Source organism: Paraburkholderia sp. SARCC-3016, from assembly GCF_031119615.1.
Classification (GTDB): domain Bacteria; phylum Pseudomonadota; class Gammaproteobacteria; order Burkholderiales; family Burkholderiaceae; genus Paraburkholderia.
In genome coordinates this window covers 115,344-173,014 of sequence record NZ_JAVHZD010000011.1, presented here as the reverse complement: position 1 = coordinate 173,014, position 57,671 = coordinate 115,344, and the positions used below count along the sequence as shown (strand labels likewise).

General features: G+C 63.2%; 43 protein-coding genes and 2 pseudogenes (2 of these 45 cut by a window edge). 22 read left to right on the top strand and 23 right to left on the bottom strand.

The genetic code is table 11. From position 1 onward, the window contains the following. A protein-coding gene (locus QYH69_RS13435) for a hypothetical protein (protein ID WP_308832344.1) crosses the window boundary here: on the bottom strand, positions 1–4,085 show its 5' portion. The gene continues 1,531 nt to the left of window position 1, outside the view; 4,085 of the gene's 5,616 nt are visible here — the first part of the coding sequence; the start codon lies at positions 4,083–4,085; its stop codon lies beyond the left edge, outside the window. 96 nt (positions 4,086–4,181) lie between these two features. After that, a pseudogene (locus tag QYH69_RS36090) lies at positions 4,182–4,292 on the bottom strand (ESPR-type extended signal peptide-containing protein); the annotation flags it as partial. Between the two features lie 1,143 nt (positions 4,293–5,435). Here QYH69_RS36090 and QYH69_RS13430 point away from each other — a divergent pair. The 5 genes from QYH69_RS13430 (at position 5,436) to QYH69_RS13410 (ending at position 15,646) form a co-directional block, all read left to right on the top strand. Beyond that, positions 5,436–5,729 (top strand): type VI secretion system tube protein Hcp, encoded by a 294-nt coding sequence (locus QYH69_RS13430; protein ID WP_308832343.1) that lies wholly within the window; start codon positions 5,436–5,438, stop codon positions 5,727–5,729. A 661-nt stretch (positions 5,730–6,390) separates the two neighbouring features. Continuing rightward, on the top strand, positions 6,391–7,605 hold the full coding sequence (locus tag QYH69_RS13425; RefSeq protein ID WP_308832387.1) for an efflux RND transporter periplasmic adaptor subunit: 1,215 nt from the start codon (positions 6,391–6,393) through the stop codon (positions 7,603–7,605). An 84-nt stretch (positions 7,606–7,689) separates the two neighbouring features. Further along, a complete protein-coding gene (locus QYH69_RS13420) occupies positions 7,690–10,803 on the top strand; it encodes an efflux RND transporter permease subunit (RefSeq protein ID WP_308832342.1) in 3,114 nt (1,037 codons plus the stop codon). Then, positions 10,800–14,153 (top strand): efflux RND transporter permease subunit, encoded by a 3,354-nt coding sequence (locus QYH69_RS13415; protein WP_308832341.1) that lies wholly within the window; start codon positions 10,800–10,802, stop codon positions 14,151–14,153. Before QYH69_RS13420 ends, QYH69_RS13415 begins: the two co-directional genes overlap by 4 nt. 5 nt (positions 14,154–14,158) lie before the next feature. Further along, positions 14,159–15,646, top strand: coding sequence for an efflux transporter outer membrane subunit (locus QYH69_RS13410; RefSeq protein ID WP_374992403.1), 1,488 nt, complete (start codon positions 14,159–14,161; stop codon positions 15,644–15,646). Between the two features lie 77 nt (positions 15,647–15,723). On the opposite strand, the gene QYH69_RS13405 is transcribed toward QYH69_RS13410, so the two are convergent. Then, the gene (locus QYH69_RS13405) at positions 15,724–16,404 is read right to left on the bottom strand and encodes a DJ-1/PfpI family protein (protein ID WP_308832340.1); all 681 of its coding nucleotides are present in this window, start codon (positions 16,402–16,404) and stop codon (positions 15,724–15,726) included. 124 nt (positions 16,405–16,528) lie between these two features. On the opposite strand from QYH69_RS13405, the gene QYH69_RS13400 reads away from it, so the two are divergent. Beyond that, a complete protein-coding gene (locus QYH69_RS13400) occupies positions 16,529–17,509 on the top strand; it encodes a GlxA family transcriptional regulator (protein WP_308832339.1) in 981 nt (326 codons plus the stop codon). A gap of 68 nt (positions 17,510–17,577) precedes the next feature. On the opposite strand, the gene QYH69_RS13395 is transcribed toward QYH69_RS13400, so the two are convergent. Continuing rightward, the gene (locus QYH69_RS13395; protein ID WP_308832338.1) at positions 17,578–19,179 is read right to left on the bottom strand and encodes a methyl-accepting chemotaxis protein; all 1,602 of its coding nucleotides are present in this window, start codon (positions 19,177–19,179) and stop codon (positions 17,578–17,580) included. 172 nt (positions 19,180–19,351) lie between these two features. Between QYH69_RS13395 and QYH69_RS13390 the strand changes: the two genes are divergently transcribed. Together QYH69_RS13390 and QYH69_RS13385 are read left to right on the top strand one after the other, a co-directional pair. Then, positions 19,352–20,218 carry a DMT family transporter gene (locus QYH69_RS13390; RefSeq protein ID WP_308832337.1) on the top strand — a complete coding sequence of 289 codons (867 nt, stop codon included), beginning with the start codon at positions 19,352–19,354 and terminating at the stop codon, positions 20,216–20,218. A gap of 199 nt (positions 20,219–20,417) precedes the next feature. Continuing rightward, entirely contained in the window at positions 20,418–21,488 is a 1,071-nt protein-coding gene (locus QYH69_RS13385) for an SDR family oxidoreductase (protein WP_308832336.1), read from the top strand. A 62-nt stretch (positions 21,489–21,550) separates the two neighbouring features. Here the strand turns inward: QYH69_RS13385 and QYH69_RS13380 are convergent, their stop codons facing one another. Further along, positions 21,551–21,787: a hypothetical protein gene (locus tag QYH69_RS13380; protein WP_308832335.1), complete on the bottom strand. Its 237-nt coding sequence runs from the start codon at positions 21,785–21,787 to the stop codon at positions 21,551–21,553. On the opposite strand from QYH69_RS13380, the pseudogene QYH69_RS36085 reads away from it, so the two are divergent. After that, positions 21,722–21,917, top strand: a pseudogene (locus QYH69_RS36085) (aldo/keto reductase); the annotation flags it as partial. The gene QYH69_RS13380 and the pseudogene QYH69_RS36085 overlap by 66 nt on opposite strands. Before the next feature lie 23 nt (positions 21,918–21,940). Here QYH69_RS36085 and QYH69_RS13375 read toward each other — a convergent pair. Continuing rightward, on the bottom strand, positions 21,941–23,278 hold the full coding sequence (locus QYH69_RS13375; RefSeq protein WP_308832385.1) for an MATE family efflux transporter: 1,338 nt from the start codon (positions 23,276–23,278) through the stop codon (positions 21,941–21,943). 238 nt (positions 23,279–23,516) lie between these two features. Here QYH69_RS13375 and QYH69_RS13370 point away from each other — a divergent pair, with 238 nt between their 5' ends. Next, positions 23,517–23,996, top strand: coding sequence for a MarR family winged helix-turn-helix transcriptional regulator (locus tag QYH69_RS13370; protein WP_308832334.1), 480 nt, complete (start codon positions 23,517–23,519; stop codon positions 23,994–23,996). Between the two features lie 261 nt (positions 23,997–24,257). Next, entirely contained in the window at positions 24,258–25,997 is a 1,740-nt protein-coding gene (locus QYH69_RS13365) for an FAD-dependent oxidoreductase (protein WP_308832333.1), read from the top strand. Positions 25,998–26,030: 33 nt separating this feature from the next. Here QYH69_RS13365 and QYH69_RS13360 read toward each other — a convergent pair whose 3' ends face one another. The 8 genes from QYH69_RS13360 to QYH69_RS13325 form a co-directional block, all read right to left on the bottom strand. Further along, a complete protein-coding gene (locus QYH69_RS13360; RefSeq protein WP_308832332.1) occupies positions 26,031–27,470 on the bottom strand; it encodes a TIGR00366 family protein in 1,440 nt (479 codons plus the stop codon). A 105-nt stretch (positions 27,471–27,575) separates the two neighbouring features. Next, positions 27,576–28,688, bottom strand: coding sequence for an aromatic ring-hydroxylating dioxygenase subunit alpha (locus QYH69_RS13355; protein ID WP_308832331.1), 1,113 nt, complete (start codon positions 28,686–28,688; stop codon positions 27,576–27,578). A 91-nt stretch (positions 28,689–28,779) separates the two neighbouring features. Then, entirely contained in the window at positions 28,780–29,814 is a 1,035-nt protein-coding gene (locus QYH69_RS13350) for a PDR/VanB family oxidoreductase (RefSeq protein WP_308832330.1), read from the bottom strand. Between the two features lie 195 nt (positions 29,815–30,009). Next, the gene (locus tag QYH69_RS13345) at positions 30,010–30,915 is read right to left on the bottom strand and encodes a LysR family transcriptional regulator (protein ID WP_308832329.1); all 906 of its coding nucleotides are present in this window, start codon (positions 30,913–30,915) and stop codon (positions 30,010–30,012) included. 229 nt (positions 30,916–31,144) lie between these two features. After that, positions 31,145–33,223 (bottom strand): glycogen debranching protein GlgX, encoded by a 2,079-nt coding sequence (gene glgX, locus QYH69_RS13340; protein WP_308832384.1) that lies wholly within the window; start codon positions 33,221–33,223, stop codon positions 31,145–31,147. Between the two features lie 25 nt (positions 33,224–33,248). Then, positions 33,249–35,750: a glycogen/starch/alpha-glucan phosphorylase gene (locus QYH69_RS13335; RefSeq protein ID WP_308832328.1), complete on the bottom strand. Its 2,502-nt coding sequence runs from the start codon at positions 35,748–35,750 to the stop codon at positions 33,249–33,251. A 45-nt stretch (positions 35,751–35,795) separates the two neighbouring features. Continuing rightward, positions 35,796–38,195, bottom strand: a complete 2,400-nt coding sequence (locus QYH69_RS13330) for a phosphoketolase family protein (protein WP_308832327.1) — start codon at positions 38,193–38,195, stop codon at positions 35,796–35,798. 173 nt (positions 38,196–38,368) lie between these two features. Then, a complete protein-coding gene (locus tag QYH69_RS13325; protein ID WP_308832326.1) occupies positions 38,369–38,587 on the bottom strand; it encodes a DUF2964 family protein in 219 nt (72 codons plus the stop codon). Positions 38,588–38,887: 300 nt separating this feature from the next. Here QYH69_RS13325 and QYH69_RS13320 point away from each other — a divergent pair, with 300 nt between their 5' ends. The 4 genes from QYH69_RS13320 (at position 38,888) to QYH69_RS13305 (ending at position 42,807) form a co-directional block, all read left to right on the top strand. Further along, positions 38,888–39,286: a hypothetical protein gene (locus QYH69_RS13320; protein ID WP_308832325.1), complete on the top strand. Its 399-nt coding sequence runs from the start codon at positions 38,888–38,890 to the stop codon at positions 39,284–39,286. 125 nt (positions 39,287–39,411) lie between these two features. Next, positions 39,412–40,911 (top strand): DUF3300 domain-containing protein, encoded by a 1,500-nt coding sequence (locus tag QYH69_RS13315; protein WP_308832324.1) that lies wholly within the window; start codon positions 39,412–39,414, stop codon positions 40,909–40,911. 12 nt (positions 40,912–40,923) lie between these two features. Beyond that, the gene (locus QYH69_RS13310) at positions 40,924–41,847 is read left to right on the top strand and encodes a DUF2950 domain-containing protein (protein ID WP_308832323.1); all 924 of its coding nucleotides are present in this window, start codon (positions 40,924–40,926) and stop codon (positions 41,845–41,847) included. A gap of 75 nt (positions 41,848–41,922) precedes the next feature. Then, positions 41,923–42,807 carry a hypothetical protein gene (locus QYH69_RS13305; RefSeq protein WP_308832322.1) on the top strand — a complete coding sequence of 295 codons (885 nt, stop codon included), beginning with the start codon at positions 41,923–41,925 and terminating at the stop codon, positions 42,805–42,807. A 235-nt stretch (positions 42,808–43,042) separates the two neighbouring features. Here the strand turns inward: QYH69_RS13305 and QYH69_RS13300 are convergent, their stop codons facing one another. From QYH69_RS13300 to QYH69_RS13290, 3 genes are all read right to left on the bottom strand, one after another. After that, positions 43,043–44,443 (bottom strand): amidase family protein, encoded by a 1,401-nt coding sequence (locus QYH69_RS13300; RefSeq protein WP_308832321.1) that lies wholly within the window; start codon positions 44,441–44,443, stop codon positions 43,043–43,045. Positions 44,444–44,592: 149 nt separating this feature from the next. Beyond that, the gene (locus QYH69_RS13295; protein ID WP_308832320.1) at positions 44,593–45,867 is read right to left on the bottom strand and encodes a multidrug effflux MFS transporter; all 1,275 of its coding nucleotides are present in this window, start codon (positions 45,865–45,867) and stop codon (positions 44,593–44,595) included. A gap of 221 nt (positions 45,868–46,088) precedes the next feature. After that, positions 46,089–46,364, bottom strand: coding sequence for a hypothetical protein (locus tag QYH69_RS13290; RefSeq protein WP_308832319.1), 276 nt, complete (start codon positions 46,362–46,364; stop codon positions 46,089–46,091). Between the two features lie 58 nt (positions 46,365–46,422). Between QYH69_RS13290 and QYH69_RS13285 the strand changes: the two genes are divergently transcribed. Further along, the gene (locus tag QYH69_RS13285) at positions 46,423–46,602 is read left to right on the top strand and encodes a hypothetical protein (protein ID WP_308832318.1); all 180 of its coding nucleotides are present in this window, start codon (positions 46,423–46,425) and stop codon (positions 46,600–46,602) included. Here QYH69_RS13285 and QYH69_RS13280 read toward each other — a convergent pair whose 3' ends face one another. Next, positions 46,603–47,538 (bottom strand): AraC family transcriptional regulator, encoded by a 936-nt coding sequence (locus QYH69_RS13280; protein ID WP_308832317.1) that lies wholly within the window; start codon positions 47,536–47,538, stop codon positions 46,603–46,605. Here QYH69_RS13280 and QYH69_RS13275 point away from each other — a divergent pair. Next, a complete protein-coding gene (locus QYH69_RS13275) occupies positions 47,537–47,770 on the top strand; it encodes a hypothetical protein (protein WP_308832316.1) in 234 nt (77 codons plus the stop codon). The genes QYH69_RS13280 and QYH69_RS13275 overlap by 2 nt on opposite strands. 420 nt (positions 47,771–48,190) lie before the next feature. Here QYH69_RS13275 and QYH69_RS13270 read toward each other — a convergent pair whose 3' ends face one another. Further along, positions 48,191–49,510: a sorbosone dehydrogenase family protein gene (locus QYH69_RS13270; RefSeq protein WP_308832315.1), complete on the bottom strand. Its 1,320-nt coding sequence runs from the start codon at positions 49,508–49,510 to the stop codon at positions 48,191–48,193. After that, positions 49,503–49,949, bottom strand: a complete 447-nt coding sequence (locus QYH69_RS13265) for a DUF2231 domain-containing protein (protein ID WP_308832314.1) — start codon at positions 49,947–49,949, stop codon at positions 49,503–49,505. The genes QYH69_RS13270 and QYH69_RS13265 overlap by 8 nt, the downstream gene beginning before the upstream one ends. A 221-nt stretch (positions 49,950–50,170) precedes the next feature. Here QYH69_RS13265 and QYH69_RS13260 point away from each other — a divergent pair, with 221 nt between their 5' ends. Then, complete coding sequence (locus QYH69_RS13260; protein WP_308832313.1) at positions 50,171–50,311, top strand: hypothetical protein; 141 nt, start codon at positions 50,171–50,173, stop codon at positions 50,309–50,311. Between the two features lie 225 nt (positions 50,312–50,536). Next, complete coding sequence (locus QYH69_RS13255) at positions 50,537–50,965, top strand: hypothetical protein (RefSeq protein WP_308832312.1); 429 nt, start codon at positions 50,537–50,539, stop codon at positions 50,963–50,965. A 36-nt stretch (positions 50,966–51,001) separates the two neighbouring features. On the opposite strand, the gene QYH69_RS13250 is transcribed toward QYH69_RS13255, so the two are convergent. The 3 genes from QYH69_RS13250 to QYH69_RS13240 form a co-directional block, all read right to left on the bottom strand. After that, on the bottom strand, positions 51,002–51,724 hold the full coding sequence (locus tag QYH69_RS13250) for a haloacid dehalogenase type II (protein WP_308832311.1): 723 nt from the start codon (positions 51,722–51,724) through the stop codon (positions 51,002–51,004). Between the two features lie 59 nt (positions 51,725–51,783). Continuing rightward, positions 51,784–53,652 carry an FAD-binding oxidoreductase gene (locus QYH69_RS13245; protein ID WP_308832310.1) on the bottom strand — a complete coding sequence of 623 codons (1,869 nt, stop codon included), beginning with the start codon at positions 53,650–53,652 and terminating at the stop codon, positions 51,784–51,786. Positions 53,653–53,851: 199 nt separating this feature from the next. Continuing rightward, the gene (locus QYH69_RS13240; protein ID WP_308832309.1) at positions 53,852–54,460 is read right to left on the bottom strand and encodes a DJ-1/PfpI family protein; all 609 of its coding nucleotides are present in this window, start codon (positions 54,458–54,460) and stop codon (positions 53,852–53,854) included. A gap of 108 nt (positions 54,461–54,568) precedes the next feature. Here QYH69_RS13240 and QYH69_RS13235 point away from each other — a divergent pair, with 108 nt between their 5' ends. The 3 genes from QYH69_RS13235 to QYH69_RS13225 form a co-directional block, all read left to right on the top strand. Then, positions 54,569–55,903: a PLP-dependent aminotransferase family protein gene (locus tag QYH69_RS13235; protein ID WP_308832308.1), complete on the top strand. Its 1,335-nt coding sequence runs from the start codon at positions 54,569–54,571 to the stop codon at positions 55,901–55,903. 164 nt (positions 55,904–56,067) lie between these two features. After that, complete coding sequence (locus QYH69_RS13230; RefSeq protein WP_308832307.1) at positions 56,068–57,084, top strand: AraC family transcriptional regulator; 1,017 nt, start codon at positions 56,068–56,070, stop codon at positions 57,082–57,084. Then, positions 57,077–57,671, top strand: partial view of an SDR family oxidoreductase gene (locus tag QYH69_RS13225; RefSeq protein ID WP_308832306.1) — the 5' portion only. The gene runs 137 nt beyond the window's last position; the window shows 595 of its 732 coding nt (coding positions 1–595); its start codon is at positions 57,077–57,079; its stop codon lies beyond the right edge, outside the window. Before QYH69_RS13230 ends, QYH69_RS13225 begins: the two co-directional genes overlap by 8 nt.

Here is a 57,671-nt window from a genome sequence, read left to right as displayed (position 1 = left end):
GCCTGCGACTGCGCGCCATTGCCCGCAGCGAGGCTGCTCGCCCCGGCCGATACGGCGGCCGGGCCGATTGCGACGCTGTTCGCGCCTTGCGCCTGGCTATCCGCGAGCGCGGAATTCGCGTGGAAGTACTTGATGCCCACGCCGTTATTTACGATGTCGTTGACTTCGTTCGAAACGTTCGCGACGTTCTGGTTTGTCGCGAAGAGCTGCGAACCGTTGACGGCATCGGTACTCGTCGCGTTGACTGCACCATCGGCCACGTTGGTGATGTTATTCGGGCCGGTGCCTGCGTGACTTGCGCTGAACGCGCCTGCGCCGCCGTTTGCCGTCGCATCCCACAACAGTGCATCCTGCGTCACCTGGTTGACCTGCGAACTGACAGCCTGCAACTGGCTCACGTTGACGGCATCCGTCGCCGCCGCGCCCGCGGCCACGTTCGTGACGCGGCGTTCCGCGCCCGCGGAGCCGACCGACACTTCGCCAACCGGCGTTGCTCCGGCTATCGTGCCGGTTCCGGGATTGAATGCGGCAAGCGCCAGATTCGCAGTGGTAGTCGAGTTGGCGCCGAGCGCCACCGAGTTGGCCGCGCTGACCGTTGCGCCGGTGCCGATCGCCACGCCGTCCGTGGCGCCGGCCTGGACCGACGAGGTTCTGCCGAGCGCCGTTCCGCCATCGGCGCCGGCAGTCGCCTGAAAACCTTCGGCGAGCGATTCCACACCGGCGGACGTGGCGTTCGTGCCGACCGCAATCGAGCGCACACCGGAAGCCGTCGCGGCGGCGCCGACCGCCACCGCATTGCCGACGCTGGCATTAGCCGAGTTGCCAAGCGCCGTCGCATTGATCGCGGCATTGGCCGCGACGCCGATCGCCGTGCCGTTGGTACCGCTCGCCGTAGCGGTGCGGCCGATTGCGATGGCGCTGCCCGCGCTGGCGTTGGCGGTGTCGCCCAGCGCAATTGCACCATCGAGCGTGGCGGTCGCACCGACACCTTGCGCAATGGAATTGTTTCCGCTTGCCTCGGCGCTTACTCCCACGGCAATCGCGCCCTGTGCCGTCGCGCCATCGTTGTTGAAGTTCGCGCCCTGCGTACCGCCATCGTTGATGCTTATGTAGTGGTGCGCGTCAGCCGCGATCGTGTTGCTGAGGTTGGTCACGGCCGTGTTCGTCGCGAACAGTTGCGAACCGTTCACGGCATCGGTCGAAGCGGCCGAGAGCACGCCCGCGCCGACATTCTGGATCTGCCGCTCGGCGCCTGCGCCGCCCACCGACACCACGCTGGTCCCGGCGGTCCCGGCCGCCGGCGTCGCGCTGCCGGCAATCACGAACGCGCCCGTGTGCGAAGCCGCCGTCTGCGAGCCCGAGCCCAGCGCCACGTCGCCGGCCGCGGCCGTGGCGTTCGCGCCGTCGCCGATCGCGACGTTGCCGGCCTGGCCCGTCGCGCCTGCGATGGACGTGTTGCCGAGCGCGACGGAGCCCTGCCCGACCGCGATGTTGCTATTACCGATGGCAACCGCGCCATTGGCTTCATTGGCCGCAGTCGCCGTGGCTGACCCGTCCGCATTCGCAATGTTGTTCGCACCGCCAGTGAACGCGCCATTGCCGCTGGCGAAGCTCGGATCGCCGAGTGCGACCGCTCCGTTCCCGAAAGCGCTGTTCAACGTGCCGATCGCCAGCGCGCCGTCGCCGGTGGCGGTGCTGGTCCGCCCGATCGCGACCGCGCCGCCGGCGGCCGTCGCGGCATTGGCCAGATTCCCGAAGCCCAGCGAAACGTTCGTGCCGTTCGCACCGGTCTGTGCCGCATCGCCGATCGCGACGGAGGTGGCGCCGCCGGTGACGGCGTTGAAGCCGATCGCGATCGCGTTCGACTGGGCTGCAACGGCGTTGGAGCCGATGGCGATCGTCCGGGCGGCAGTCGCTTGCGCCGGATTGCCAAGCGGGCCGCCGCCGCCGCTGCCGATGGCGATCGCATCGCCGCTCGACGCCACCGCACCCGGCGAGCCCGCCGGCCCTGAACCGATCGCCACCGTGTAACCGTTGTTCGCGGACGCCGCCTGGCCGATCGCGATGCTGTTCTGGAACAGGGCGGAAGCATTGCTCCCCACTGCAATCGAACCGAATGAGCTGGTAGCCGCCGACGCGCCGAGCGCGACCTGGCTCGAGCCGTTGTCCCGATTCGCCGCGCCATTGCCGATCGCCACGCTATTGACGCCGAGTGACGCCGCCGCCGGCCCGATCGCAATCGCGTTCACGCCGGTCGCGCCGTCATTGGCGAAGTTCGCGCTCTGCGTACCGCCGTCGTTGACGCTCAGGTAGTGGAGCGCGTCAGCCGCGACGGTGTTGCCGAGGTTGGTCACCGCCGCGTTGGTCGCGAACAGTTGCGAGCCGTTCACGGCATCGGTCGACGCAGCGGATAGCACGCCTGCGCCGACATTCTGAATCTGCCGCTCGGCACCCGCGCTGCCTACCGACACCACGCTGGTCCCAGCGGTGCCCGCCGCCGGCGTCGCGCTGCCGGCGATCACGAACGCGCCCGTGTGCGAAGCCGCCGTCTGCGAGCCCGTGCCTAGCGCCACGTCGCCGGCCGCGGCGGTCGCGTTCGCGCCGTCGCCGATCGCGACGTTGCCGGCCTGGCCCGCCACGCCGGCGATCGACGTATTGCCGAGCGCGACCGAACCTTGCCCTACCGCGACGTTGCTGTTGCCGATAGCGACCGCGCCGTTGGCTGCATTCGCGGCAGTCGCGGTTGCCGTGCCGTCGCTATTGGCGATGTTATTCGCGCCGCCGGCGAACGCGCCCGTGCCGCTGACGAAGTTCGGATCGCCGATTGCGACCGCGCCGTTGCCTACCGCGGTATTCGCCACGCCGATCGAGACCGCCGAGCCACCGGATGCCGATGCGCTCTGCCCGATCGCGACTGCGGTAGCCGACCCTGCAACGGCCCTGTCGCCAACCGCGACGCTCGAAGTGCCCGTGGCGCGGGCGTCGATGCCGACCGCCGTCGAATTGTCCGCTGACGCGGTCGCGCCCGGCCCGAGCGCGGAGGCCGAAACGCCTGTCGAACTCGCGAGATTCCCGAGCGCCACGCCGAACTGCTGGGTCGCCACCGACGACACGCCGAACGCGATCGACGACACGCCGCTCGCGGCGCTGCTCAGGCCGAGCGCGACTGCCTGATCGGCAGCGGCAAGCGAAGCTTCGCCGAACGCGATCGATGCATTGCCCGTGGCCTGGGTGCCCGAACCGGGAACGCCGGCCGTGCCGCCGACACCGATGGCAATGGCGCCCGTGTTGCTCGCGCCGCTGTTGACGCCGATCGCGACCGCCGACGGGCCATTCGACACCGCGCCGCTGCCGAGCGCGACGCCGGCGTCGGCGCCGGCGCGCACCTGCGACTGATTGCCGATCGCGACCGACCCGAGCCCCGCGGCCGACGCCTGAAAGCCCAAGGCCGCCGCCTGGGCCTGCGAAGCGCTCGCGGACTGGCCAATCGCAACGGCAGCCGTGCCGGAACTCTGCGCGGTCGTGCCGATCGCGATCGCATTGGCCGTGTTGGCCGCCGACGCGCCGTCGCCCTCGGCAATCGACGAAGTTCCGGCAGCGCTCGAGCCTGCCCCGATGGCGATCGCGCGAATCGCCGACGCATTGGGCGCGGCGGCCGCAACGGGCGCCGCCGCGCCGCCCTCGGCGGTCGAATCGGCACTACCGAGTGCAACGGACCCTGCGCCCGACGCCTGCGCCGCCGCACCCAATGCCGTCGCGCCTGCGCCGGCCGCCTTTGCGGCTTGACCTAGTGCCGAACTCTGCGCACCGGTCGCGACGGTCTGCCGGCCTATTGCAACGGAGTTGGTGCCCGTGGAAGTCGCGGCGTCTCCGACAGCCACGCCGAAGTTGTTGGCCGTCGCACCGCTGCCCGCCCCGATCGCGATCGAAAACGAACCGCATGTCGCGGCGCCGGAGGCGCCGCTTCCCGTCGCCGTACTTGTGCCGATCGCGTCCAGCTGAACGCATGTCCCCGCGAACACGGCCGGCGAAACTGCGACACAGCCGCACACGACCAGCCAGCGGACCAGCGGCAGCCGCCGCATCCGGTCGACGCCTGCGGATGTCGGGCGCCTACCGCGTTTCGCAGCAAGAGATATATCGACGGAAGGGTTTCCTGTCCTCGCATCAGATAGACCGGACGCGCTCGACGCAACCCCGCCTTTGTCCTTGCCCAACGCGCAGTCATGTTCGGACACCGCAATAAAAGCGCCAAGCGCTTTGTTGTAGATAGTGCGACACACCTTGTTCATGTTGTTCCCTCTTCACCGGACAGAAAGTCGACTTCAGCGCCAGCGATACGTCGAGACGCTGCGCGCCTGCGAACGGCAACAGATGTCCACAATCGATACGACCACCAGCGCGCCGCACGACGCTCGATCGGCTTCGCTTGCAGATCGCGCGGACGTGACGAATCGCCACGTAAAGCGCTACGCGGTCTGCTCTCCGGTTTCCCGTTGTTGCCGATGGTCGTCCGATACTGGATTAGCCAGTGGACATTGACCCGTCTCGTTTTCAGATAATCGTTATTTGCATTCCTGCTTGCAGGTCGATACGGCATCTCATTCAGTTGCCGGACCACCACCTGATTTCAATCAGCGAATTGACTTCTTTAAATCGTCAGGCCGAGCGCAGCCTTTCCATTTGGCGCGAAATGGCCAAATGAAGTATTCAGGCGACAACGCTACTGACAGGGATGCAATAGCCGGGCGATTTATCCGGCCGGAGAAAACTTATGAAGGACCATCGTGGCGCGAGATGCGTGCGAACACGATTTGTGGAGGCAATAGCCGATCGGGGGAACCGTCTGGCTGTTCTGCTGGATGCTCTTCGATCCCCGGCGCACTTCGAGTGCTCATGGTTACCGTTTCCTCTTCAGGCCGTCTTTGCGCAGCCATTAGACGTCGACATGCACGTTGCACGACGGCGCGCGTGACACGCCCGTGCAACAGCGCTCTCTTTCGGAAACAACCCCGAGCACGTCTGCTAAATGCCTGCACAACCATCCTGTAGGCGGTCGCGACTGCCGGCATAGCGCTTGTAACGAAGGCAGGATTCAGTGCTCGCTGGAACTGTCGCATAAGCAAAGTTGTTTGTCTACAGACAGTTTTTTATAAATCAAGGCGAAAACAGGATAAATGATACAGAGTAATACCGGTCATTTTTTCCCATGATCTTTATGAACCGTTTCGCTAAAGGTCAGGTGAAATGTCACATTAATTTGACACACATAACAAACTGAAAGGATAGCAATAAGGTGCATCCTTTCTTCAATACCTCGCCATACCTCGCGTTCATATATCGAATAAATCTTAAGAATCGTCGCGCAATGCATTTGGGAGTGTCCCTTTCCATAGAAGGAACGATTCGACCCGGATCTGGCGACGATGTGCCACGTGTTAAAAGTCTGGACCACTGAATTCAACGACATCCGACGGAGAACAACGACGATGGGCATACCGCTACACCTCTGGCTTACCGATGACGGCGACGCGCCGGTCCGCGGCAACAGCGAAGTATCGGAACGCGAAGGAAGCATCGAAGTCCTGAGCGTGACGCATGACGCAGATGCACCGGTCGATCAGCAGACCGGCAGGCTCATGGGTCTTCACTCGCACCGGCCGCTGTCGATCGAGAAGGAAATAGATCGCTCCTCGCCGCTGCACTCTCAAGCCATCGTGCGTGGGTAGACGCTCGCTGGCGCCGTTCTCAGGTGGTACGGGACCACTGAAGCAGGCCACGAGGAGAACCACTTCACGATGTCGATTCAGGCGCACGTATGGGATGCTCTATGACCTGATCGCATCAGCCAATACCGGCACGACCGATCGATCGAAATGGTTCATGCTCCGGAATGAGCGGACGGGCGACACGACCTATATCGACGGCGTCAGGCGCGGCGCTTTCCGTCTGCACGCAGCGGGCTCCCGAGGAGTCGGCGAAGGCTTTCCGTCGCACCGATCCGACGTCATGTTGCGATTACCGCGCGTTACATCAAATCTGCGTCTTTCTCATCGGACCAGTTAAAGTGTTGGGTCACGCCAATCCAGAACGGACCGATAGCAAATCGTAAGGTGTACGAGTCGTACATCACGTGATCCTATGCATGTGCGTTCAGGCCGGCACCCTATTCGAAAGCTCGTTTTAATTCTCGATCCTGACCGGACGGGGCGCTCGTTTGGAACGGGGAAACCAATCGATGAGAAGGTGTATGCAGCATAGCTATTCGCCCGGCGGCGGCCAATGCAATAGGGCACCCGCGCCGCGGCTCGGCCAGCGGTCCCAGCCGTGGTCACGGTTACGGTTACCGTGCAGCAGGTCACGCTCGAAAACAATACGCGCGAGGTAGCGATGAATGCTGTAACGACCCCGCAACAGAAACCGCGGCGCCGCGGCCTGCTCGTTATTGCCGTCATCGTGATCGTGCTGATCGCCCTCGCGGTGCTGCACGTGCTGCGCGGCAAGAAACCGGCGCGCGCGGCGACGCCGCAAGTCGTAACGGTCGCAACGGCCACCGTGGGCTCGATGCCGGAAACGCTGAGCGCGCTCGGCACGATTACGCCGATCGCAACTGTCACCGTACTGCCGCAATTGAGCGGCTATCTGACCGCCGTCGGCTATCGCGAAGGCCAGGACGTCGAAAAAGGCCAGTTCCTTGCGCAGATCGACCCGCGCCAGTTCGAGATCAGCAAGCAGCAGGCTCAGGCGCAGCTCGCGAAAGACAAGGCGTCGCTGGCCCAGGCCCGTGCCGATCTCGCGCGCTTCACGCAACTGAACGAGCACAAGTCGATCGCCGAGCAGACTTACGTCGACCAGCAGTTCCTCGTGCAGCAGGACGAAGCCGCCGTCAAGGCGGACCTCGCGAACATCGCGCAATTCGATCTCGACCTCATCTACTGCCATATCACCGCGCCGATCTCGGGCCGCATCGGCCTGCGGCTCATCGATCCGGGCAACTACGTCACCGCGTCGAGCCAGCCCGGCATCGCCGTGATTACGCAGATGAAACCGACCACCGTCGAATTCACCGTGCCGCAAAACTCGCTGGAACACGTGCTGCGCCGCTTCAATACCGGCGCGAAGCTGCCCGTCACCGTCTACAGCAGCGACAACTCGAAGAAGCTCGCGACGGGCGAGCTCTACACGATCAACAACCAGATGGCGACCGCGACCGGCACCGTCACGCTGCGCGCGAGCCTGCCGAACGACGACGAGGCGCTCTTCCCCAACGAATTCGTCAACGTGACGCTGCTCGTCGATACGCTGCAGAACGCGGTGCTCGTGCCTACGCCTGCGGTGCAAACCGGCGCGCCCGGCGACTATGTCTATGTCGTGAACGCCAACAACACCGTGTCGGTGCGCAAGGTCACGATCGGGCCGACCAACGGTGCGTACACCGCCATCGCTTCGGGACTGGCGACGGGCCAGCGCGTCGTAACCGACGGGCTCGACCGATTGTCCGACGGCGCGCATATCACGCCGGCAGCCGCGCGTGCAGCACCGGCAAGCGGCGCGAGCGCGGCACCGGCTGCATCGGATGCGAACGCGCAAGCGCAGGATTCGTGAGGTGCCGATGCGTGACCGACCCGCGCCCGGCGAACGACCGGCAAGCACCGTAGACGCCGACCATAAGCCGCTCATCCCGCGCCGATGAATTTCTCCCGCCTGTTTATCCTGAGACCGGTAGCGACATCGCTGCTCATGATCGCGCTCGTGCTCGTCGGTCTCGTCGCGATGAAGTTCCTGCCGGTCTCGTCGCTGCCGTCCGTGGACTATCCGACGATCCAGGTGCAGACCTTCTATCCCGGCGCGAGTCCGCACGTGATGGCGACCACGGTGACCGCGCCGCTCGAAGTGCAGCTCGGCCAGATACCGGGCCTGCAGCAGATGATCTCGTACAGCTCCGAGGGCGCCTCGATCATCACGCTGCAGTTCGACCTTTCGCTGAACCTCGACGTCGCGCAGCAGAACGTGCAGCAGGCGATCAACGCGGCCAACAGCTTCCTGCCCGCTGGCCTGCCCGCGCCGCCCACGTACGCAAAGGTCAATCCCGCCGACCAGCCGATCCTCACGCTCGCGGTCACGTCGAAGTCGATGTCGCTCACGCAGTTGCAGGACGTTGCGAACAACCGGCTCGCGACGAAGATTTCCGAAGTGCCGGGCGTCGGCCTCGTCGCCACCGCGGGCGGCAATGTGCCGGCCGTGCGCGTCGAAGCCGATCCGCAGAAACTCGCGGGGTACGGCCTCAATATCGACGACCTGCGCACGCTGCTCGCGAACATCAACGTGAGCCAGCCGAAAGGCAACTTCGACGGCCCCGAGCTCGACTACACGATCAACGGCAACGATCAGATCGTCGACCCCGAAGACTATTTGAACTCGGTGATCGCGTATCAGAACGGCGCGCCCGTGTATCTGCGCGATGTCGCGCGCGCGAGCCAGGCGCCGCAGGACGTCGAGCGCGGCGCGTGGTTCAACGGAACGCCGGCGATCGTGATCAACGTGCAGCGCCAGCCCGGCGCGAACGTGATCCGCACCGTGAACCAGATCATGCAGCAGTTGCCGAAACTCGAATCGACGCTGCCGGCCGGCATGAAAGTGACGGTGGTGGCGGACAGCACCGGCGTGATCCGCTCGTCGGTGCGCGACGCGGCGTTCGAGCTGATTCTCGCGATCGTGCTCGTCGTCGCCGTGATTTTCGTGTTCCTGCGCAACGTGCCCGCGACCATCATCCCGAGCATCTCGGTGCCGGTCTCGTTGATCGGCACGCTCGCGGTGATGTACCAGCTCAACTACTCGATCGACAATCTGTCGCTGATGGCGCTGATCATCGCCACCGGCTTCGTCGTCGACGACTCGATCGTGATGATCGAGAATATCGTCCGGTATCTCGAAGAAGGGATGGGACCGCTCGAAGCGGCATTGAAGGGCGCCGGACAAATCGGCTTTACGATTCTGTCGCTGACGGTATCGCTGATCGCGGTGCTGATTCCGCTGCTGTTTATGGGCGGCGTGATCGGCCGGCTCTTCAGCGAATTCGCCATTACGCTCGCCGTGACCATCGTACTGTCGGCTGTCGTCTCGCTGACGGTCGTGCCGATGATGTGCGCGCGCATTCTGCGCGCCCAGGCCGAACGTCACCCGAGCCGCTTCGAGCGCATCAGCGAAGGGCTTTTCGACAAAACGCTTGCCGCATACGAACGCGGCCTGCGCTGGGTGCTCGATCATCAGACGCTGACGCTGTTCGTCGCGCTCGGCACCGTAGCGCTGACGCTGATCCTCTACATCGCGATTCCCAAGGGTCTGTTCCCGGTGCAGGACGTCGGCGTATTGCAAGGCATCAGCGTGTCCGACAACTCGGTGTCGTATCCGGCGATGGTCAAAAGGCAAAACGACCTTGCGCAAGCGATCCTCAAGGATCCGGACGTCGTGTCGCTGACCTCGTACGTGGGCATCGACGGCACCAACACGACGCTGAACAACGGGCGCTTTCTGATCAACCTGCGCCCACGCGACGACCGGTCGCTGACGGCCGAGGAAATCGGCCGCCGCATCCAGCAGGAAGCGGAAAAGGTGCCGGGCATCCGGCTCTATCTGCAGCCCGAGCAGGACCTCACGCTCGACACGACGGTGACGAAGAACCAGTACAACTTCGTGCTGCGCGGCCCGAACCAGCAGGCGTTCCAGCAATACGTGCCGGCGCTGATCGATCGCATGAAGAAAATTCCGTCGATCACCGACGTCGCAAGCGACCTCAACGTGGACGGCCTCGGTATTTACGTCGACGTGAACCGCCAGCTTGCGGCGCGCTACGGCATCACCGCCGCGACGATCGACAACGCGCTTTACGATGCACTGGGTCAGCGCATCGTCTCGACCATCTTCCAGCAGTCGGACCAGTACCGCGTCATTCTCGTGGCAAAGCCCGAAGCGATGGCGGACGTGCAGGCGCTCGGCAACCTCTATCTGCCGAGTCAGACCGGCAGCAGCGGCCAGGTGCAGCTCTCCGGCATCGCGAAGCTGCGCATCGTGCGTACGCCGCTCGTGGTGAGCCACCTCGCGCAGTTCCCGTCGGTGACGGTCTCGTTCAATCTCGCGAGAGACGCGTCGCTGAGCGCCGCCGTGCGCGCGATTCGCGACGCGGAGCGTGCGGTCCATCTGCCGCCGTCGATCACATCGACGTTCCAGGGCGCGGCGCAAGCGTTCGAAGATTCGCTGTCGAGCGAGGTGTATCTGCTGATTGCCGCGCTCGCGGCCGTGTATATCGTGCTCGGCGTGCTGTACGAAAGCTATATCCACCCGGTCACGATTCTGTCGACGCTGCCGTCGGCCGGTATCGGCGCGCTGCTCGCGCTGATGATCGCGGGCAGCGACCTCGACGTGATCGGCATTATCGGCATCGTGCTGCTGATCGGCATCGTGAAGAAGAACGCGATCATGATGGTCGACTTCGCGCTCGAAGCGGAGCGCGTGCATGGCAAATCGCCGCGTGAAGCGATTTCCGAAGCGTCGCTGCTGCGCTTCCGCCCGATCCTGATGACCACGCTCGCCGCCATGCTGGGCGCCCTGCCGATGCTGCTCGGCACCGGCTCCGAACTGCGCCGCCCGCTCGGCCTCGCGATCATCGGCGGCCTGATGTTGAGCCAGGTGCTGACGCTCTTCACGACACCCGTCATCTATCTGTTCTTCGACCGGCTCGCGCAGCGTTTCTCGCGCAAGCGCCGTGAGCGCGATGAAAACGGCGCGCAGCGGAGCACGCCGTGAACATCCCGGCGCTGTTTATCCGGCGGCCCGTCGCGACCAGCCTGCTGGCAGTTGCGATTCTGCTGGCGGGTTTTCTCGCGTATTTCCGGCTGCCGGTCGCACCGCTGCCCAATGTCGCGTATCCGGTAATCGTCGTTCAGGCGCAAATGGCCGGCGCAAGCCCCGAAACGATGGCTTCGACAGTCGCCGAACCGCTCGAGCGTCGGCTCGGCACGATCGCCGATGTCGCCGAACTGACGTCGATGAGTTATGTCGGCACGTCGATGATCGTCGTCGTGTTCGGCCTGAATCGCGATATCAACGGCGCCGCGCGCGATGTCGAAGCGGCGATCCAGGCCGCGCGCGCCGATCTGCCGACCACCTTGCGCGCGAATCCGACTTATCGGCAATACAACCCCGCGAGCGCGCCGGTCATGGTGCTCGCGCTCACGTCGGACACGCTGACCAAAGCGCAACTTTACGATTCCGCCGATTCGGTCATTCAACAGCAGTTGTCGCAAGTGGATGGCGTCGGCCAGATCACGCTCGGCGGCGGCGCCCTGCCGTCGGTGCGCGTCGAACTGCAACCGGGCAAGCTCAATAGCTACGGCATCGGCCTCGAGGACGTGCGCGCCGCCATCGGCGCGGCCAATGCGGATAGCGCGAAAGGCCATATCGACCAGAACGGCCAGCGCTTCGAGGTCCTGTCGAACGACCAGATCAGCAACGCAGCGCCGTATCGCGACATCGTGATCGCTTACCGGCAAGGCGCGCCCGTATTCTTACGCGACGTCGCGAGCGTGATCGACTCGAACGAGAACATCCGCAATGCAGGCCTTTATAACGGCAAATCCGCGGTGCTCGTGATCGTCTATCCGCTACCGGGCAGCAACGTGGTGAAGACGGTCAGTCAGATCCAGGCACGGCTGCCCGCCATCGAAGCGGCGATGCCGAGTTCGATTCACGTCAATGTCGCGATCGACCGCTCGGAATCGGTGCGCGCCTCGACGGCCGATACTGAGCGCACACTGTTTATCGCGGTGCTGCTCGTGGTCGGCGTGGTGTTTATCTTCCTGCTGTCGCCGCGCGCGACGCTGATTCCCGCGGTCGCGCTGCCGCTTTCGATTGTCGGCACGTTCGGCCCGATGTATCTGCTCGGCTACAGCATCGACAATCTGTCGCTGATGGCCCTGACGATCGGCACCGGCTTCGTGGTCGACGATGCGGTGGTCGTGCTCGAAAATGTCGTGCGCCATATCGAAGCAGGGCTCGACCCGAAGGAAGCGGCGATACGCGGCGCCGGCGAAGTCGGCTTCACCGTCATATCGATGAGCCTGTCGCTGATCGCCGTATTTTTGCCGATTCTGCTGATGCCGGGCATCGTCGGCCTGCTGTTCCATGAGTTCGCCGTGACGTTGTCGATCGCGATCCTGCTGTCGCTCGTGATCTCGCTGACGATCACGCCCACGATGTGCGCGTATGTACTGAAGCGCGAACGGGCCGGCCCTGCGAATTCGCATGGGGCACGCGTCGCGCGCTGGATCGACAACGGCTTTGCGCGTTTCCGCGACGCGTATAGCCGCTCGCTCGACCGTGCGCTCGATCACGCGCTGCTGATCGGCCTGTCGCTGATCGCGCTGCTCGTCGCCAACGTGTTCCTGTTTCGCTTTCTGTCCGCGACGTTCTTTCCCGAGCAGGACACCGGCATTCTGATCGGGCAGATCATCGCGGACCAGAGCATCTCGTTCAACGCGATGCAAAAGAAGCTCGCGCAACTGCAGGCCATCGTGCAAAAGGACCCGGCCGTGCAATCGGTGGCCGGCTTCACCGGTGGGCGCGCGCTGAACACGGCCAACGTGTTTATCGAACTGAAGCCGATCTCGCAGCGGCATCTATCGGCAGCGCAAGTGGTGAACCGGCTGCGGCCGAAGCTCAATGCCGTGTCCGGCGCGCAACTGTTCCTGCAGGCGCAGCAGGACTTGCGCATCGGCGGACGGCAATCGGCGGCCGAATACCAGTACACGCTGACGAGCGACGACGCCGATGCGCTGTTCAAATGGGTGCCGAAGCTCGTCGCCGCGCTCGGCAAGCACCGCAGTCAGATCGTCGACGTCAATTCGGATCTGCAGCAAAACGGCCTGCAGGCGTATGTGCAGGTGAACCGCAGCACCGCGATGCGTTACGGCTTCGTCGCGAACCAGATCGACAACGTGCTTTACGACGCATTTGGGCAGCGCACGGTATCGACGATCTTCAACCCGCTCAATCAGTACTTTGTCGTGATGGAGGTGGCGCCTGAGTACTGGCAGTATCCGCAGTCGTTGAACGGCATCTATATGAGCACCGCCGCCGGCAACGCGAGCGGCACGCAGCAGACGCAAATGCAGGGCGCCACCGTAAGCGGCGTGACGCAACCGGTCGTGATTGCTGCTGCGGCTAGCGCGGTTGCGGCAACCAATGCGCTCAATTCGAATGCCCAGGCGAACGCGCAGACCAACAGCATCGCCAACAGCAAGGGAGGGAGCTCCACCGGCAGCGCCGATAGTACGGCGGCCGAAACGATGGTGCCGCTTTCGGCAATGATCAAATGGACCAGCAGCCATACCGCAACCCAGATCAACCATCAGAGCGGTCTCGTGGCCGGCACGATTTCGTTCAACCTGCCGGCCGGCGGATCGCTGAGCGCGGCCGATGCGGCGATCGAACAGGCGTCGCGCGACATCGGCATACCCGCGTCCGTGCATGGCGCCTTCGCGGGCGCCGCGCAGGCGTATGCGCAGTCGATGGGCACCATACCACTGCTTATTCTCGCCGCCCTGCTCGTCGTGTATATCGTGCTTGGCGTGCTGTACGAAAACACGATCCACCCGCTGACCATTCTTTCGACCTTACCGTCCGCCGGCATCGGCGCAACGCTTGCGCTGCTGATTTTCGGCACGCCGTTTTCGGTGATCGCGCTGATCGGCATTATTCTGCTGATCGGTATCGTGAAGAAGAACGGCATCATGATGGTCGACGTAGCGATTCAGTTGCAGCGCAACGAGAAAATGGATGCGCGTGCGGCCATTCACGAGGCCGCCGTCGTGCGTCTGCGGCCGATTATGATGACGACCGCGGCGGCCGTGCTGGGCGCGCTGCCGCTGGCGATCGGCATCGGCCAGGGCGCGTCGCTGCGGCAGCCGCTCGGCGTCACGGTGATGGGCGGCCTGCTGCTGAGCCAGGTGTTCACTCTATATACGACGCCCGTGATTTACCTCTATCTCGACCGCGTGCGTTCGAAGGTAGCGCGCTGGTCCGCGCGGCTGCCGTGGAACCGCCGGTCTCCCACCATCACCGATACCCCGGACGCACCGGATACGGGCGCGCAATGATGAACATGAACCGCACGCTACTCGCGCTCTCGCTCGTCGCGTTGACGAGCGGCTGCATGGTCGGTCCCGACTACCGGAAGCCACAGGTTGCCGTGCCGGCGACATGGTCCGAATTGCCGGGCTGGACGCAGGCGCAACCGACCGCGGCCGAAGGTCCGAAAGGCGACTGGTGGACCGCTTTCAACGATCCGCTGCTCAACGAACTCGAACCGCAGGTCGCGGTATCGAACCAGACCGTACGCCAGAGCTACGCGAACTATCAGCAGGCGGTCGCCGAAGTGCGCATCGCGCGCGCGGGGCTTTTCCCGGCACTCGCCGCGCAGGGCTCGCTTACCCGCGAGCGCAGTCCGACCAGCACGTTCGGCAGTTCGTCGTTCCTGCCGCAAGCTGGTGGCGCGCGGATCAACAACGGCGGTTCGCTCGAAGGCAGCGCGAGCTGGGACCTCGATCTATGGGGCCAGGTGCGCCGCACGATCGAACAGAATTCCGCAACCGCGCAGGCGAGCGAAGCGACACTTGCGAATGCAACACTATCGGAGCAGATTGCGCTCGCTAATGCAGTCATCGATATTCGCATTACCGATGCGAATATCGACCTGCTCACGCAAACCGTCGAAGCATTCAGCGAATTTCTGCGCGTGGTCAGCGAACAGGATCGCGCGGGCACCGTGCCGCCATCGAATCTCGTGCAGGCGCGCACGCAGCTTGAAAACGCGCAGGCGAACCTGATTGCACTTGGCGTATCGCGTGCGCAGTTTCAGCACGCGATTGCCGTGCTGGTCGGCAAGAACCCCGGAGAGCTGGTCATTCCGCACAGCACCGCGCTGCCCACGCTGCCCGACATCCCCGCGGGCGTGCCGTCGACCATACTTCAGCGGCGACCCGATATCGCGACGGCGGAACGTCAGATGGCGGCCGCCAACGCATCGATCGGCGTGGCGATCGCCGCGTACTATCCGGACATTTCGCTGTCCGCGCTCGATGGCTTCACGCAATCGCCGTTAAACGGCTTGCTGCATATCAGCAACTACGTGTGGTCGCTTGGCGCGAACGCGAGCGAGACGATCTTCGACGGCGGCCTGCGCAGCGGACAGGTGGCCGCCGCGCGGGCGGGCTACGATGCGGCGGTCGCGAACTATCGCGGCACCGTGCTGACTGCGTTCGAAGATGTCGAAAACGACCTCTCCGGTTTGCGCATTCTCGCGGACCAGGCGCAGGCGCTCGATGCCGCCGTGCGAGACGCGATCCGCGGCACCGAGATCGCGCAAAACGAATACCAGGCCGGTACCGTCGACTACACCACGGTCGCCACCGCACAAACGACGCAACTCAACGATCAGCAGACCGCATTGAGCGTGCAGCAGCAGAGATTGCTCGATGCGGCGGCGCTGATCGGCGATCTGGGCGGCGGATGGTCGGGCGTGTTGCATGATCCGCTGCATCCGCAGGAAACGTTGCCGCCGGCTAGCGCGAGCGCGGCGGCGCATCAATAGCCCCGCCGCCGCGGCCCCATATCTGAAAAACACACGAAGCGATCGGCGGCATCGCGTGCTGGCGCAATCTTCAACCGTCACACTCCGGCGCGCGCAATCTCCTCGATCGCGCGGCTTCGGGCAGCAAAGCTCTGCGCCGAGCGTTGCTTCACGAGTTCGACCACTTCGCGCGGCGCGGTTTGCGGATCGCCCGCATTGAATGGCGGCGCCGGCGCATATTCGAGTTCGAGCTGGATCGCGTGCGCTTCCTTAAGCCCCGCGAGTTCCGCAGCCAGCGTCAAGCCGAAGTCGATGCCGGCGGTCACGCCTCCGCCCGTCATCAGATTGCCGTCACGCACGACCCGGCCTTGCGTCGGAATCGCGCCGAGCGGTTCGAGCAGCGCATGAAATCCCCAGTGCGTCGTGGCGCGCCGCCCGCGCAGCAGCCCAGCCGCGCCGAGCAGCAACGCGCCCGTGCAGACCGACGTGACATAGCGCGCGAGCGCCGCCTGCTTCTGAACGAACGCAATAGTCCGCGCATCCTGCAGAAGCGGTGTCACACCGGTTCCGCCGGGAACGCAGATCACGTCGAGCGGCGGACAATCGTCGTACGTGACGCTGGGCGTCAGCACGAGCCCGTTGCTCGATACCACCGGTTCGCGCGTCTTCCAGATCAGATGCGTCGCAGCGCCGGGCACCGACGCGAGCACTTCGTGCGGGCCCGTCAGATCGAGTTGCTGGACTTGCGGAAACACCAGAAAGCCGATTTGCAGCGTCATGGAATACCTCGTGAAATGTTGGAACAATGCGCACCCGCGAGCAGGAACCTGCGAGGTGGACATAACGATTCTATGCAGGTAGTCTTTGGCAAAATTGCCATTTAACCCACGGTTTCTGCCAACCATGTCCACAACCGTGTCCAGTCAAGCCCGCTCCGTTCTGCTGCTCGCGTTTGCGAAGGTGCAACTGCTCGACGTCTGCGGGCCGCTGCAGGTATTCGCATCCGCGAACGAACTCGCGGCGCAACGCGGACTCGCCGTGCCTTATGCCCCTCGCGTCGTCGCGGCCGAACGTGGCCCGATCACGTCGTCGTCGGGCGTCGCGCTGATGGCCGATTCGATACGCACTGTCAAAGGCGAGGTCCATACGCTGGTCATTCCGGGTGGCCGCGGCGTGATCGCGGCCTCGGAAGATACGCGCCTGATCCGGTGGACTCAACGGCAAGCGGCACGTTCCACGCGTATTGCGTCGGTATGTTCGGGCGCGTTTCTGCTTGCCGAGGCCGGCTTGCTCGATGGGCGTCGCGTCGTCACGCATTGGGCGCGCTGCGACGAGCTTGCGCAGCGTTATCCGCAACTGCGCGTCGAGCCCGATCCGATCTTTATCCGCGACGGCGATATCTGGACCTCGGCCGGCGTCACGGCCGGCATCGACCTTGCGCTCGCGCTCGTCGAAGAAGACCACGGACGTTCGATGGCGCTCGACGTCGCGCGCGAACTCGTCGTGTTTCTGAAGCGGCCGGGCGGCCAGTCGCAGTTCAGCGCGATGCTGTCGATGCAAAGAGCCGATGACCGCTTCGGCGAATTGCATGCGTGGATGACATCGCATATCGCGTCGGATCTTTCCGTGCCGCTGCTCGCGAAGCGCCTGCATATGAGCGAGCGCAGCTTTATGCGCCACTACAAGGCGGAGACGGGCCGCACGCCTGCGCGAACGGTCGAACAGCTTCGCGTCGAAGCAGCGCAGCGCATGCTCGGCGAAACGTCGTGGCCCGCGAAGCGGATCGCCACGCGCTGCGGATTCGGCAGTGAAGAGACGATGCGGCGCAGTTTTATTCGTCTATTGGGGGTCACGCCGCAGGTGTATCGCGAGCGATTTTCCTGAAGCGGCACAGCCGCCGCGCTTGCTCGTTTTGTTCCGCCTGCTCCCGTTTGCTTCGTTTGCGCGCACGGTCAGCGCGGTGCGTCATCGGCGAGCCGAAACACGCGCACCGCGTCTTCGAGCGAGCGCGCCTGTTCGCGCATGCTGGCCGCCGCAGCCGCGGCCTCTTCGACCAGCGCGACATTCTGTTGCGTCATTTCGTCCATCTGAACGATCGCACGGTTCACTTCGCTGATACCCGAGCTTTGTTCGTTGCTGGCCCGCGTAATCTCATTCATCAGACTCACGACATTTTCGACAGCCGTGACAATCTCGCTCATATTGCGGCCGGCCTCGTCGACGAGCGCGCCGCCCGCATCGACACTGCCGACCGAATCGCCGATCAGCGCCTTGATTTCCTTCGCCGCGGCCGCGCTGCGCTGCGCGAGGCCGCGCACCTCGCCGGCGACCACCGCAAAGCCGCGCCCTTCTTCACCGGCGCGCGCGGCTTCGACGGCCGCGTTCAACGCAAGGATATTGGTTTGAAACGCGATGCCGTCGATTACGCTAATGATGTCGACGATCTTCTTCGAACTGCCGCGAATCAGCGACATCGTATTGACAACTTCGCCGACCACTTCGCCGCCTTTCACCGCAAGACCCGACACCGACGCCACATGCTCGTTTGCATTCGACGCATGTTCGGCATTCGTGCGGACCATCGACGTCAAATGGCTGATCGCCGAAGCGGTCTCTTCGAGCGAACCAGCCTGCGCTTCGGTACGCGCGGACAGATCGGCGTTGCCGGCCGCGATTTCGCGCGCGGCGAGCGCGATCGTGTCGGACGCGCGCCGCACATTGCCGACCACCGACGCCAAACCGACGCTGATGCCGTTGATCGCCTGCATCAACTGGCCGAGATCGTCGCGCCTGCTGACATGCACCTGCGCGGTGAGGTCGCCGCCCGCCAGTTTTTCAGCGGCGGCCTTCGCTTCGAGCAGTTGCACGCCAAGGCCGCGCCGCATCGCGACATACACGAGCACGCTGACCAGCAGTGCGCCGATAAGCGCAAAGCCCTCCATGGCACCGGCTTGCGACAGGTTCCACGCGTGCAACGCGTCGTTTGCAGCATCCGCAAGCATCGACGCACGCACGAGCCACCCATAGCCCGACAGAACGACCGTAGCCGCAACGAACGTCAGCAAAGCGAGCCTGGCGCTCGTCGATAATGTCCAGACCTTGCTGACATCGAAGCCGACATACAGCGCGCCGATCAGGTGCCCCGCGCTATTGACGATGGGCTCGTACCGCGTCATGTACTGCTTGCCGAATAAGGTCGCGTAACCGGTATAGGATTGCCCGCCAAGCAGCAGCCGGTAAGCAGGATGCGAACGATCGAGCACGGTACCCACGGCTCGCTCGCCGCTTTGCAATTTGACGGACGTCGTTACGCGCACGAGGTCGTCGCCTCGCGCGACGAAAAGCGTAGCCGTCGACCCGGTATTCGACGTAAAACGGTCGACGTCGCTGAAATTCAGATTCAGCACCGTGTTGCCGTTCAGCAGCCTCGGCGTAATGGTGCCGCGAATATCGATGCCGTCCGATTCGTCGCGTGAAAATGCAGCAGGGAAATATCCAGCGAGCATGCGCGCATGGCGGCTCACCTGGATTTTGAGCGGTAGCAGTGGGTTCATCGTTTTTTTATCGAGGGCTGTTGTTTGGGTTATAAAACCAAAATAAATCAGACTCCTTCGCGGCGAATATTAGACAGAATATCGCGTCAATTGGCAATTGAGGCGAAACCCACTGCGCAATGGCAACGTACGGGCAAGTCCGATTACCGGGTAACTGCGGTATCCTTGCCCGATGCATAAATACGAAAGAAATCACACGCTCGGGCTGGCGCAGATTCATTTCGCCGTATTGCTGGCCGGCTGCGCCGGCCTTTTCGCCAAATTACTGACTGTCAGCGCCGCGCAATTGACGGCCGGCAGGACTGTATTCGGCAGCCTCGCGCTGCTGCTGTTCGCGTGGGTCGCCAGAAAAAGCCTCCGGCTCGCCACGCTTAAAGACGCGGCGGCACTGGCACTTTCCGGCGTCATCCTCGCACTGCACTGGTTCAGTTTTTTCCACTCCATTCAGATCTCGACAGTCGCAATCGGCCTGCTTTCGTTTTCGACTTTTCCGCTATTCACGACTTTTCTCGAGCCTCTCGTATTCGGCGAACGAATCCGGCGCGACGACATCATGACGGCGCTGGTCGTAACGGTGGGTTTGGTGCTCGTCACACCGAGCCTCGATTTCGGCAATCACCTGACGCAAGGCGTACTGTGGGGAATACTCTCCGCTTTGGCTTATGCGGTGCTGGCGTTGTTGAGCCGCCAATACACGGCGCGCTATCCGTCGGCCTGCGTGTCGTTCTATCAGCAGGCCGTGGCCGCGATATGCATCGTGCCTTTCGCGCTGCAGGCGCAAAACCCGATATCGGGAAGCGACTGGCTTTATCTGATCGTGCTTGGCGTCGTCTTTACGGCGCTCGGGCAAGGTCTCGTCATTGCGAGCCTCAAGCATCTCAACGCGCAAACGACGAGCGTCGTGTTCGGCCTCGAGCCCGTGTACGGCATCGCGCTGGCATGGCTGCTGATCGGCGAGACGCCTGCTTTGAGGACCGCGCTCGGTGGCGTGCTGATATGCGGCGCGGTCGTGCTTGCATCGTTGAGACGGCGCCAATGAAACGGTGCCTGCGCGGCGGCGCAGATCGACGCGATGATGTCGGGTCCGCTGCTCAGAGCCGATGAAGAGACTATGATTGGCGGTTTCTTCCGTTGAAGCTGACGACATCGGCGACGTGCTGCGCGGACAGGCCTCTGTGGGCCGGACGGCATACGCCGCCCGTTCCAGAAGCGCGTCGACATTCGCTAAAGGATTCTCCATGGAAAAACAGGCATTGATCATCGGCGCGACCGGCATTGTCGGCGGCAATCTCGCGCAACATCTGCTCGCATGCGGCGACTGGCACGTAACGGGCCTTTCGCGCGGACGCACGCCACCGCAAGGCGGCATCGATTCCGTCAGCGCCGATCTCGCTTCGCAGCAATCCGTTGCCGACGCATTGCGCGGCCGTCAGTTCAGTCATGTGTTCTTTACCGCGTGGTCGCGACAGGCTACCGAGCGCGAGAATATTCGCGTCAACGGGGCAATGGTCAAGCATGTGCTCGACGCGCTCGGCCCGACCGGCACACTCCGGCATGCGGCGCTCGTCACGGGGCTCAAGCATTACCTCGGGCCTTTTGAAGCGTATGCGCAAGGCAATGTGCCGCTTACGCCGTTTCGTGAAGAACAGGGCCGGCAAGCCGTCGATAACTTCTACTACGAGCAGGAAGACCGCGTGTTCGAAGCCGCGCGGCAGTATGGCTTCGGCTGGAGCGTGCACCGCCCGCACACGATCATCGGCTTCGCGCTCGGCAATGCGATGAATATGGGCGTGACGCTCGCGGTCTATGCCACGCTGTGCAAGCAGACGGGCCAGCCGTTCGTGTTCCCCGGCTCCGCCGCCCAATGGGAGAGCCTCACCGACATGACCGACGCGCGGTTGCTTGCGCGGCATCTCGCATGGGCGGCGACGTCGCCGAATGCGCGCAACGAAGACTTCAACGTCGTGAACGGCGATGTGTTCCGCTGGAAATGGATGTGGTCGCGCATTGCCGAATACTTCGGCATCGCGCCCGCACCGTTCGACGGCCGGACGCGGCCGCTCGAAAGCCGGATGCAGGACGCCGGCAAGCAATGGAAAGAGATCGCGGCGCGCCATCGGTTGAAGGAGCCCGACGTGAACGCGCTGGTTTCGTGGTGGCACACGGACGCCGATCTCGGCCGGCCGATGGAAGTACTGACGGACATGAGCAAAAGCCGCAAGGCGGGCTTTCTCGATTATCAAAGCACGCCCGATGCGTTCTTTGCGCTGTTTGACCGGCTGAAGGCGGAGCAGATCATTCCGGATTGAAAGCACGGCGATCGCTTGCCCGCGCGTGTGTCGGCGCGGCTTGCACCGCGGCGTACAAGGCACTATGCGCGCGGTGTCGCATCGCCAGGCTTCTCGACCAGTTCGTCGTAGACGGACCCGGATGCGTCGAGGACCGGCCCGCGCTGCGGCCGGTAGACGTGCAATTTCCACGGCTCCGGTTCGAAGCGGGACAGCACGCGCACGAGCCTTGCCGCTTCGATATACTGGCGCAGCGGATACAGGACGCGTTGCACGCCAGCCTGCGCCGCTTGCAGACCGATTACATCGATCTCTACCAATGCAACGGACGTCCTGACGCCGCTCGAAGAAACCCTGCACGCCCTCGACGATATGGTTCGCCAGGGCAAAGACGCTATATCGGTGTCTCGAACTGGGCCGTGGCGCATCGCGACGGCGCTCGGCATATCGCGAACCGCGCGCGTGAGCGAGCCTCAGCGGCCGGAACGCAGCCGGGGCGGTAACCAGCGTCCCGACGTCACGGACCATGTCACACATGCGCCGTAAAGCGTCATCGCGCACGCACCGATCGCAAAGAACGCCGTCAGCGACGACGTGATCGCGAGTACGATCGAGCCCACTCCGGCAAACAGGGCAAGCCGCAGGGCGCCGGCCGTCAGCGGCCACACGAGCCGGCCAGCGCCCTGCGACGCGAAATACAGCGAGAAGCCGAGCGCAAAGAATCCGTAAAACGGACCGACGATGTGCAGATACAGTGTGCCGGTTTCGAGCAGGCGCTCGTCCCCTCCAAACAGACGCAGCCACGCGTGCGGCCAGAGCGCCGCCGCGATGCCGATGACCTCCGAGATCGCACACGCGATCATGCCGCCCGTCAGCGCGATATCGCGCGCGCGATCGAGCTGGCCGGCGCCGATATTCGCGCCGACCAGCGCAACCATCGGCGCACCGAGCCCGAACGCGATCGGCATCAGCAGGTATTCGAGGCGCGCACCGGTCGCGTAGCCCGCGAGCGCGGCGGTCCCCGCATGCGCACCGACCGCCGCGGTCGTCGCCGCAATCAACGCGTTGGTGAGAATCGGGTTCACGCACGCAAGACCGCCAACGGTGAGGATATTGCGCAGCGTCGCCCATTCCAACGAGCCGCGCATCAGGCGCGCCGCGTTGCGGCCGCTGATGCAGTACCACGCGAGAATCGCCGTGCCGGCCGCGTAATAGGCGACGAGCGCATACGCCCCTCCCGCCACGCCGAGGCGCGGCGCGACACCGAAGCCGAAAATCAGGCACGGCGACAGCGGAATCAGCAGCACGGCGCCGCCGCAGATCACGACGCCCGGCACCAGCATGTTGCCTGTGCCGCGAATCACGCTCGCAAGTGCATTCATGATCCACATGAACACGAGTCCCGCAAATAGCACATGGCCATAGGTGGTGGCCGCATCGAGCGCCGCGCCGCGAGCGCCGAGCAACGCAAACAACGGCCGTGCAATCGTTACGAGCACCGCCGAAAACACGATGCCGATCGCCGCATTCATCGCGACCGCATGGCGCGGCAGCCGGCCGGCAAGCGACGCATCCCCGGCGCCGAGCGCACGCGCGACCGCCGACGAGATGCCACCGCCCATCGCGCCCTGGGACATGTTCTGCATCAGCATCAGTACCGGCACGACGACGGCAACGCCCGCGAGCACGCCGGTGCCGAGCTTTGCGAGAAACCAGGTTTCGACAAGGCCCGTCGACGATTGCGCAAGCATCATCAGCATGTTCGGCCACGCCATGCGGATCAGCGTCGGTGCGATCGGTGCGTCGAGCATCGAACGCAGGCGCGGATTGTCGGCATGCAGCGCGCGCGGGGAAGTGGAATTGCTGCTCACGGATGAAAGCTCACGACAGGCTCGGGAAAAGTATTGGCATATGCAATCAAATCGGTTGCTCGCAATTTACTTGCATATGCCGATATTGGTCAAGCTGCCGTACACTTGCCGTGAATCGAATTCGCGGCATCGGTGTGCGTCATCGTTGTGCATCGTGCCTGCTGCAAGGAGCCAAACGATGCCGCCGTCCATTCTCAAAGACCCGCTGGTCTGCAACGGCGCCGCGCTGCGCAAGGCAACGCGGCGCATTAGCCAGCTGTATGACGCGTTCCTGCTGCCGTGCGGGCTCAGCGTGTCGCAGCGTTCGATACTCGTGCATATCGAACGCGCGGGTCGTCCGACGATGAGCGAACTCGCGTACGCAATGGTGCTCGATCGCTCGGCGCTTGCGCGCAATATCAAGCCGCTCGAACGCGCCGGTTATCTGGTGCAGGTCCCCGACAAAGTCGACGGCCGCAGCAAGCGTGTCGAACTTACCGCGCAAGGCAAGGCAAAACTGACGCAGGCGAATCGCCTATGGCGAAAGGCGCAAGGCCGTTTCGAAGAGGTATATGGAGAAAAGCGCGCCGCGGCGCTGCGCGTTGCGCTTGCCGAACTGTATTCCGATGAATTCGCCAATGCGTTTATGGGAGCGCACGACGACGGGACGCAGGCATAAAAAAGCGGCGCCAGACCACCTCGCGCACCGAACAGAGCGATGGCCGCGACGCACCGCCCCCCGCCCAGCAAGCGTGAGCGGAAACTTTCGACTGCACCGCACCGATTCGTCTACGCTGTTGAAGGCAGGCTGAAGGCCAGCGAGGGCGTCGCGGTGCACCCGCGTCGCCCCCGCAGTGCTTCCTGCAGTGCTTACCGCAGTGCTCCCCGCAGTGCTCCCTATCGATAGCGGCGCCGACGCAGCGCCAGAGGACGATCCGCCATGAGCAACGAGTCAGGTTCGACACCGGGCAGTGCTTCCGAACCCGGTCAGCCGGTCGACGACGCGTTCGAAGCCGACGATGCATCGACCGCCGAGGACCCGTCGGTGCTCGCCCATCCGCGTTTCGCGCAAATGTTTCCGGTGCTCGAAGAAGCGGAAGTGGAACGCCTGCGCCGCTTCGGCAGCCTTTCGCGCTTCGGCAAAGGCGAACTGCTCTATCAGGCTGGCCGCCCGTGCCCCGGCATGTTCGTTCTGCTAGCGGGCAAGGTGCGGATCATGGGCCGCGACGGCCTCGGTCACGAGCGGATTATTCATACGTATACGCACCGCGGCGATTTCACGTCCGACGTCAGCCAGCTATCGAACAAGCCCGCAGTCGTCGACGCGCATGTCGTCGAAGACGTCAAAGCGATCCTGCTGCGGCCTGACGGGCTCAGCAACATGATGATCAGCGAGGCGGACATCGGCGAAAAAATCATGCGCGCGCTGATTCTGCGCCGCATGCTCCTGATGGAGCGCGGTCATGGCGTCGTGCTGGTCGGTTCGTCGAGCGATGCGCAACTGCTTGCGTTGCAGAACTTCCTGCGGCGCAATGCATTCCCGAGTTCTACGCTCGACGCCGCTCAGGATGCAGAAGCCATCGCCCTGCTCGAGCGCCTGACGCCGCAGCCCGACGATTTTCCGCTTGTCGTGTGCCCGAACGGTACGGTGTTGCGCAATCCCGATGAGGGGCAACTCGCGACGTGCCTCGGCCTGATTCCGGAGTTCGATCCGACGCACGTCTACGACGTCGCGATCATCGGCGCCGGGCCGGCGGGGCTCGCGACAGCCGTGTATGCCGCTTCGGAGGGCCTCTCGGTTGCCGCGCTCGATTGCCGCGCGCCCGGCGGCCAGGCGGGCACGAGTTCGCGCATCGAAAACTATCTCGGCTTTCCGACCGGCATCACGGGCCAGGCACTCGCGGCCCGCGCCTTCAACCAGGCGCAAAAGTTCGGCGCGCACATCGGCATCCCGTGCGAAGTCACCGCGCTCGATTGCGAGCGGCAACCGCCCGTCGTCGCACTCGCGGACGGCCGCCGCATTACGGCGCGCACGGTCGTCATCGCGAGCGGCGCCGAATACCGGCGTCCGTCCGTCGATGAACTCGCGCGCTTCGAGCGCGGCGGCGTCTATTACTGGGCCACGCCGATCGAAGCGAGGCTGTGCCGGAAAGAGCCCGTGCTGCTCGTCGGCGGCGGCAATTCGGCGGGGCAAGCGATCGTCTTTCTCGCTGCGCATGCGGAGCACATTCATGTGTTCCTGCGCAGCGCGAGTCTCGCGAAGAGCATGTCGCACTATCTGGCCGAACGCGTGATGTCGCTGCCGAATGTCACCGTTCATACGCGTATCGAACTGACCGCGCTCGAAGGCGCCGCGCGTCTCGAACGCGTGCATTACCGCGGCGCGGGCGGCATCGAAGGCAGCATGACCACGCACCATCTGTTCGTGTTTATCGGCGCAGAACCGAATACGAGCTGGTTAAGCCGCTGCGGCGTGCTGCGCGACAGCAACGGCTTCGTGCTGACCGGCACCGATCTGGCCGACGTCGGCGTGCCGTCGATGCCGTTGCAGACGAGCGTGGAAGGCGTGTTCGCAATCGGCGATGTGCGTTCCGGGTCGACCAAGCGCGTCGCGTCGGCAGTCGGCGAAGGCGCGGCCGTTGTTGCACAGATTCATGGCTTTCTGGCGGCCACGCGTTGAGACTGAACCCGAGCGCAGCCGACGAGAATCGACTCAAACACCGGCCCACGCCGGCACCACAAGCAGATAGACAAACCCGAGCAACGACCCGGCTGTGAGGAAGATCAGGAGCGTAAAGCCCAACACGCGCTGCACGCCGAGGCCCGCGATCGCCACAACCGGAATCGCCCAGAACGGCTGCAACAGGCTGCCCGCCATTTCACCCGCGGCGATCGCCATCGACGTGCCGGGCAGCGACGCGCCCAACTGCATCGCAGCCGGAATCGTGAACGGACCCTGTACGGCCCAGTGGCCGCCGCCGCTCGGAATGAACAGCGTAATGACGCCTGAGGCGAGATAGCTGAGAAACGGCAGCGTATTGCCCGACGCGACATGGATGTATGCATGCGCAACCACTTCATCGAGTCCGGTCGCGCCCATGATCCCCATGATGCCGCCATAAAACGGGTATTGCAGCAGCATTGGCCCCGTCACTTTCGCCGCTTCGGTCACGGCACCGACATAGCGGCGCGGGCTGCCGTGCAGACAAAGCCCCGCAAGCAGAAAGATGAAGATCACCGTGTTGATGTCGAGATTCACGCCATGGCGAATCCACTGCATGGCCAGATAGCCGGCGCCGGCCAGGACGAACACGAGTGCGCAGATTCGCGAACGCTCGAGCATGCCCGCGAACGTTCCCGCACGCGAGTCGTCGACCTGCTCGATCTTCTTCTCCTCCGCCTCGATCACGCTGGCATCGGCCGCGATCACATCCTTGTCGGCGGGACGCATCAGGATGAACACCACTGGAATCAGGACCATCGCGGCCACGCCCGCGAGCAGATTCCATCCAGTGAACACGGTATGCGCCAACGGAACGACGGCGTGCGTGTGCTGCTCCACGATATTGAGCGGATTGCCGGGCGACGCAATCGATAGCGCAATCGAGCTCGACATGCCGGTGAACGCCCACAGCACCCACGAACTGTAAGCGGCCGCGACGAGCCACGCGAAATCCACGCGCACCTGTTTTGCCACCTGCTTCGACAACAACGCGCCGACGACGAGCCCGAAGCCCCAGTTCAGGAACGTCGCGACCGCGCCGACGCCGAACACGAGCAGCACCGCCGAAACCGGCCCGACCGCCAGCAGGCTCACACGGCGCAATCCGGCCTTGATCAGCGGCGCACTCGCGAGCGCGTAACCGGTAACCAGAACCAGCACCATCTGGAACGCGAACGTGAAGATGCCGAAAATGCCCTTGTACCAGCCGGTCAGAATCGTATCGGGCGCGCCTTTCGGGGCAAACGCGAGCGACAGCGCCGCGACCATCGCCGTCAACAGGATTACGATCACGAACGGGTCCGGCATCACGCGCTCGAAGAGATACACGCACGACGAAACGGCGCGTTGTAGCAAGGTCTTGTGGTCGCCTTCGGAACGGGAAGCGGACTGCGGCCGGACCGCGAGCGGCGAAGTATCATGGGTTTCCACAATGTGTCTCCTGACCATGGGTCTTTATCAGAGCCGCCAGGTTCGACCGATATGCCGTTGGTATCCGGCCTTTTTTCGGGTGGCAGCCACGCCTCGCGCTTCGATCTATGCCATCTCCGACACCTTCGCCGGCGTTTCTCCGACCGGCGCGATCTGCAGTTCGCGCTCCTTGCGCTGCAGCGCCATCAGAATCTGGCGCGCCCGCCGCAGGGCCTTGTCGGTTTTGAGGAACAGTTCCGAGTAACCGTCATCGGGATATTCCATCATCTGTTGCTGTCGCTCGAGCGCCCACTGGTCCTGCTCGACCACGGCCGGGAACATCTCGGCAACCTTGCGTGCGGTCGGCATGTTCGGATCACTAAGCGTCGTATGCCACCCTTTGCACGACACGTTCCAGCGCCAGACCAGATTGCACTCGTCGACCGGCAGATGCAGATGCAGCAGCGTATAGCCGCGTTCCCTGTCGGTGCCCAGTTCGCCTTCGGGCGCGACGCGCATCACGACGCGCGTGAGCCCGGGGCTGACCATGCAGTGCGTGTGAATCCGCTCGACGGTGTCGTACAGGAACCACTCCTTCAGATACGGAGGTTGCCGATAGCCGTGCACATGGCGCGTCGTGCGCACGAACGTATGTCCCTCGCTGTCCCCTTCTTCGAGTTCGACCGGAATCCGGCTGTTTTCCTTGTCGCCGATATTGCCGTCGTGCAGCGGATAAAAGTGCGTGATATCGAGCAGGTTCTCGATCAGCAACAGGTAGTTCGCCGGCACATGGAGCGGCCCCGGCGAGCCGATCGACAGATTGTCGGGGGCGGTGACCTCGGGCGTGCGCGGCGGCGCAAATCGCTGCGCGCCGGCGGGATTGCCGGGCCAAACCCATACCACGCCGTCCTGCTCGCAAACCGGCACGACACTGAGCCGCGCCTGAGGCGGAACCGGCTTGTCCGGTGCGGACGGAATCGCCACGCAGCGACCCGACGTGTCGTAGCACAAACCGTGATACGCACATTCGAGATGGCCATCGTCGAGCAGCCTGCTTTGCGACAGCGGAAAGCGCTTATGGCAGCAACGGTCGTCGAATGCGACGACCTCGCCGCTTTCCGCACGCCACATCACGATCGGCCGGTTGACGATCTTGTGACCCTGCAACTGGCCCGCGGGAAACTCCGCTGAAAAGCCGATCGGATACCAGCAATCCTTGACGTATTCGAATGTACTCATGACAAGCATCCTCTCCAGAAGAATGGGGACGTCGATGCAACCGGACATCGCGGTCCGGCATGTGCTGCTACAGGATGGTCTTCGCGGCTAGTTAGATATCGAGCACGAGCGTCCGGCTCTTCGCGCGCGCACAGCAGATCATCACGAACTCCTCACGGTCTTCATCGTCGAGCACCGTGTCGCGATGGACCGGTTCGCCCGCGAGATAACGCGTCATGCAGGTACCGCAATAGCCCTCGCAACACGAAGTATCGACATCGACGCCATTGGATCGGAGCACGTCGACAATCGACTCGCCCGGTTGCACGGTGAGCGTTTTTTGCGAGCGGCGCAGTTCGACGTCGAACGGAGCGTCTGTTTCGGCGACGCTATCGGCGCCGTTGGCGCGCGCGGCATCCGCCGCGGCGCCCGCGGAAAAGCGCTCGCAATGCCGCGTCGTGGCCGGCCAGTGCGCGCTTGCCGCTTCGATCGCGTCCATGAGCGGGCCCGGGCCGCAATAGTAGAGATGCGTACCGGACGCATAGCCGCTCAGCGTCGACACGAGATCGAGGCCGTTACGCGGGTCGCCATTATCGAAATGAACCGACGCCTGGCCGCTTTCGACAAGCGGCTTCAGTTCGTCGAGAAACGCAGCGCGTTGTGCAGTGCGCGCGCAATAGTGAAGGTGGAATGCCTGTCCGCGGCGGCGCACCTCGTCGAGCATCGCCATGACCGGCGTAATACCGATCCCGCCGGCGATAAAGACGTGGCGGCCGGCAGTCTCCGAAAGCGCGAAATGATTGCGTGGCTGGGAAATCAGAAGCTTCTGGCCCGCGCGCAGTTCGTCGTGCATGGAAATCGAGCCACCGCGGCCTCGCGGATCGCGCAGCACGGCCACCACATAGCGATGCCGCTCCTGCGGCGAGTTACAAAGCGAATACTGGCGTATGACGCCGCCGGCGAGATAAACGTCGATATGCGAGCCCGCCGTGAACCGGGGCAGCCATCCTCCATCCGCGCTCACGAATTCGAAAGCGTTGATATCGTCGGCGAGTGCCGTGATCGACTTGAGACGGACTTCAAGCTTCGTGTGCCGCGCTTCGTCGGCGCAAACGGGGGCCTCCTCACGGGCGAGGACCGCTTCCATGTCTTCCTCCTGGTTTCGCAGCGACAGTCTGTGCGAGGCCTGATGCGGGGCTCATGCGCTGTGCCTGAAGGAAAGATTAGGCGCGCGAAAGCATGAACTCAAACGAGTAATTCGCGCGGCAATGTATCAAGATTGTTGATCTGTTGTTATGCGATGCAGCATTTTCGCGGCCACGCAGATCGTTAAACATCCTTCTTACGAACGATCAGGGCCGTCCACACGCTCGAAATCGCTGACTTCGCTAGCCAGCTCCGCAATTGCCCGCGCAAGCGAGTACGAATGGCCTTCGGGACAAGCCGCAATGAACTCGACCGGTTCGAGCGGATTCGTTACGTGAACAATCGCGAGCTTGCCCTGTTCGAGTTCCTGCCTGTACGACCGCACCGGCAGATACGACACGCCCATGCCGGCAATCGTCATCGACGCGGCTACCGCCACGCTTTTGCAGCGCGCAAGATACCGGCAGCGCGCATGTTCGCTCATGAACCAGTCCTCGAGCGCGGCGTAGTGAAACGACGACTGCTTCATGCCGATGACCGGATAGCGGGCCAACTCGTGCGGGCTGTAAGTACGATCGCCAAGCGCGAGCGCGGGGCTCGCCATCCATTGAAAGTCGACGACGCCGAGCGACAGCGTCGATAGATCGGGCGTTCGCGTATGCCCCGGCGCAAGCACGAGCTCGAGCTCCGCCTGGCGCAGGCTCGCCATCAATTCCGCGGTCAACGCCTCTTCGATTTCGAGCCGCACATTCGGGTAACGCTCCGCAATCACGGTGATGAGCCGCGGCAGCCACGTCGTCGTCACGACCTCGGCCACGCCGAAGCGCACGACGCCCGAGACCGCTTCGGGCGCGCCGACGCGGTGTTCGAGTTCGGTCGACAGATCGAGGATCCGGCTTGCGTAGTCCATCAGCTCGCGGCCCTTCGGGGTCAGGCGCGCGGTGCGATGGGTCCGGTCGAAGAGCTCGACGCCAAGCGCGCGCTCGAGTTCGCGCACGCGCATCGAGACAGCCGATTGCGTTGCGTACAGGCGCTCGGCGGCCGCGGCGAAGCTGCCGAGCTTGACGGTCCAGAAAAACGTCTCCAGTTGCTGAAGGGTCATGGAATCTCTACGTATGTCGTTATCCGTAGAAGTTTAAGGAGTCGCTCAAGACGGGTCTGCAATGGAAAGCCCCTATGCGCCGCCTTTCGCGCAAGAGACCCGGGGGGGCCGAATCGAGACCTTCGGCGTGACCGTGCGGAAAATGACGCCCGAACAATTGGGCAAGGCAAGCGCGCTCGCCACGCGCAAACGTCTCGATTGAGCTGGCAAGCAAAGCGGCTGCTGGAAGCTATGCGGTGCCGGAGACCTCTTCCAGCACCACGACGCTGCGCGCTTCAATCCGGCAGCGATCGCTCTCGGTCGCAGTCGCTTCAGATGTCGCGGACGCGATATCGCGCGGACTTTCGAGCGCGGTGTCCACAATGCGCCGCCAGCACCGCCCGTCGAGCGCGGGCAGCGCCACATCGCGAGGCGACGCGTTCATATTGAGCACCACATGCAGCAACGGTTCGTCGGGCTCTTCAGCGCCGAGCGTAAAAGCGAGCAGCCGCGCACCGTGGTCGTGCCACGCGGGTTCATTCAGGCGCTCGCCATGCCACGCGACGTCTGGGTGCGCCTGGCCGGGCACGGTCGTTCCCGTCATAAAACGGCTGCGCCGCAGGCTCGCGTGACGCCTGCGCAGCGCGATCAGTTCGCGCACGAAGCGCTTCATGTCCGCCGCTGCTTTCGAAGGCTTCCAGTCGAACCATGCAAGCGCGTTGTCCTGGCAGTAGACGTTGTTGTTGCCACGCTGGCTGCGCAGCGCTTCGTCACCGGCGAGAATCATCGGCACGCCCTGGCTCAGTAGCAGAATCGCCATGAGGTTGCGCGCCTGACGCTCGCGCAACGCGATGATCGCCGCGTCGTGCGTCTCGCCTTCCGTTCCGCAATTCCACGAAAGATTGTCGTTGCTGCCGTCGCGGTTGTCGTCGCCGTTGGCCTCGTTGTGCTTCATGTCGTAGCTGACGAGATCGCGCAGCGTAAAGCCGTCATGGCACGTGACGAAGTTGATGCTATTCGCGGGCAGCCTGCCGTCGTCCGCATAAATATCCGCGCTGCCCGCCATGCAGGTAGCCACCTGCCCGACGAGTCCAGGCTCGCCGCGCACGAACCGGCGGATCACATCGCGATAGCGGCCGTTCCATTCGGCCCACGCCATGCCAGGAAACGCGCCGACGTGATAAAGGCCTGCCGCGTCCCACGCTTCCGCGATCAACGGCACGCGAGACAGCACACGCGACGCTTCGAGCGACCACGGCAGCGGCGGATCGCCCATCAGCTCGCCATGCGGACCACGCGCGAACACGCTCGCGAGATCGAAGCGGAAACCATCGACACCGAGTTCCTCGACCCAGTATTCGAGGCATCGAACGATAAACGCGGTAACGAGCGGATGGTTGCAATTGACCGTGTTGCCGCAGCCCGTGTAATCGAGGTACTGGCGCCGGTCGCCCGCATCGTGCTGATAGAAAATGTCATTCGCGAGGCCTTTGAAATTGATGACCGGCCCTGTTGCGCCCGCTTCGGCTGTATGGTTGAACACAACGTCGACGAGCACCGCGATGCCGGCATCGTGCATCGCATCGGTCAGGGCGCGGAATTCCTGCGGCGCGCGCGCAGGGTCGCGGCAATAACGCGGATGCGGGCTGTAATAGCTGTGCGTGCTGTAACCCCAGAAATTGACGAGCCCTTGTCCGGCCGCCACGGGCGGAACGTCCTGTTCGTCGAATGCCATCACCGGCAACAGTTCGACGTGCGTCACGCCAAGCTGCTGCAGATACGGAATCTTTTCGATCAGTCCCACGAACGTTCCCGCATTCTCGACGCCGCTCGACGGATCGCGCGTGAAGCCGCCGACGTGCAGTTCGTAGATCACCGCATCGGTAAGCCCGCGCGAAGCGCATTGCGTCGCCGCGATGGCCCGCGGTTCGAGCGGCGCCGTGACGATTGCGCGGTTCGTCGCGTGGGCGTTGTTTAGCTGATCGCCAACGGGGCGCCGGACCCACAACCTGTGGTCGACCGCACGGGCGAACGGATCGAGCAGTTCTTTCGTCGCGTCGAACGCGCGGCCCGTCAGTTGCGTATCGTGCGGACCATCGAGGCGCCACGTATAGCACGTATGCGGCGGCAGGCCCTCGACCAGCACATGCCAGTAGAAAAACGTGCGATTGCTCCGCGACTCGAGCGCGACGATCTGGAACGGCTCCGCGCTATCGGGCGCCTCGTACAGCAGCAGTTCGGCGCGCGTGGAGTAGCGGCTGAAAATGCAGAAATTGACCCCCTCGGGCAGCGCGGTCGCGCCCGGCGGAAATCGGGAGCCGGCGCACACCGCGTAGACGTGCGCCGGCCGCACGTCAGCGCCTTCGCTCAAGGGCAATCCTTACTGGTTCGATTTTCCAGATCCGCTCGCAGTATTCGCGAATGGCGCGATCGGATGAAAACTTCCCCGAGCGCGCGGTATTGACGATCGACATGCGGTTCCAGCGCGGTGTGTCCTGCCACGCCGCGCTGACGTCCTGCTGGCGAGCCACGTAAGCGGCGTAATCGGCAAGTACGAGAAACGGATCGTAGTTGACGAGGTTATCGAGCAGCGGCCGGAACATCTCGCGATCGCCGCGCGAAAAATGTCCACTGCCGATCATCTCGATCACGCCGCGCAATTCATCGTTGTCGCGCACGCACTCGGCTGGCCGATAGCCGTCGCGCCTCGCCCGCTCCACCTGCTCGGCGGTCAGACCAAACAGAAAAAAATTCTCGTCGCCGACTTCCTCGCGGATTTCGACGTTCGCACCATCGAGCGTGCCGATCGTCACCGCGCCGTTCATCATGAACTTCATATTGCCGGTGCCGGACGCTTCCTTGCCGGCCGTCGAAATCTGCTCCGACAGGTCCGCGGCCGGATAGATGAACTGCGCGTTCTTCACATTGAAATCCGGAAAAAACACTACTTTCAGCCGCCCGCTTACCACCGGATCGTTGTTCACCACTTCCGCCACGCCGTTGATCAGGCGAATAATGAGCTTCGCCATGGCGTAGCCCGGCGCCGCCTTGCCGCCGAACACAAAGCACCGCGGCGGCACTTCGAGATGCGGATCGCGCCGCAGGCGTTCGTATAGCGTGACGATGTAAAGCGCGTTCAGATGTTGCCGCTTGTATTCGTGAATGCGCTTCACCTGAATATCGAACAGCGCGGCGGGATCGACGGCAATGCCCGTCGCGCTACGCATATTCGCCGCGAGCAATTCCTTGTTCGCCCGTTTGACGCGGCGCCAGCGGTCCTGGAACGCCGGGTCGTCCGCGTACTCGTTGAGCTTGCGCAGCTTGGCGAGGTCGGTCGCCCACCGGTCGCCGACTGCTTCGGCGAGCAGCGCCGCAAGCCCCGGATTGCTCAGCATCACAAAGCGCCGCGGCGTCACGCCGTTGGTCACGTTATGGAATCGCTCGGGCCAGAATTCGGCGAAATCTCGCAACACCGTCTCTTCGAGCAGCTTCGAATGCAGCGCGGCTACGCCATTGACCGCATGGCTGCCGACCGTCGCCAGATGTGCCATGCGCACGTGCTTCTCACCGCTCTCGTCGATCAGCGACATGCGTGCAAGGCGGACATCATCGCCAGGGTAGCGATGTCGCACTTCGCCGAGAAAGCGGCGATTGATCTCGTAGATGATTTCGAGCGGCCTCGGCAGCAGGCTTTGAAACAGCGGCAAGCCCCATGTTTCGAGCGCTTCGGGCAATAGCGTGTGGTTCGTATAAGCGAATGTGTGCCGCGTGATCTCCCAAGCTTCGTCCCAGGGCAGCAACTTTTCGTCGACGAGCAGTCGCATCAGTTCAGCGACCGCGATCGACGGATGTGTATCGTTCAGCTGCGCGCTAAACAGGTATGCAAAGCGGCCGACGGGTTCGCCCTTGAGCGCAAGCAGGCGCAGCATGTCCTGCAGCGAACACGAAACGAAGAAGTACTGCTGCGCGAGGCGCAAACGCTTGCCCGCTTCAGGCTCGTCGTTCGGATAGAGCACCTTCGACAGCGTTTCCGATTTCACCTTCTCATGCACGGCCTCGTAGTAGTCGCCTGCGTTGAAATCCTGCAGATCGAACGACTCGACCGCCTCGCTCTTCCAGAGCCGCAGCGTGTTGCACGTATTCACGCGAAAGCCGGGCAGCGGCGTATCGCATGCCACACCCTTGACCGTGTATCCCGGAATCCAGCGCACGCGAAAGCATCCCGCTTCGTCGGTGGCGCTTTCCGTACGGCCGCCGAAATTCACATAGAAGGCGACATCGGGCCGCGACATCTCCCACGGATTGCCCCTCTGCAGCCACTTGTCGGTGATCTCCACTTGCCAGCCGTCACGGATTTCCTGATCGAATATGCCGAACTCGTAACGGATGCCGTAACCGATCGCCGGAATTTCGAGCGTGGACAGCGAGTCCATGTAGCAGGCGGCAAGGCGCCCCAATCCGCCGTTGCCGAGGCCCGGCTCCTCCTCGATCGCGAGCAGCGTGTCGAGGTCGACGCCGAGCGCCTGCAGCGCGCTGCGCACGTTGCTCTCGATGCCGAGGTTGATCAGGTTGTTGCCGAGCTGCGGACCGATCAGAAACTCCGCCGACAGATAGCAGGCAACCTTCGCATTGCGCGTCGCATAGGCATGGCCGGTCGCGACACCGCGCGTCATCATCCGGTCGCGCACGGCGTACGCGAGCGCCATGTACCAGTCGTGCGGCGTGGCGATCTCCGGGTAGCGCGCCTGCAGACAGATCAGGTTGTCGACGATATCGCGCCGCAGTGCGTCGACGCCAAGACCGCTGCGGGCCGGTTCCGCACCCGGGGTCGAGGTGAGGGTTGCTGCGTCTTCCATGGGCTGCCTTATCGTTGTTACGCCTGTGTGCCGCTTGCGCGGATCTCAGAACGGCCACACCCAGTCGGCGATTTCCGCGCGATCGGTGCCGTGCGTATGGGCGTATTGCAGATTGCTGATAATCGCGTTCCTCATGTCTTCTCTCAGATGCGCCGTGCGCCCCTGCAGGCGCGGCACCCGATCGAGCACGTCGATCACGAGGTTGAATCTGTCCACCTGATTGAGAATGGCCAGCTCGAGCGGCGTATTGATGTTTCCCTTTTCCTTATAGCCCCGCACGTGCAAATGTTCATGATTGCGGAAACGGTAGGCCAGCTTGTGGATCAGCCACGGGTAACCATGAAAGTTAAAGATGACCGGTTTATCCACGGTAAACAGGCTGTCGAATTCGCGTTCCGTCGAGCCGTTCGGATGCTCGCTCGCCGGCTGCATCCTGAAGAGGTCGACCACGTTGACGAAGCGCAACTTCAGTTCAGGCAGGCGTTCGCGAAGCATCGCCGCCGCGGCAAGCGCTTCCTGCGTCGCGACATCGCCGCACGACGCCAGCACGACGTCCGGATCGGCGTCTTCGTCGGTGCTCGCGCGCGCCCATACGCCGATGCCCTTCGCGCAATGCACGATCGCCTCGTCGATCGTCGTGAATTGCAGATGCTTCTGCTTGTCGGCGACAATCACGTTGATGCAGTCGGTCGAGCGCAGGCACTGGTCGGCCACGACAAGCAGCGTGTTCGCATCGGGCGGCAGGTAGACGCGCGTCACCGACGGGCTCTTGTTCGTGACGAGGTCGATAAAGCCGGGGTCCTGATGCGAGAAGCCGTTATGATCCTGCCGCCATACCGTCGACGAGAGCAGGATATTCTGCGACGACACCGATGCGCGCCACGGCACATGGTTCTTGCAGATGTCGAGCCACTTCGCATGCTGGTTGAACATCGAATCGATGACGTGCGCGAACGCCTCATAGGTATGGAAGAAGCCATGCCGCCCCGACAGCAGGTAGCCTTCGAGCCAGCCCATCAGCGTGTGTTCGGACAGCATTTCCATGACACGGCCGTCGCGCGCGAGTTCACCGCCGTCCTCGTCTTCGGGCAGCATATCGGCCATCCAGACCTTCCTGCTCACCTCGTAAATGGACTGCAGGCGGTTCGACGCAGTTTCGTCGGGCCCGAATACGCGAAACGTGTGCATGTTCTCGCGCATCGTGTCGCGCAGATAGTCGCCGAGCGGACGCGTGTTCTCGTGCAGCACCTTGCCGGCGTCCGCATCGGCGACGTTCACCGCGTACGCGCGGATGTCGGGCAGCTTCGGATCGCGACGCAGGGTGCCGCCGTTCGCATGCGGATTGGCGCTCATGCGCCGCGGGCCCACGGGCGCGAGCGCTTTCAGTTCGTCGATGAGCCGGCCATTCGCATCGAACAGTTCGTCTGGCTTGTAACTGCGCATCCATTGCTCGAGCACGTCGAGATTCGCAGGATTGCCGCGCACGTCGGCAAAGGGCACCTGATGCGAACGCCACGAACCTTCCACCTTGTGGCCGTTGATTTCTTTCGGCCCGCTCCACCCTTTTGGCGTGCGCAGCACGATCATCGGCCAGCGCGGCCGTTCAACGTTGCCGCCCGCGCGCGCCTGTTCGCGAATCGCGCGAATTTCCGCCACGACCTCATCGAGCGTGTGCGCCATTTTCTCGTGCATTTCGGCGTGGTCCGAACCCTCCACAAAACGCGGCCGGTAGCCGTAGCCGACGAAAAGCGCTTCGAGCTCTTCGTGGCTGATGCGCGAAAGGATCGTCGGATTGGCGATCTTGTAACCGTTCAGATTCAGGATCGGCAGCACGGTGCCGTCGCGTGCGGGGTTGATGAACTTGTTCGAATGCCACGCCGTCGCCAGCGGACCGGTTTCCGACTCGCCGTCGCCGACCACGCACGCGACGATCAGATCGGGGTTATCGAGCGCGGCGCCGTATGCATGGGACAGGCTGTAACCGAGCTCGCCGCCTTCGTGAATCGAGCCGGGCGTTTCCGGTGTGACGTGCGAGCCGATATGGCCTGGAAACGAAAACTGCTTGAAGAACTTCTGCAAGCCCTCGGCGTCTTCGCTCTTGTCCGGATACACCTCAGAGTACGTACCTTCAAGATACGCGGGGCCGAGCACGCCCGGCGCGCCGTGACCGGGGCCTGCCATGAAAATCACATCGAGATCGTCGCGCTTGATCACGCGGTTCAGATGCGCCCAGACAAACGAAAGCGCGGGGCTTGCGCCCCAGTGACCGAGCAGGCGGTATTTGATGTGTGTGGGCTTGAGCGGCTCCCGCAGGAGCGGGTTGTCGAGCAGATAGATCATGCCGACCGACAGATAGTTGCATGCGCGCCACCAGGCATCGATCAGCCGGAGTTCCTCGCCGTCGAGCGCGGGGTGTGCCGTGTCCGCTACGGGCTGCTTGCTCATATCGATGCCTCCTGTCCTTGCCGCTTCGGCAAGATCAGATGAAACTGCGGAAGGAAACACCGCCCGCATCGGCATGCCGATGCGCATTGGATATGCAGCGTTGTGCGTACGACGAACTGCTTCTTATGTTCACGACGTAAGTGCGCTGACGCGGCACCGCCACGGCGTTCCTGTCATAGCACGCTCTTTTCTTTCTTGCCGTTCGATCTTCGAAGCGAAATCAGGTTCATCGCGATCACCGCTATCGCCACGCCGACAAATATAGCAAGTGCCCCGTAGCGGAATTCCATTGTCTTGTCGTAGACGAGCCCGTGAATCGCTGCATAAAGTCCGCCGAGCCAGATCGCCACGCCTATCAGCGCGATAGAGACACGTCTCTCGGATTTCTTCATGAACACCTCTAACGCCGTCGGGTCTTAAGCGATCCTTCCGCGACCGATTCAGCTTAGTACACCCATGCAGCGTTCTGCTATTGGATCAAGGTCCAATATCGTTTACCGCATTCGCGTCCGATACTCGGCTGACGAGGCAAGCGCCCGCCGCCTAGGCGAAACGTCCATTCCGATCGGGGCCAGCCGTCTCGCGCAGGACACGTCGCAGCAAACGACTACATACAATCGAGCCACTTCGGCGTGCGCGGGCGAACGAGCCCAGACGGTTAACTAGTGCCGCCGCGCTACGGAGCTGAAACCGTGAAAACAACACTCACCGCCATCTCATGCGCCGTAGGCTGCGCGCTGTTTCCGCTAGCAGGCGCCGCCGCCGATTTCGGCGGCAAAAACCCGCTTATCTGCGCCACCGTCGATGCGCATTCGTGCGATCCCGGCGAAATCTGCGAACGCGCATTGCCGGCCGACATCGGCTTGCCGCAATTCATGCGTATCGATTTCGCGAAGAAGACAATCGAGGGAACGTCGCGCTCGACGCCGATCGAGTCTATGGAAAAAATGCCTGACCAGATTCTGATGCAGGGCAAGGAACTCGGCTTTGCGTGGACGCTCGTGCTCGATTCAACGACTGGCGAAATGACCTCGATGATCGCGGATCGCGACCACGCCTACGTGCTGTTCGGCGCCTGTACGCCGCGATAAACCTGTTCGTGCGCAGCGCGGATCGACCGGGTATGCGAGTACGCTGCTCCGTGTTTCAACGCATCACAAAACAGCTTTGAATGACCTAACATCAAGATTAAGTTGACGCCCCACGAGGAACAGCAATGTCCTCGCATATCGGACGACGGATCAGAGCCGTGCACATGTGGCTGTTCGTCACGCTGACGAACGCAGCAGGTATCGTGTGCGCGCAAACGCCCTTGCCGGCGGAGCAACAACCGGCGCAAGCCGCGCCGCCGGCGCAAGCGGCACAAGCGGCGCAAGCGAGTCAGCCAGCCCCTTTCAAACCCGAAGAAATCGAAGCACTGGTCGCGCCGATCGCACTTTACCCGGACTCCGTACTATCCCAGGTTCTGATGGCCTCGACCTATCCGCTCGAGATCGTGCACGCCGCGCGCTGGGTCAAAGCGAATCCGAAACTGAAGGGCGACGCCGCGATCAAGGCCGTCGAGAGTCAACCATGGGACGTCAGCGTGAAATCGCTCGTTGCGTTTCCGCAAATTCTCGAGCCGATGAACGATAAGCTCGACTGGACGCAGAAGCTCGGCGACGCATTCCTCGCGCAGGAAAAAGACGTGTTTGCCGCCATTCAGCGTTTGCGCGCGCGTGCGAAGGACTCAGGCAACCTCAAGTCGACCGAACAGCAGAATGTGGTCGTCGACCCGCCGGCCCAGAGCGGCGGACAGAGCATCGTGCGCATCGAGCCTGCCGATCCGCAGGTGATCTATGTGCCGGCCTACAACCCGACGGTCGTCTATGGCACGTGGAGCTATCCAGCGTATCCGCCATACTACTGGCCGCCGCCGCCCGCCTATTATCCGGGCGCCGCGCTCGCGACCGGCTTTGCATGGGGCGTCGGCCTCGCCGCCGCGGGCGCGATTTTCAGCAACTGCAACTGGGGCGGCGGCGACGTCAATATCAACGTGAACAAGGCCGCGAATATCGACCGCAACTTCGATCGAACCAAGGTGCAGGGGAACGGCAACCGCTGGCAGCATGACGCGAGCCATCGTCAGGGCGTCGCGTATCGCGACAACGCGACTCGCAACAGGTACGCGGGCAATGTGCCCGGAGCCGAGGCACGAAACGATTTTCGCGGTCGCGATAACGCTGCGAGCCAGCGCACGAACGCCGCCGATCGCGCCGGCGCGGGCAACCGTGCTGCGGCGGCCGAGCGCGCCGGAGCCGGCAACCGTGCAACGGCCGCCGACCGCAGCGGCGCGGGCGCAGGCGATCGCGCGAGCACGGCGGACCGCGGCGGCGCAGGCGCAGGCAATCGCGCATCGACCGTGGACCGGGCAGGCGGACGCAACAGCCGCGCATCGGTCGCGGACAACTCGAGCCTCGGCGACCGCGGCGGCATCCAGAATCGCAGCAACGCGGGCCCCGGCAACGTCAGCCGCGCGAGCGATCAGGTCGGCGGCGGCAGTTTCGGTGGTGGTGGCGGCGGGCGCGACAGCGCCTTTCAAGGCGTGGGCGGCGGCTCTGCGCAGCGCAGCGCCGATCGCGGGCGTTCGAGCATGCAGAGTTCCGGTTTCAGCCGGTCGAGCGGCGGGGGTGGAATGCGCGGTGGCGGCGGAATGCGAGGCGGCGGCAGGCGCTAGGGAGGCGACAGCATGAAGCTACGGTCAGGGTTCGGCGTGCTGCGCGAGACGCTTGCCGGTGCGCTTCGCGTGTTCGCCGCCGCATGCGTGTTCGGCGCCGTGACGATATCGGCCGCACACGCGCAGAAAACCTTCAGTAGTCCGGAAGCGGCGATGAATGCATTTGGCGAAGCGGTCATCGACAACCGCGAGAGCGCGCTGCAATCGATCTTCGGCCGCGACTTTCGCCAGCTGATTCCGCCGGTCGGCGCGGAAGTGCGTGGCCGCTTTATCGACGAATGGAACATATCGCATACGGTTCAGACGATCGATGCGACACACGCGCGGATTGCAGTCGGCAACGACGGCTGGACCTTCCCTGTTCCGCTCGTGAAAGCCGCGCAAGGGTGGCACTTCGATACGCGCGCGGGCGTCGAGGAAATGCGCGTGCGCCGGATTGGCCGCAACGAACTGGCGGTCATACAGGCGCTGCTCGCCGTCTACGACGCACAGCGCGAATACGCAACGACCGATCATGACGGCGACGGCCTGCTCGCCTATGCATCGAAACTGGCGAGTTCGCCGGGCAAGCAGGACGGCCTCTACTGGCCGACACAGCCGGGCGAACCGCCGAGCCCGCTCGGGCCGGCGTTTATGAAGGCTGGTTCCCGCAGTGCCGAGAGAAGCTCGTACTATGGCTATCACTACAAGCTTCTGACGTCGCAAGGTCCTCATGCGCCGGGCGGCGCCTATGACTACCTCACGCATGGCCGGTTATTCGGCGGCTTCGCAGTTATCGCGTGGCCAGTACGATACGACGACACCGGCATCAAGACGTTTATGGTGAGTCATGCTGGACAGGTCTATGAACGCGACCTGGGCCCGGGCAGCGCAGCCACTGCCAGCGCGATGAAGTCGTTCGACCCCGGGCCAGGCTGGAAAAAAGTTGCACCTTGATTCGACCGATGCGTTGACAGTCCGTCCAGCTCGCTACGCCTCCGCGCCGCCCCGCGCGCTTCGAGTAGGCAACCCATGATCAGGTTCGCCGGCTGCCTCATCTCATTGCTCGTTGCGCTCGTTGCGCTCGTTACCGCAACGTCGGCCGACGCGGCGCTGCGCTATAACCGCGACACCGTGCAGTTGCCGGAGGATGCGGCCCTTCCGACGCTGTCGCCACGACCGGAGCAGCGCTTCTGGGATCAGATGTTTCGCGCCCAGGGGGTCGATCCAGGCTCGAACAAGGCGCGCATCGTGCGCGCGTGGATCGACAGGATCGGGCAAGATCCGCTTATCGCATCGGCGATCCCGGGCGGCGCAAACGGTATCGGGCGGCTGTTTCTCGATCCGCAGGCACGTGAAATCGTCATGACAAACGGGCTTGTGCGGCTTTCCGCCACCGACAGGCTCAGCTACGTTGCGCTGATGACGAAGTTTCTCGACGAGCTCGTGCCGGTCAATTGCTTCGGGTTGACCAGCTTGAGCGATGTCATGGCGCGGGTCACGCTGCGCGAGATGCCGGAACCGGATGTCGCGCAATACTTCGAGCTGCTTTCGAAGGTGCTGGAAAGCGATGCGCTCAATCGCCCGGTCATTCTGCCGACAGGCGCGCAGTATGCATCGGCGCAGCATCATCTCTCGCGCGCGCTCTTTGTCCAGCTCGGCGGGAACACATACGATATGTCGCGTTTCGAAAACTACGTATCCAATCCATCCCAGGCGACGCCGAGCGACGCATGCTGGGCGACGCGCGTGACCTTGCATGCGATCCTGTCGATGCCCGATCCCGACCGCGACGTCGTTCTGCTTCTTACGATCATGCATTCGGTCGACGAAAGCGTAACGCCGGCACGCGGCGCTTCGTCACCCATCGCGCCGTCGCCGGCTTCCACGCAGCCGGGGCGCGCGCGCGGACACTGACGCAGCGAATGACCGGCATCGCTGGCGATCGGCAGGCGCGTAACTCGCCAGGATTTGTGACTCGCCAGGATTTGTTTCCCACACCTGATCCCGGTTTATGCCTCACACGAATATTTGGCGTGGCGTCGCGCATCTTCGAAGGCCTGCGCAAGTCCGCGGCGCGGCTGCAAGCGATGCCGCCCGATCGAGTCGCCGCCGCCGCATCGCACTCACGGCGGCGCCGCTAGTTCAGCACTTATTCGGCCGGATCAACCGGCGAAGCGGGCGCGCCACGCGCCTCGATCGCCTTACCGGCGAGCAGACACAAGTCCTCGCGAAAATGCCCGGCGACGATCTGCACGCCGACCGGCACCGAGCCGGCCATGCCGGTCGACACGACGAGCCCCGGCAGCCCCATCGCCGGCAGCGCGCGCATTGTCAGTTGCGCTTCCCAGACGCGCTGAAAGCTCGCGTCGCCCTGCATGTCGAGGTCGTCGGCAAACGGCAGTTCGCCCGATACCGGCAGCAACAGCACCGGGTATTGCGCGAGGAACTGACGCCACGCGCGCGTCAATGTCGTGCGCCGCACGAGCGAACGCGTGAGCGCATCGGCGGGCATTGCCTCGACCGTCGCGCGCACGCCTTCGACCACGGCACGCGCGCCAGGGTCGCCGTCGCGCGCAACGGCGTCGACCAGTGCGGGATAGCCGTCGCCGAGCCACAGACGTTCCTGCACCTCGCCTGCCTCGCGAATCAACGGCGTGTCGTCGATCTGCTCGACCGTCCATCCGGCATCGGCAAGACGCCGCCCGGCATCGAGCAACGCGTCTTCCACTTCCTTCGCGACGGCCATGCCGCCGGGGCGCAGACAAAGCGCGGCTGTGAGCGGCGCCTGCGGGCCGTCGAACGGAACCGGCATCGACCACGGGTCGCGCAGATCGGGCGCCGACATCGCGATCAACGCAACGCGCAGATCTTCTACCGTGCGCGCGATCGGCCCCGCACTCGACATCAGTTGCGCGCCGATCGGCCGCTCCGGCGACGACGCATTGAAAGCCGGCACGCGGCCAATGCCGGGCTTGATGCCATGCACGCCGCACGCATACGCGGGATAGCGAACGGACCCGCCGATGTCCGTGCCAAGCGCGAGATGTCCGATCCCGGCCGCCACCGCCGCCGCGGCGCCGCCGCTCGACCCGCCCGGCGTCAGCGACCGGTTGCGCGGATTGTATGTACGACCGTGGATCTGATTGCTCGTGAACCAGCGCAGCGCGAACGTGGGCGAGTTCGTCCGGCCAAGCAGCACAGCGCCCGCGCGAACGAGGTTATCGACGACGGGGCTGTTGAACTCAGCCACCAGGTTTTCCTGCAGACGTGTGCCGTTCGTCGTCGCGAAGCCCGCCTGATCGACGTTGATCTTGGTCGTGACCGTGACGCCCGCGAGCGGACCCGGATCTTCGCCGCGCGCAATCGCCCGATCGACGAGATCCGCCTGTTCGTAGACCGATTCGGGACGGTGCGCAACCACCGCATTGATACGCGGGTTCACCGCATCGAGCCGCTCGAGCGCATCCCGCGCGGCTTCACGCGCGGATACTTCGCGATTGCGGACAAGCCGTGCGAGTTCGGTTGCCGATAAACGCCAGAGTTCAGACATGAGCACGCTCCTAATGTTTGCCAAACCGGCTACGCCATCGATGACGGTAGCGTCCCTTACCCCGCTTTATCGCTTACGCTGCTTTGTGCCGCTCACGTGCGCGATGCAAGCCCCGATGCAGCCCAGATGCAAGCCCCCCGCCATGCCGGTCAAGCCGCTTCGCCGCCGCGCCCCCCGACGCCCTGGTCCTGCAATTGCGCGAGATGCCGTAACAGCTTCGTCACCATTGCGACGACCGTGAAAGCGAGAATCACGAAGAACAGCGCGAGCGGCGTTAGCACATGCACGGAGACGAAACCGGCAAGGCCCATCATCGCGGCCGATACGAGCAGCAGCGCGCAGCCGAGAATCGCAGCGGTCAAACCCGCGATATTCGGAAACAGCGAATTGCCCTTGGCCATCAGCGTCGGATACATCGCGCCGGCGCACACGCCCATCACGAGAACCGGTATAGCGAGTGTCCAGACGCGTAGCCCGACCGTCAACGCAAGCAGCAACATGACGACCGACGTGCCCGCCATGACGCGCGCGCCGATGCGCAAGCGCTGCTCGGCGGTCGGCAGACGCGGACCGTGAATACGATTGGACAGACCGCCGATAAAGTACGCCATGCCGATGCCGAGCGCGAGGTAGCCGAAGTACGTCGGCGGCTTATGCAACGTGTTCTGCACCATGAACGGCCCGACGATATTGAAAACGAGCAGGATGCTGTAGCAGATGCCCTGCGCAAGAAAGCAGCTCTGGAAGATGGGGCTCGACAGCACCTTGCGCGCGTTGACCATGAGCGTGCGCATCTCGAGCTGAACCGGCACCGGCAAGGTCTCCTGATAGCGCCACCACACCGCCCACATGAGGAGCGAATAGACGAGCAGGAAAACAAGGCACGAATGCCAGCCGAACCATGTCTGCAGATGCGCGCCGATCACCGGCGCGATAATCGGTGCCAGCCCCCAGGCGATCGAGAGATACGTGAACGCGTGCATGAGCGCCTCGCCCGAAAACGAGTCGGTGGTGATCGCCTTCGCAAGCAGATTCGTCGCGGCGATGCCGAAGCCCTGCAAGCATCGCGCAAGCACGAACGTTTCGAGATTCGGTGCGGCGAGCGAAAGCAGACAGCCGATCGTGTAGACGATCAGCCCGAACGCCAGCACCCGTTTGCGCCCATATGCGTCGGCAACGGGGCCGAACACGAGCTGCCCGAATGCGTAGGCCGCCATGAAGCCGGACACGCTCGACTGGATCGCTTGCGGCGAGGTCTGAAAGTAACGCGCCATCGCCGGTAGCGCGGGCACGTAGATATCGATTGCAAGCTGGCCTGCCGACGTAAACAGGCAGGTCAGAAAGATCAGGAAGCGCTGCGAGTTCTTTGAACGCGCGGAAGAGGCACGGTGAGAGGGATGACTGGCTGGGGTATCGTCTTTCATGAAAGCATCGTGGAAGCGGATCGCGGCGACGGCGCGTCATGCGGCCCGAACCATCGAAAGCCGCCTGCATGGCCGTTAAAGACAGGTATTGTGCCTGAGCTTTCGCCAACCGATGCGAGTCCCCACGGCACACGCATTGGCATTCAGTCAGCCACGCGGCGCCGCTCGCCATTCCGCACGATGCTTCTTCGAGTGCGCCGTGCGCATTCTGCGCACGACGTTTACTCCTGCTCCGCGCAGGAGAGCTGCGTTTCCACGCTGCTGACCCAGCGGCAAACGAGCGTACCGTCGACGGTCCGCCCCCACGTTGCCGCGAGCCTCGTCGACCGCGCCGAGTCGACCGTATGAGTCTCTGGCGACGCTACATCGCGCTGCAAACCGAACAGCTCCGTCGCTGTCGACGTAGACCTCGAAATCGTGCAGACAAGCGTTGGCCGCACCGCCGCACGCCACGACGCCGGAATATCGGCGCTGCACTGCGTGATCATCTTCTCCATATGCACCTCCGCATTTGAAGTGCGCACAAGAGGAAATCTGCAACAATGATCGGCGCACTTGAATTCAGAACAGACGGAAAACACCGGCTATTCCGAATCATTGGGCAAACTAAATTTTTTTTCTTCTGTTCTTGCCGACAAAAATCAGGACTATTCCACCACTATCCTGATGCGCGCAAAGTGCGACGAATCGTCGTCCACGACGGGCCGTGAAAAAGAGGCGCGAGGAATGACCTGATCAGTCAGCCGGATCGTCTTCGAACTTGCGTTCGACCTTAACGCCGGACGTCGCCGCAACCCTTGGCGAAACGCCGAAGCGTTGCCTGAATGCACGGCTAAAATGCGCGGCATTCAAAAAGCCGCATCGGTACGCGATCTCCTTGATATGCAAGCGGCGTTCGCTCATACGCGTCAGCAATTCGGCAGCGAGTTCGAGCCGCAGACACAGCACGTAGCGCATCAACGATTGGCCGTCCGTGCGGAACAGGCGATGCAGATGTGCTTCCGACGCTCCAACCGCAGTGGCAACGAGCTTTACGCTGAGATCGACATTGCCGATGTTCTGCGAGATGAACCGCTTGGCGCGCAACAGCGTCGCACTGCTGCTGCGCCGGCTCGCGAGGCCGTAAGGATCGTCGATGATCGCGCTGAAGATGTCGAGCAGATGCTCGCCTTGCCGGCGACGCAACTCGATACTCGTATGCCCGCTCTGCCGGCCGATCAGTTCGACGGTTTCGCACACCGCGCGCACGTCCGGCTCGGTCATGTCCGGCGTCAGCAACCCGAGCCGCCGCTCGCGAAAACCGCCGCGATCCGCGAGGACCTTGCGCGGAATTCTGAGCACGATGGCCTCGGAAGACTGATCGAAGCGCTGGACATGCGGCACGTCCAGATCGATCAGCACCACGCTGTCGGCGCCGCGGATGTGCTTTTGTCCGTTTGCTTCGATTGTGACGCCGCCGGACAGGATCACGGCCAGATACACGAATCGTTCGGTATAGGTCGAATCAGGCATCAGCGACAGATTGCCGACTTCGAGCAGCATCAAGCCGAGCGGACCGAGGCTCCAGTTGCGCACGACGGAGTCGCCGGGCCCGCCGGCTCCGAATTGGACCAGCATGCCGTCCACGCGAAACGCTTCCTGATGCCTGCGATCGACAGCGTCTGTGTCCATGCGAACACTGCTCACCTCGAATCGGCCGATTGCCGCGCGCTCAGTATCCATGTGCTTTAGCGAGAAAAACGCGCGGCCGTTTAATAGCAATATTAAGCATTCGATCCGTGATAAAGAAACAGCACATCTGAATCCTGATATGTTCAGTCAAGGCACTGCAACGGACAGGCAAATCGAATTCCCATTCGCGCAGCAAGCGCAACCGTTGCGCGATCCCGGCGCAAAACACTAAAGATCCGATCGCGGACGGACTGCCGCGAGTCGATGCAATACGGTTGACGGCGAAGACTAGCGGTCACCTGGATGTACTGTCAACGGAGAAGCCATCGCCTTTAGCTCATGCGTGACATGCCGACACTCGCGGTAAAGAGTTTTAAGAGTGCATAAGCATTCTGGCTTGTGTCGATATGGATGAAAGATCGTTGATACACGCGTCTGATGACGCGTGGTGCGCGTGCACGTTCGACTCGCTTTTGACTGGGCATTGCCAGCAGTTGACTGATGCTTGCAATTGATCGATTTGCAACTGGACATGCGTGCATCGCGCATGTCTCATGTTTTAACAGGCCGAGTCGGCTGAGGTATTGCGCGCTAAAGGCCAACCTCGATGCCCAACATACGCTGTGAACATCGAGGCCTCGTCCCTGCTCTGCTAGCTGCCCGCTTTCGTTACGCGCCAGACTGCGTTGCCGACGTCATCGGCAATGATCAGCGCACCGTCCTTGCCTTGCGCGAGCCCGACCGGCGCGCCACGCAACTGCTTCTGATCCCCGGACGCAAAGCCCGTGACGACAGGCTTCGGATCGCCAACGGGTTTGCCGTTATCGAACGCGACATAAGCGACCTGATATCCGCTTAACGGCGAGCGGTCCCAACTGCCGTGCTCGCCGATAAACGCACCGCCACGATATGGCGCGGGCAGATTGTCGCCCGTATAGAACAGCAGTCCGAGCGGTGCGACGTGCGAGCCGATTGCATAATCGGGCTTGATCGCCTTCGCCACGAGGTCCGGACGCTGAGGTTGCGCGCGCGGATCGACGTGCTGGCCATAGTAGCTATAAGGCCAGCCGTAAAAGGCGTTCTCCTGCACCGACGTCAGATAGTCGGGGACGAGGTCCGCGCCGATTTCATCGCGTTCGTTGGCGACGGCCCACAACTGCCCTGTCTTCGGTTCCCATTGCAGCCCGGTCGGATTGCGTATGCCTGCTGCATAAATACGGCTGCCGCCAGTCGCGATATCCACTTCGAGCACGTCCGCGCGCCGGTATTCGACGTCGAGACCGTTTTCGCCGACATTGCTGTTCGAGCCAACGCCGACAAAAAGCTTCTTGCCGTCCGGACTCGCAAGCAACGCCTTGGTCCAGTGGTGATTGATCGTATCGGGAAGATCGGTCAGTTCGACGCCGCGCTCCGCAATATGTGTCTCGCCGGTCTTGTACGGAAACTTCAGAATCGCGTCAGTATCCGCGACGTAAAGCGTATCGCCGACGAGCTGCATGCCGAACGGCGAATGCAGATTATCGATGAACACATATTTGTCCCACTGCCCGCTGCCGTCATTGCGCTCGCGCAACAACGAAATGCGATTCGCGCCCTTGGCCTTCTTGCCCGAGCGGCCTTCGACGAGCCCTGCAATCAGTTGCTTCGGCGTGGTTACGGCCTCTTCATTCGGGCTGTTCGATTCCGCGACGAGAATATCGCCGTTCGGCAGCGTATAAACCTGGCGCGGATGCACAAGCCCCGAGGCGATCTTCTCGATCTTCAGGCCCTCGGCCACTTTTGGCGCCTCGCCATCTTTCCAGCCGACGAACTTCGGCACCTGCATCGGCGGCGCCAGAAAATTCCGCTCCGCCGGCATCGGCGGATTGGCGCCGTACTGATGCTGGTCGTCATACTGCGCGTGGTCGTTGCATCCGCTGACGAGCGCCGCGACAGCGACGACGAGCGAGCCCTTCAAAGCGAGCTTATTCATGCACCACCTCCTTGAAACGCGCTTTATCGACTGCGATTGCAATATGCCCGACGCTTAGCAACGCGACAGCGACGATCGACAGAATCACGTTGAGCGGAACCATTGCGTACGCATCGCGGCTATGCACGAAGGCATTGACGATGGCCGCGATAATGCCGAGCAGGTTCAACCAGAAGTCGAGCTTCTCGATGCCGGTAGCGGGATAACGGGACGGCGCGAACCATACATGACAAAGATTGATGAGGCGCGGAATGATCGCGAAGAACAAAGCGACCGTGACGAGCCACGCGGCGCCTTTGCCCCAGAACACATTGCGGGTGGTCGCATAGGTAACGTCGAATATCAGCGTGCCGACAAAGAGGCCATACGGAATGGGGTTCAGTAGATCGAAGAGCGCCGTGGCGAACCTCGAACGGTAAGTGGGCGTGATCGTACTCATGGATCGGCATGTCTCGAGGGGTGGAGATGCCCATGCGTACGCACACACCATGCCCGAGCCCTTCGAAATGCCGTCAGCAGTATCGAATGGCGATCGATATGCTCGCGACAATCGGGCACAGCGTCTGCTGCAAAATCAAAGGACGGGGGCGACTTTGCCCCAGCCGATCACGCGCATATTCACGCAATATGCGCTCAACCCGCACCTCGCGAGGAGCAGCGATGAAACGTTTTGCTTACGTAGCCATTGCAACTGCCGTGCTCGCATTCGGCGTCGGCGCGTGCAAAAAAGCTCACGACGCCGGCAACGACAGCATGGACGCGCCGCACGGCGGCATTTCCGCGATCAGCCCGTCACGCTGAGATCGTTGTCGACCGTGAAAACGCAGTGACGCGGGTGCGCATCAATGCCCGACCATGATGCGATGACGCGACCGAAGGCAAAAATACATCGGCGAACATCCGCACACCGCTTGCATCAGAGCGGACCTTCCGTTCACCGCGCGCGGGCTGCAATGCGCGCACGAGCTACGGGTCCCGATTGCCACTACAATCAGGCGTTTTGATCCGACACACCGTCATGGCGCCATGAAATACCTTCTCGCAACGACACTCGCCGCACTCGTCGCAGCCGCTAGCAGCGCTGCAATCGCCCAGACTCCCGCGGGCCAGGCATCGGGCCAGGCATCAAGCAGCAACGATACGCCCGCCCTGCCATGCGACATCGGATATGTCTCGGGCGTCGGCGGATCGGTGCCGAGCCTTCGCGAATACCTCGCGACGCCGCGGCTCGACCAGTTTCGCTACCTGAAGGACAACGACATCAACTGCCAGGTGTCCGACGAAGGCCGCGCGTCCGCGTGCACGGGCGTCACGAGCCTGAGCCATGAAAAGGTCAGCATCTACGAGAACGTCGACAGCACATTGGTGTCCGTCGTCGCGCGCGTCGAGCTCGAACACGGCACCTATCCGGTCATCATCGCGGTGCGGAAGAAGGATGTGCAGTGTCAGGAATGAGGCGAACGACGACGATCGCCGTTAACGCGTGGTCCGTTACCCGTTCAGTCCAGCTTGCCTCGCCAGATCGACGAGGTCGCGCGCGACCCAATCCCAGTTCCCTTCGGGTTTCAGATCGGTTGTTTGCGAAGCGCCATGCTCATGGGGCCGCGCAATGAACGCGGTCTTCAGGCCGCACTTCTGCGCGGCGGCGAGATCGCTGTTGTGCGCCGCCGTCATGCAGATACTCCCGGGCGGCAACGCGAGCACCTCCGCGGTCCGCAGATAAGCTTCGGGCGACGGCTTATAGGCCTGCGCGACCTCCGCGCCGAGAATGGCGTCCCACGGCAAGCCGCCGCGTTTCGCCATATCGACCATCAGCCGGATATTGCCATTTGAAAGCGGCGCGATGATGTAGCGCGATTTGAGCCGCGTGAGACCCTCGAGCGTATCGGGCCATGGATCGAGCCGATGCCACGCAAGGTTCAATTCGTCGAGTTCCGACGACGGCACGTGCCGGCTGTCGATACCGAACGCAGGCAGCACCTGTTCGAGATTCTCCCGGTGCAGTACATCGAGCCTCACGAACGGGCGCGCGCCCTGACGGATTTTCTCCATCGCAGGCTGGTAAAGCGCGCGCCATGCATCGGCAAAAGCCTCGGCTTCGTGTGCACCGCGGCCATGCCGTTGCAGGAACGGCGCCGCTTCGCGCGCCACGCCGCCTCGCCAGTCGACGAGCGTGCCGAAGACATCGAATACAAAAGCTTTCACATCTTTCATCGTGTGGTCCCGAGGGTCGAGTCGCTGTTCCCGTTTTATAGCAGACGCGGCCACCGTGCTCACGTCGACAGGCGCACGAAACCTTCGCGATCCCATTCTTGCGAGCCCACCCCCTGATGCACGAAGAACAGACCATCGGGGTCGTACTTGCGCTTCACCTCGCTTAGCATCGGATAATGCTCGCCCCAGTATGCGCGCGGCCAGTCCTGCTGAAAGTAGCTGCTTTCGGAGACGTAGCTGCCCGCGCGCGGCGCGACCACGCGCAAGCTCTGCGCGGCGTCGTGAATGCGTGCGGCCGTACGCCGGGCCGCGGGTACATCGACGGCGCTGCCCGGCATGCCCGCAAAGGGGGCCGGCCCTTCGCCCGCGATAATCGCCAACGCGAACGCGTTCAGCACGTCGGGATTCGTTGCCGTCTCGCGCGCCGCGTTGAGCACTTCGTCCGGCGCACCGGCTAGCCCCTTGTTGAAGTGCAGCGTCACGTTCCACTGGCTGCTTGCCTGAAACAGCGCATCCGTGAGCGACGCCCGCGCCGACGGATCGAGCAACGCCGCCGGCAGCCACATCGATTCATAGCCGTACAGGAACTGGCCGGCATCCGCTATGTCGGTTGCCCAGAACACATTGCGTTTCGGCGCACCGGGGCGTGTATCCGCCTTCATCGCATTCGGCGCGTTTTTCATAATGAACGCCGGGTCCCAAAAATGTCGTGCAGAAATCGCGAGAATCTGCGGCGGCTCCGTCATGCGGATGCTATCGTTTGCGCCCGATACCGAATCGAAAAACGACTGCCAGATGCGCGTCGCTTCAGCGCGATCGAGGCCTTGAAACAGCATCGAAATGCGCAATGTGCGGTCGGGCCGCATCGATACCGTCTCGCCCCAATGTTCGTTCAGCAGACTATCCGCACTGAACGCGAGAAAGCCGTCGATCAAACGGCGAAACGCTTCAGGCGACGCGGCCTTGAGCGTCGCCGATACGACGCCGACATAGTCGGGCAACGGATGCGTTTTTAACGTGAGGCTCGTCACGACGCCGAAGCTGCCGCCGCCTCCGCCCTTGATCGCCCAGAACAGGTCCGGATCGGTACGCGCGTTGACAATCCGTTCGATGCCGTCCGCCGTCACGATTTCCGCCTGAAGCAGCGAACTCGCCGCTGTGCCGAACTTCTTCGAGAAATTCCCGAAGCCGCCGCTTTGCACGAGGCCCGCGACGCCGACCGTCGCACAGCCACCGCCTTGAACATAGCGGCCGCCTTGCGTCGTTACCGCTTCGTACACGTGCATCCAGATCTCGCCTGCGCCCACCGTCACCGCAGGCTGCGGCGGCATGTCGCCTTCGCAATCGAGCGGCACGAACGCGTCGTACAGGCGAATGCCGCGCATCCGCCGCGTCCAGATCAGAAGCGAATCGGGCGCATTCGACGTGCCCTGGTAGCTGTGACCGCCGCCTTTCACCACGAGCCGCAACCGACGGTCGCGCGCGAACTTCACCGCTTCGGCGACGTCGTTCGGCTGTTCGGCCGCCACCGCGTAGACGCTCGGCGACGAAGTCCATGCGTCGATCCAGCCCGACGATTGAGTCAAAGCAGGTTCGTCGCCGAGAAAATACGGGTTCCTGATCTGCGCGAGTGCGTTCTTGCAGGCGGTATCGCGTGGTGAAGCCCGGCATGCATCGAATGGCGACGAAACTTCGAGCAGGCGTCCGCCTACCTTTTCTTTCAACGATGCCCAATCGCGGGCGGACGGCCAGTCGGGGTCCGCGGGGCGCACACGGCGCATTGTCCTCGGCGGCGTTTGCGCGGGCAGCGGCACCGGCGCCGATGCAGGCTCCTGCTCCGCAGCGAGCGGCATCAGACGGCGCATATATCCCGTTGCGGCTATGCCGATTGCAGCGTTGATCAGCGTTCTTCTTTTCAATGAAGCCATATGCGACTGTCTCCGCGATGCTGCCGGTCAGGACATCAGGATCGCTTACCGCCGGAAGCAACGAAAAGATATCCGAAAGCCGGCCTGCTTTCCACCACCGCGCCGCGAGCGATCCATATGGAATAAGCGAGGCCCGTCGACAGCCGCTTTTAACAGCGTAACGACCGCATGGAGTAGACGCAGACACATACGAGGTGATTCAGCGCGCCCCTTCGAGGAAGGGCATGATATTTCGCATCGCGCGCTCGACGTAACCGTCTTTCTCGCCGACGGGCGCCACGTAGTGGATCGCACTGCGCGCCGCTTCCACCCCTTCGAGACGCGCGATGACCCATGCGGCCAGATACTGCGATGCGAGACAACCGCCGGCCGTTGCGACGTTCGCGTTCGCAATGAACGGCTGATTCACGATCCGAACGCCGGCCGCCTCCACCCACGGCCGGGTCGTCAAATCCGTGCATGCGGGCACGCCGTGCAGAAGGCCGAGCTTCGCAAGCACGAGCGTGCCCGAGCATTGCGCGCCCAACAGCTGGCGCGCGGGGTCGAGCTTCAGCCGCGACATCAGCACGGCATCCGCGACCACCCCGCGTGTCAGCGCGCCGCTGCCGACGATCACCGCATCGGCCTGCGACGCATCTTCAAGCGACGCCTGGGCCTTTAGCACGACACCGTTCATCGAGCGCACCTCGGCCGTCGGGCACGCGATCGACACGCGCCAGGCCGGCTTCTTCACACGATTGAGTATGCCGAGCACGATCAGCGAATCGAGTTCGTTGAAGCCCTCGAAAGTGAGAATGGCGATATGCATGCGGTTGTTCCTTTGTGTGTTCGCGTTGCGCGGCGATCATGCTTGCGCGACACCGATGCTACGGGCAAAAATGAAGACAATCAAAAAATTGTCATGGATACATTTGCGATGCCCACACCCCGTTACAAGCAACTCGTCGACAGGCTCGCGGCCGATATCCGCAGCGGCCGCCTCGCGCCGGGCACACGCTTGCCCACGCATCGAAATCTCGCTGCAAAAGAAGGGCTCGCGCTCGTGACGGCCACGCGCGTCTACGCGGAACTGAACGCCATGGGGCTCGTCAGCGGCGAGACCGGGCGCGGCACGTTCGTCAAGGAAGCGCTACTGCCGCGCGCTCATGGCATCGATCAGGTGTCCGTCGCCGCGGATATCGTCGACCTGAACTTCAATTACCCGGCGCTGCCGGGTCAAGCAGACCTGCTGAGAACAGCATTACGGCAGTTGTCTCAGGCGGGCGACCTCGAAGCGCTGCTCCGTTATCAGCCGCATGGAGGCCGCAGGCATGAACGCGCATCGGTGGCGCGCCATCTCGCGCGCCGCGGCCTTCGTGTGACCGACGATCAGGTGATGTTGGTCGACGGTGCCCAACATGGTCTCGCCACGACCGTCATGGCATTTCTGCAGCCGGGCGACGTCGTCGCCGTGGATGCGCTCACCTATCCCGGCTTCAAGCTGCTTGCGCAGGCGCATCGTCTCGAACTCGCGCCCTTGCCCGCAGCGGGCGACGGCCCCGACGTCGATGCACTCGAAGCGCTATGCAAACGCCGGCGCGTGCGCGCGATCTATACGATGCCGACGCTCCACAACCCGCTCGGCTGGGTCATGAAAACAGGCAGGCGCCGCGCTTTGGCATCGATCGCACGTCGCCACGGCCTGCTCGTGATCGAAGACGGCGCCTATGCATTTCTCGCCGACCACGCGCCGCCGCCGCTCGCCACCTTCGCACCGGAGTTGACCGTCTACGTCTCAGGCTTTTCGAAAAACATCGCAACGGGCTTGCGTGTCGGCTACGTCGCCGCACCACGAGCATTCGTGCCGAAGATCGAACGCGCGATCAGGGTGACAACGTGGAATACGCCTGGCGTCATGACGTCGCTCGCTTGCGGCTGGCTCGACGACGGCACCGTCGACCGGCTCGAAGACGAGAAACGCAAGGACGCGAGGTCAAGGCAGGCGATAGCCGTCGAAGCGCTCGGACCGTTGAAGCGGATCAGCCACCCGGCGTCGTACTTCGTCTGGCTGCCGCTGCCCGCCGAAACGCGCGCTGACCGGATTGCGAGCGCGCTGCTCGAGCAACGGGTGTCGGTTTCCACGGCCGAACCGTTTTCGACCAGCCCGCAAGCGCCTCACGCGATTCGTCTGGCCTTGGGCTCTGTCGACGCTGCCACGCTGAAGGCCGCGCTAAATCGTGTCCGGCGCGTGATGGCGGACCATACGTACTAGTGCGGTCCGCAAAAATCCGAGCCCTGCTGCTTTGCACAAAAATTGACCTGGATGTCCCTAGGGCTAAACCCGAATGCAAAAAAGTATCAGCGCGCGGCTTTAATTTCAGTGGTGAGACGGCCCCGTCAGGGCTTATTTTTTCGATCATGGCAACCACGACGATAATGCGAGCTGCCCACCCGGCAAAAGCCAGCGCAGGAGAACAGACGCATCCGCTTACGCAAGCGACGGCCAGGCACGACGCCCGCCGCGCGAACATCGCCGAGCCCGATCTCGAACTCGTCGCCTTGCCGCGCGACGAATCGTTCAAGGTGTGGTCGCACGGCTATCCGTACCGGACCGTGCGCTGGCATTTCCACCCCGAATACGAAATTCATCTGATTACCGCGACGACGGGCAAATTCTTCGTCGGCGACCACATCGGCAATTTCGAGCCGCACAATCTCGTCATGATGGGCGCGAACCTGCCGCACAACTGGGTCAGCAATGTGCCGCACGGCGAACGTGTCGACGAACGGTGCCTCGTGCTGCAATTCGATTCCGGTTTCGTCGCGCGCGCAATCGCGGCGTTTCCCGAATTCAAACGCGTCGAGCCGCTGCTCGACGCATCGCGCTGGGGTTTGCTGTTTTCGCCGGAGACGGGCGCTGCCGCCGAACCGGTCATGCGCGAAATGCTCGGTGCGCAAGGGCTGCGGCGCATCGTGCTGTTTATCGAACTGTTCGACCTGCTTGCGCGAGGCGCCGAACCGGTCAAGCTCGCGAGCACCGCGTTTCGCGCGGACCCGACGCGCTATGCGGAGACGCGCATCAATCATGTGCTGTCGTTTATCGACAGGAATCTGTCGCACGAACTGCGCGAATCGGAACTCGCCGAACTGGCGGGTCAAAGCGTCAGCGCGTTTTCACGCTATTTCCGCCGGCATACCGGCGTGCCCTTCGTTCAGTACGTCAACCGCCTGCGCATCAACTTCGCGTGTCAGTTGCTGATGTCGGGCGAACTCAATATCACCGATATCTGCTACCGGGTCGGCTTTAACAACCTGTCGAATTTCAATCGCCAGTTCCTGCTGCTCAAGGAGATGTCGCCGTCGCGCTGGCGCGCTTACCAGCAACTCAATGCCGCGAGCGGAAACGAATCGGCCGCAGCGGTTCAGCCATCAACGGGAGGAGTCAATGTCTGAATCGATCAAAGGAAAGGTGGCCGCGATTACCGGCGCGGCATCGGGGATCGGCTTCGCGTGCGCGCGCGCCCTCGTCGAGCAGGACGTGAAGGTCGTGCTCGTCGACCGCGCGGAAGACCGGCTCGCGAAATGCTGCGCGGAACTGGGTCCGAACGCGCTGCCGCTGCAACTCGATTTGCTGAAGCCAGCGGAAGTGTCGACGCACTTGCTGCCGAAAATTCTCGCCGTCGCGGGCGGCCTCGATATTTTCCATGCGAACGCGGGCGCATATATTGGCGGCGAGATCGTGAACGGCAATCCCGACGACTGGGACCGGATGCTGAATCTCAACATCAACGCGGCGTTCCGTTCGGTTCACGCGGTGCTGCCGCATATGGTCGCGCAGAAGAGCGGCGATATCATTTTCACGAGTTCGATTGCGGGTCTCGTGCCGGTTGTGTGGGAACCGATCTACACTGCTTCGAAATTCGCGGTGCAGGCCTTCGTGGCTACGACGCGGCGCCAGGTCGCGAAACACGGCGTGCGCGTCGGCGCGGTTGCGCCGGGCCCCGTCGTCACCGCGCTGCTCGACGACTGGCCGAAGGCGA

Coding starts and splice junctions, on each gene's coding strand:
- QYH69_RS13295 (WP_308832320.1), bottom strand. CDS start 45,867: ATGAAAGACGATACCCCAGCCAGTCATCCCTCTCACCGTGCCTCTTCC.
- QYH69_RS13400 (WP_308832339.1), top strand. CDS start 16,529: ATGTCCACAACCGTGTCCAGTCAAGCCCGCTCCGTTCTGCTGCTCGCG.
- QYH69_RS13270 (WP_308832315.1), bottom strand. CDS start 49,510: ATGAATAAGCTCGCTTTGAAGGGCTCGCTCGTCGTCGCTGTCGCGGCG.
- QYH69_RS13260 (WP_308832313.1), top strand. CDS start 50,171: ATGAAACGTTTTGCTTACGTAGCCATTGCAACTGCCGTGCTCGCATTC.
- QYH69_RS13405 (WP_308832340.1), bottom strand. CDS start 16,404: ATGACGCTGCAAATCGGCTTTCTGGTGTTTCCGCAAGTCCAGCAACTC.
- QYH69_RS13245 (WP_308832310.1), bottom strand. CDS start 53,652: ATGGCTTCATTGAAAAGAAGAACGCTGATCAACGCTGCAATCGGCATA.
- QYH69_RS13345 (WP_308832329.1), bottom strand. CDS start 30,915: ATGACCCTTCAGCAACTGGAGACGTTTTTCTGGACCGTCAAGCTCGGC.
- QYH69_RS13300 (WP_308832321.1), bottom strand. CDS start 44,443: ATGTCTGAACTCTGGCGTTTATCGGCAACCGAACTCGCACGGCTTGTC.
- QYH69_RS13255 (WP_308832312.1), top strand. CDS start 50,537: ATGAAATACCTTCTCGCAACGACACTCGCCGCACTCGTCGCAGCCGCT.
- QYH69_RS13305 (WP_308832322.1), top strand. CDS start 41,923: ATGATCAGGTTCGCCGGCTGCCTCATCTCATTGCTCGTTGCGCTCGTT.
- QYH69_RS13370 (WP_308832334.1), top strand. CDS start 23,517: ATGCCGCCGTCCATTCTCAAAGACCCGCTGGTCTGCAACGGCGCCGCG.
- QYH69_RS13375 (WP_308832385.1), bottom strand. CDS start 23,278: ATGCTCGACGCACCGATCGCACCGACGCTGATCCGCATGGCGTGGCCG.
- QYH69_RS13425 (WP_308832387.1), top strand. CDS start 6,391: ATGAATGCTGTAACGACCCCGCAACAGAAACCGCGGCGCCGCGGCCTG.
- QYH69_RS13275 (WP_308832316.1), top strand. CDS start 47,537: ATGCGAACACTGCTCACCTCGAATCGGCCGATTGCCGCGCGCTCAGTA.
- QYH69_RS13420 (WP_308832342.1), top strand. CDS start 7,690: ATGAATTTCTCCCGCCTGTTTATCCTGAGACCGGTAGCGACATCGCTG.
- QYH69_RS13310 (WP_308832323.1), top strand. CDS start 40,924: ATGAAGCTACGGTCAGGGTTCGGCGTGCTGCGCGAGACGCTTGCCGGT.
- QYH69_RS13280 (WP_308832317.1), bottom strand. CDS start 47,538: ATGGACACAGACGCTGTCGATCGCAGGCATCAGGAAGCGTTTCGCGTG.
- QYH69_RS13365 (WP_308832333.1), top strand. CDS start 24,258: ATGAGCAACGAGTCAGGTTCGACACCGGGCAGTGCTTCCGAACCCGGT.
- QYH69_RS13390 (WP_308832337.1), top strand. CDS start 19,352: ATGCATAAATACGAAAGAAATCACACGCTCGGGCTGGCGCAGATTCAT.
- QYH69_RS13410 (WP_374992403.1), top strand. CDS start 14,159: ATGAACCGCACGCTACTCGCGCTCTCGCTCGTCGCGTTGACGAGCGGC.
- QYH69_RS13240 (WP_308832309.1), bottom strand. CDS start 54,460: ATGCATATCGCCATTCTCACTTTCGAGGGCTTCAACGAACTCGATTCG.
- QYH69_RS13230 (WP_308832307.1), top strand. CDS start 56,068: ATGCGAGCTGCCCACCCGGCAAAAGCCAGCGCAGGAGAACAGACGCAT.
- QYH69_RS13325 (WP_308832326.1), bottom strand. CDS start 38,587: ATGAAGAAATCCGAGAGACGTGTCTCTATCGCGCTGATAGGCGTGGCG.
- QYH69_RS13355 (WP_308832331.1), bottom strand. CDS start 28,688: ATGAGTACATTCGAATACGTCAAGGATTGCTGGTATCCGATCGGCTTT.
- QYH69_RS13335 (WP_308832328.1), bottom strand. CDS start 35,750: ATGGAAGACGCAGCAACCCTCACCTCGACCCCGGGTGCGGAACCGGCC.
- QYH69_RS13250 (WP_308832311.1), bottom strand. CDS start 51,724: ATGAAAGATGTGAAAGCTTTTGTATTCGATGTCTTCGGCACGCTCGTC.
- QYH69_RS13330 (WP_308832327.1), bottom strand. CDS start 38,195: ATGAGCAAGCAGCCCGTAGCGGACACGGCACACCCCGCGCTCGACGGC.
- QYH69_RS13385 (WP_308832336.1), top strand. CDS start 20,418: ATGGAAAAACAGGCATTGATCATCGGCGCGACCGGCATTGTCGGCGGC.
- QYH69_RS13290 (WP_308832319.1), bottom strand. CDS start 46,364: ATGGAGAAGATGATCACGCAGTGCAGCGCCGATATTCCGGCGTCGTGG.
- QYH69_RS13235 (WP_308832308.1), top strand. CDS start 54,569: ATGCCCACACCCCGTTACAAGCAACTCGTCGACAGGCTCGCGGCCGAT.
- QYH69_RS13315 (WP_308832324.1), top strand. CDS start 39,412: ATGTCCTCGCATATCGGACGACGGATCAGAGCCGTGCACATGTGGCTG.
- QYH69_RS13265 (WP_308832314.1), bottom strand. CDS start 49,949: ATGAGTACGATCACGCCCACTTACCGTTCGAGGTTCGCCACGGCGCTC.
- QYH69_RS13395 (WP_308832338.1), bottom strand. CDS start 19,179: ATGAACCCACTGCTACCGCTCAAAATCCAGGTGAGCCGCCATGCGCGC.
- QYH69_RS13350 (WP_308832330.1), bottom strand. CDS start 29,814: ATGGAAGCGGTCCTCGCCCGTGAGGAGGCCCCCGTTTGCGCCGACGAA.